The following is a 57,671-nucleotide window of genomic DNA, read 5'->3' as shown; positions in this document are numbered from 1 at the left end:
TACGTTGTCGAGCAAGCGGGAGATCCGTGTATCCGACCGGGCGACAATCTTCAACCTCATGATCGGACTCAACGGCTACACAATCTCGACGGGTCTCATCAGCGACGACCTCGACCCTGAAATTGTCGCGGTACCGCTCGACGTGGACGAACACATCGAGATCGGCTGGATTGGCCATTCCACCATTCCCCTCACCGAGCAGGCGCAGCGGTATCTCGCTGAAGTTCGGACTGTCGTCGCCGGCTTCGGCGTGCCACTTCTCGGCTAGAGACACTTTCTGCACGTGATGGGCTTTCCTGCGCCGACCCCGGCGTTCGCCCTGCGTCAAACAGCGCCACGGGCCAGGGGAGTTCTTGAGCTCATCGTGCGTCATCATGAAATGCAGACTCTTGTTGAGGCTCTCGCTCGCCTCAACGCGAGGCTCTTGGGCAAGCGTGTCTGCAACCCCAGGGATGCCAGTCCGTCCTTCAGGAAGGCCCAAACGACATTCCCGTAGCAGCCCAACCCCCGGTATAGGCTACGAAGCGCGTTCAGATCAATAAAGGGGGCCCCTGTGTCCGAAACCACCACCGCCGGCAGCAAGCCGCGACGCAATTTTTTCTTCGGCAACCTTGATCTCGTGATTGCGGTGCTCCTCGGCCTGATCTCTATCGCCACGGCCTATGCATCTTTTCAGGCGGCGCTTTACGACAGCCAGATGGCAGCCAGTTACACAAAGGGGACCAACCTCTCGACCCAGGCGGAATCGCTCTACCTCGAAGGCAACCAGCAGTTCATCCAGGACACGCAGGTTCTGAACCGGCTTAGCGAGCTGGCGATCGAGACTAACAGTGCCGATGCTGTGCTGGCTCAAGATGCTAGCGCCAAGATCGACGAGCTCACGTTCATGTCGGTCTCTGAGGAGTTTGGCGCTGCCATTGCGTGGGGCGAGGCCGAGGACATCCTCGACGCAAAGATTTATCACAACCCTCAGGACAACCCGGATTACCAGGACTTCCTCTTCTCCGGCTGGTCTGATACCAAGGCCGAAGCGGTGGCCATGCTCGCGCAGGGGGACGCCTTCAATAACCTCAGCGACCGCCTCACGCTCAACACGGTGCTCATGGCCATCTCGCTTTTTCTCCTTGGAATTGCGGCCGTGGTGCGTCAAGTTCGAGTGCAGGTCGTGCTAATGGCCACCGGGATCGTCATTTTCCTCGTCGCTGCCGTACTCACCGCCGGCATCCCGCATGTCGGGCTGGGATGACGCCCCAATCGGCTCGACGTAAAGTCGGTGGCGTGCTGACCGTGGGTCTCATCCTTGTGAGTGTCAGCGCATGCAGTCTTGGAGTGAAGACGGACGCCACACCCAAAGGCACGGGCAGCTGGACCGTGCTCACCTACTCCATCGCTGACACCGACCTCGAACCGTCAATGATGGACGACATCGATGAGATGGGCAAGGTTGGTTCCAATGAGAACCTCAGCATCATCGCCCTGGTAGACCGCGCAGCGGACTACAGTTCTGATTCCGTGCTGGGCCTGGATGACTGGACCGGGGGGAAACTCCTCGAGATCAACAAAGGGTCGGCGACCGAATTAGAAGACCTCGGCGACATCAACACCGGCGACCCTGCCGTGCTGGCCGATTTCATCACCCGTGGAATCGCAAAGTACCCTGCCGATAACTATGCCCTGATCATTTCGGACCACGGCTCATCGTGGCCGGGCGTAGGGGGTGACGAGTCCAGCGACTCCGATCTGCTCACCCTCGCCGAAATCGATGCCGCCCTGGCCTCCGGCCTCGCCGCTGCCGGAGTCGACAAACTCGACCTTCTCGGGTTTGATGCGTGTCTCATGGCCACCTATGAGGTTGCAAGCACGCTTGCGCCGCGCGCCGACCTGCTGCTCGCATCGCAGGACCTTGAACCCGGTCATGGCTGGGACTACGCTGCACTTGCCACGGCCAGTGAGCCGGTCGATGGGCCGACCCTCGGCAGGGCGCTGCTGAACGGATTTGCGGCCCAAGCCGCCGCCGAAGGCAATGAAGAGTCGATCACGCTGTCTCTGGTCGACCTGGCCCGGATGCCCGCCGTAGACGAGGCCCTCGCGAAGTTCAGCGCCGCGCTCGTCCAACGCGGCTCGGCGGTGGCCCCGATCGTCGGCGTAAGCCTGGCCAGCACGCTCGGCTTCGGACGGAGTGCGGATCCATCCCAGGACAGTCACATGACTGACCTCGGCATCCTGGCCGGAGAAATCGGTGTAAAAGCGCTCGACGTCTCAGAGGCCGCCGATGCCCTCGTGCGTTCCATCAACGATGCCGTACTCGACAAGGTAGACGGGATTGCCACGCTCGGCGCCACCGGGCTGGCCATCTACTTCCCGCCCCAGCAGGACTACTTCGCCGCGGAATACCTCGACCTCGATCCCACCGGCGGCTGGGGCGCCTTCCTCACCTCTTATTACGGAGCCGGTAAAAGCATCCCGGCAAACAAACGGGCGCAATTCACCACCGCAGCTGGCGAGGTCACCTTCGCCGACGACGGCCTGTATATTTCGGCACCATTCGCGTCCGCCGACAACCTGGCGGCGGCGAGCATTCGATATGGTCTGGTCGAAACGGATGGCTCGATCACGTTCCTAGGGCAGGAGGAGGCCTCCTTTTCGACGGACGGCTCCGGTGTAGCGAAAGGCTACTTCGACCTGACGACCATGACGATCAGCGATGACACCGACACGGTCAACGCCTACCTGAAGCTCTTAACTGACAAGGTGGCGGGAGTCACGACCATCACCGTACCGATGGCCTATTACGCGCCAAATGGTGTCGGCGGCGACATCTACCAGGACGTGCTCTTGTCGATCACGACCGACGCTGAGACGCAGGAGGTTCTCACGGAGACGTACTACGCCTTCAACGCCGATCTCGGCACCTATGGTGAGCTCACCACCGATCCCGACGGCATCATCGTGCCCGAGGTACTTAACATTCTCGAGGACGGAACTGAAGAGTGGTTGGCCACGAGTGATTATGGCCTGTATGCCGACCTACCGTCACTGCGGTACGAATTTGTCCGCCTCGCCCCGGGCACATCGCTCTACATCGAACTTAACGTGACGGACTTCGGCGGAAACACCTCAACTGTGAGCGCGTACGTCATTCTTCCCTAAGGCGCGCGAAAGCTTCGGCGGGGGAGTGGAAGGTCTGTCAAGAGGTAATCCTTCATTGCCGTCGCAAGAGCCTTTCTCGCAATCAGTTCGCGGCCATCCATCCATTCGCGGATGGAAACGGCCGAACCGGTCGAATTACGAATGTGCTTCTGTTGATGGGGGTTGAACTGATCAGTGAGCCAATTGTTTACGTATCGCGCTGCATCATTCAGAAGAACGATGAATATTACCGATGATGCGCTCTAGGGCAAAGGCCCCTGTCGCGCAATGACTCCGGCCAATGTGGCGTGAGCCAGCGGGATGCTCGAGATGATGAAAAGCCAGAGACTCATCACACTGTTGTGCTCCAGCTCGATGATGCCGGCGATGAACAGAACTCCGAAGAACACAGCGGAAATTAATTGCCGCACGGTTCGAGCGAGCGCTGAGGTTCGCCTTTCGAGTTCGGGGTTGCGAATGGAGAGCTGCCCCAATTCAGCGCGCGTAATCACAGAGTCGAGGCGCTTGGGGAGGCGTGCCAGCAGCCCCAGTGAGGACAGCCCGTCCTTGAGGAAGGCCTGCACAACATTGCCGCCCTCAGCCCGAATGAGTTTGCCCGAGTAGGGCTCGATCGCGTTCCAAATGTTGAACTGAGGATTCACCGAACTGCACACCCCCGAGGTGAGGGAGATGGCCCGCACGACGAGCAAAAAGTTCTCGGGGAACTGGAACGGCAGGGCCCGGATGATCTCGGAGAAGTCAGTGGCAAAGGCTCTGAATTCCCGGGGATCAACCGTTTGCAATTCGACGAAACTCACGCCGCCAAAGCGGTCAAAGACTTTGCTGAGTGCCCGCTCGAGTTCAATGGTGTCGACGGAGGGCAGCAGCACGCCAATTTCACGCATGCCTTCGACCATGCCAGCGCCATCGCGCGTTGCCGCTGCAATGACTGTTATTCTCAGTGCCTTACCCAAGCTGGCGGGAACTTCGCCCATCATGCCGAAGTCGATGAAGTTCATGCGCCACGAAACGGCACCCGCGACGGCATCTGAGTCAACGTCTGAGCCAGCGTCTGAGCCGCTGGTTGCAGAGAGGGCTTCAATGAAAACATTGCCGGGATGGGGGTCGGCGTGGAAGAACCCGTGAAGAAACACCTGGTCAAACATGACGGCGGCAAATTCGTTCGCTACGTCGGCTGGGTCGATACCGGCAGCGCGCAGCGCCGCGAGATCAGTGATCTTGATTGCCGTGACATCTTCTTGCGTCAGCACTCGCCTGGTGGAGCGCTCCCAGATCACGTCAGGCACACGAACGCGAGGATTGTCAGCGAAGTTCAGGGAGAAGCGCTCGGCGTTGGCGCCCTCATTGAGGTAGTCGATCTCTTCGCGGCAGGTGGCGGCAAACTCATCCATCAGTGCCGGTACGTCTGCTCGGCGATTAATCAAGCTAATGCGGCTGAGCCAGCCCGCAACGCGACGGAGGGCGGCAAGATCTACGTCGACGATTGCGTCAATTCCCGGCCGCTGGACTTTGATGACCACATTCTGAAAGCCGGCATCTGCCGCTTCCGCAGGGCTGAGCACAGCGCGATGTACCTGCCCTAGCGAGGCGGCGGCGAGCGGAACGGGGTCAATCGAGCTGAAAATCTTGGCCAAGGGCATTCTCAGTTCGCTTTCAATGGCATCCCGAATGATGTCGAATGCAACGGGCGGAACCTCATCCTGAAGTCCCTCAAGCTCGCGCGTTATCTCAACCGGAAGGAGATCCAGGCGCGTGGACATGAATTGACCAAGCTTGATGAGCAGACCGCTGAGGTCGAGAGCAAGGTGCTGAAAACTTCGGGCAATGGTGCGCAGTCGCCGCTGTCGCGTGCGGTTCGCTATGACGCGCAACCCCACCCGTGGCAACACGAGCTCGTACCACCAGATTGAGGCCAAGTGTCGTGACGCAAAGCGCAGGATGCGTTGGTAGCGGGCTCGCGCGAGTCTTGCACTTATCGGTTCGCTTGCCACCGCGTAGTTGGGTTTAGACACCCCTTAATTCTGCGACAAAAGTTTCGATAACGCGGACGACGCGTCATCGAGAATGACAGCAGCGCTGGCCATCTGTTCCGTCGAGCCTGTGCGGGCAACCTCGGCTGCGGCTTTGGCAATTTTTACGCCAGACTTTGCCAGGGTGCCTCGCGGGCCCGTCGGGCGTTCACTTCCGGTGAGCCAGGGGGCCGGTGACTTTGCCTCAGCTTCGGCAACCTCGATCCCGGTTGCAGTGAGGGAGTATGTGCGGCGGCCATCGGATTCGTGGGCTTCAATCAGGCCCTCGTCTGCCAACAGTTGAAGGGTGGGGTAGACCGAGCCGGGACTGGGCTTCCAGACCCCACCACTGCGAGATTCAATCTCGTGGATGATTTGGTAGCCGTGCATGGGGGACTCGTGAAGCAGACGAATAATGGAGGAGCGAACGTCGCCACGTTTCATGCGAATGTCGACATTGCGCTTGAAATGTCCTCCGAGATCTTCGAGGGTTTGCCACGCTGACGCCACGGACCAGTCGGCGGGGGAGGTCTTCTTCCAAGAATCGTTCATGTCGTCCTCAATCCACTTAATCTAGATGTTAACGATATATCGCTATCTCTCATTTGTGAATTCCCCGGGGGGATTCACAGCGATTCTGAAGCTATCTTTTAGCCGCCTACGGCAACCACGATGCGCGTCGCCGCAGCGGTGAGCGCTTCTGCAATCTGTTCCGCATCAACTGCGTGGGGAAGGTAGATGACTGCTAAGGCCGATGGCGGGTTGCCGGCGATCACGAGGGGAACAGCGATGGAGGCAATTCCCGGCAGCACCTCGTCCTGGCTGGATTCGAAGCGCTGGGCGGGGTAGATGGTCGGATCCAGTTGGGAGCGGATCACATGCCCTGGCGCGCCACGGTCAACGGAGTGTCGCGTTCCGGGCTTCTTAGCGACGGTGGTTTGTGCATTCAGGGGTTCGGCGCTGCGAAGCGTTACTGCCGATTCGCCATCGTAGGAGACAAGAAAAGCGGTCATTTCGAGTTCTTCTGCAAGCGCCGCAAGTTCCGGCGCCGCGGCATCCTGCAAACTCTGCAAGACCCCGCGTGCCAGAGAAGAAATGCGCATCCCCAGCACCAGCCCGCCGGTAGGACTTTTCCTGACGAAACCGTGTTGTTCGAGAGTCTTGATGAGTCGGTACACCATGGAACGGTGAATGCTGAGTTCTTCGGCCAGGGCCGCCACGCTCAGCGGTACGTCGGACTTCCCAATGATCTCCAAAACGCGTAATCCGCGTGAGAGCGTCTGTGAGCCACCATCGGGTTCAATTTGTGAAGGATTCATTGTTGTCTCTGAGCTCCGTTTGACGTCTATTTTTATTGCATCTGCAGAAAACTGCCGGTAAAGTTGTATCTATATTCACCATAGTGTCTCATTTATAGAGAATACAAGAGAGTCGACTCAACGAGGAGCCCCCAACATGCAAATTCATGAACGTGGTTATGTCTCTGCAGATCCGCGAATCAAGCCCGCGGCAGGCTACGGCATCAAGCGGTCAGCAGAACTGCCGGACACGATGGATGTCCTCGTCGTGGGCACCGGTCCGGCAGCGGTTGCCGTCATTGCCCAGCTCTCACGCTTCCCGAGCATCAACGTGCGCGCTATCGAACAGCGCGCAGGAAGACTCGAACAAGGGCAGGCGGATGGAATTCAGGCGCGTTCGGTCGAAACTTTTCAGGCATTCGGCTTCGCAAACGAGATTGTCGACGAGGCATACCGCAACGTTGAAATGTGCTTCTGGAAACCCAACCCTGAGAAGCCCGAAGAGATCATCCGCACGGATCGGGTACCCGACGATGACCACGGCTACAGTGAATTTCCGCACATCTATGTCAACCAATCTCGCGTATTGGACTATTTCCTGCGCGACGCCGAGCGAGCACCGGGTCGAGTCACGCCCGACTACGGAATTGAATTTGTCGACATGACAATCGACAACGACAATGAATACCCTGTGGCGGTGCAGGTTCGCTACAGCGCCGGCTCACGAACGGGCGAAGAGCGCACGGTCCGAGCGAAGTACGTTGTCGGCGGCGATGGGGCACGAAGCCGCGTGCGAACCTCGCTCGGCCACAAGCTCCTCGGCGATGCCTCGATGCATGCGTGGGGCGTGTTGGACGTTCTTTGCAACACCGATTTCCCTGACTTTCAAGTCAAGTGCTCCATCCAGTCCCATAGCGCCGGCAACATCATGCTCATCCCTCGCGAGGGTGGCTACCTCTCGCGACTCTATGTCGACCTAGGCGATCTCGACGAAGGCAACCCGGGCGAGATTCGAAACACTAGCCAGGCAGCGATCATTGCTCAAGCCAACAAGATTCTTGCTCCTTATACGTTGGACGTGAAGGGCATCACCTGGTGGTCGGTCTACGAGGTTGCCCACCGTGTCACCGATGGTTTTGATGACGTGCCCGCAGACAAAGTCGGCACCCAGCACCCTCACGCCTTCATCATGGGGGATGCCTGTCACACCCATTCAGCCAAAGCCGGCCAGGGGATGAATGTCTCTATCCAAGACGGCTGGAACCTTTCGTGGAAGCTCGCGGCGGTGCTCGAAGGTCGCGCCCCGGAGTCCTTGCTTGACACGTACTCATCGGAACGCAAAGTTATTGCGCAGAACCTCATTGACTTCGATAAGGAATGGTCGACGTTGATGGCGCGCCCCGTCGACGAGTGGGAGGACCCAAAGGGTCTGGCTCTCTTCTACGAATCAACCATTGAGTTCCCCATGGGATTCATGACGCAGTACCCCGAGAATTTGATCACCACAGGGGTAGAACACCAGGCGCTCGCAACAGGTTTCCCCATCGGCAAGCGTTTCAAGTCGACCGAAGTGATTCGGCGCGCAGATAACCGATGGCGTCAACTGGGTCACCTTCACGAAGCGGATGGTCGCTGGCGCGTGTACGTTTTCGCCGACCCCGCAGCCCCCGCACTGACCGGAACGCCCACCGCTGATTTTGCGGAGTGGTGGAAGACAAATGCCTCTTCTCCGCTCGTGAAGTACACCCCTGTCGGAGGAGATGATGATGCGGTCTTCGACACGAAGGTGATCTATCAACAGGATTACACCGAGGTCGAACCCGGGCCGGTTCCGGATGTGTTCAAGCCCGTCAAAGTTCCCTTAGAGATCATTGATATCAACAACATCTTTGCTTCTGGTCATGGCCGGGATATTTTTGCCGAACGCGGTATTGACCGCCAGGGCGTCATCGTGGTGGTTCGCCCCGATCAATATGTCTCGGGAATCTTCCCGCTCACCGCACGAGCCGAGATTGAGGAATACTTCGCGGCCCACATGGTACCTCTGCGCTAAAGGCAGACGTCCTCACTGGTACTCCAACGGCTGGCCTTCTTGGCCGTCACCAACCGGCGGTGAGTACCTCATCCAGCGCATCGACGAAGAAGTTGGCACTGGCCAAGCTCAAGCACATCGGCGGTTTGATCTTGAGCACGTTTTGGCGCTCGGAGGTTGGTTGCATGATGACGCCGAGTGCCAGAAGTCGCTCGCAGATGGCGGTCGTCTCCTCGATGGCAGGTTCCTGTGTCTCGCGGTTGCGCACGAGCTCAATCCCCATGTACAGCCCCATACCGTGAACGGCCCCGATGATCTCATGCCGACTGGCGAGCTCAGCGAGTCGAGAAGCAAGACGCTCGCCGACAGCCTTGGCGTTGGCCTGCAGACCTTCGTCTCGAATAACGTTCAGCACGGTGAGTCCCGCAACACAGCTGACGGGACTGCCGCCGGCGGAGGAGAAGAAGTTACCCTCGCGCGCCAGAGACTCGGCGATGTCGCGACGCGTGATGACGGCCCCGAGCGGATACCCGTTGCCCATCGCCTTCGCCATCGTCATAATGTCGGGCACGACCCCCTGCTGCTGAACCCCCCAGAAGTGAGCACCCAGACGGCCGTACCCGACCTGAACCTCATCGGCGATACATAACCCGCCACGGGCCCTGACCTGCTCGTAAACGTTCGCAAGGTAGCCCTCGGGCGGCACGACTCCACCTGCATTACCAATAACGGGTTCGCTAATGAAGGCGGCAAGGTTCTCTCCCGGTCCATCCGCAGAATCGAGAAGTGTTGTGACGTCTTCTGCATAACGTTTAGCGGCGTCCGGCCCGGTGTATTTCCCGCGATAGGTATTGGGAATATCGGCGATATGAATTCCGGATGGCCGCGAAGCCACCGCGAACGGATTGTCGAAGGCGGAGGTAGACACCGCATCCGAGGCTTCCGTCCAGCCGTGATAGCCCTCGCGTAGGGCGACGATCCCGGTGCGCCGCGTGTGAAGTTTCGCCAGATGCAGGGCCAAGTCGACAGCCTCGCTTCCGCTATTAACGAGCAGAACCGTGTCGAGCGACGGATCGGGGGAGACCTCCACGATGCGCTCGCTCAGGTCGGCGAGAGCCTTGTAAAGAAAACGGTTGTTCGTGTTGACGAGCTGCAGCTGGTCACTGATGGCCTGCGTGAATCGTGGATGCGCATGGCCAATTGACGTGACGTTGTTGACCATGTCGACGTAGGCGCGACCGGTCGTGTCGATGAGAAGTTCTTGCCATCCACGCTCAATTTGCGGCGGCTGCTCGTAGTACTTCTCTTGTGCGCCCGCCATCACGTCGGCTCGACGTTCCTGTTCTTTCTCGGGTGAGAGGTCGGCCTTAGTTGGCGTCAGACCCAGCAAAACCGCTGGGTCTTTGGTGAGGTGAATCCAGCCTGCTGTTCTGGACTTCCCCACAAATGGAGGGGCGTCCATGTTCTCGAACGTGAGGAGCTGCAGTCTCACGCGAGCATTTTCAGTTGCTCGCGCGCGAGTCGTTCCGAGGACCGTCCCCGCGGTGATCTCTGAACCAACCACGAGACCCGAAGAGATACCGCCGACCCGAATCTCACCGGCAGAAGTATGAAGCACGACGAGGTCATCATCAATGACGGCGACAACCGCATCCAGTGGCGCCACGAGTGCGGTTCCGGGGGCCAAGAAGACCTCGGTGACGAGGGGGAATGACTCGGGTTCGTCACGGGAGAGACGCGCAGTGCGCGTGAGCCGTGATTGACCGTAGGCGGCGACGGCAAACGGTTGCCGGGTGAGGGCATCCGTCGCAAGAAGCTCCTCGATCCCCTCTCCGAGCCAAGCGCCACCGGAGAGAAGCGGGCTCGTCACCGAGAAATCCAGAATCTCGGCTGTCTCGCTGGTCAATCCGGGAATCATCGCAACGATTGACCCCAGAACAGTAGCCGACGAACCGCGGGTGTTTTCCCGGCGGTGTGGGCGACCTAAGGCATGACGGATGGCGGCTTCCGCCTCATCCCAGCCCACCGAGCTGGCCGAAACAAAGAGGTCCCATTCCGCTTGCATGCGGTCGTTGGCGTAATCATTGCCTTCATCCACGCTGAGCTGTTGCGCACCGCTAACGGCCAGGACGGCACCACGCAGGGTAACGAGCGGCCAGAGGGCCGAGATCTCTTCGTCGCTCAAGGGAAGAATGTCGTCGAAAGCGACGATGGCTTCGAGAGCAGCAAAGGGATTCTCGGGCGCGTGGGGAAGGACCGAAGAGACGGTAACGGCCAGCTCGGCCACGAGCCACCCCAGTGCCAGGTCACCAAAATCAATGAGCCCCACCGGGATGCGGTGGCCGCTGGGCGCGACGGCACAAATGACATTGTCGTCTGTGATGTCACCATGGATGACCTGTACACGAAGCGAGGGCATAAGCGGGCTGAGGCGCTGGGAGGCACTCGCAGTGAAGGCGTGAATGGCGTCCCGGCGCTCCTCGTCCACCACCCAATGTTCGAGCTGGGCAATCACTGCCTCGGCCTGACGCATGTCCCATTGCAAGAGTCGATCGAGGCCGTCACCACTGAAATCAGCAAGATTTACTGCAGCCGTTGCGGAGAGGGAGCCAAGCGCGCGGATAACGTCAGGCGCCAGAAAGCCTTGGGACTGCAGCGAGGGGCCATCGAGAAAAGTGAGTAAGCGCACCGGGAGGGAGGTACCCGCAGCATTCCAGGATTGACGGATCTGCCCGTCGATTCCGGGAACGTAGAGGGGCACTGTCATGCCGCGTTTGGCCAAGAAATCGAGCCCTTCCTCCTGAGCGTGGAGCTCGGCGGTGGAAAAAGCGGGATTATGAATCTTGAGCACAAAACGTTGAACCGCGCCATCCGTGTTTGACTCAATCAGAAAGTTCCGGTCCTGTTGGCTCCCCAATTCGGTGGCCGTGCCAGTGATGCCAAAGAGCGAGGAACCGATCGCGACGGCATCATCGACGCTCACGTCGGGGCGCACGAGGTCGTTATCGGCAAAGAAATCGTAGACAGGCACAGCTAACTCCTTGATTAGTGTTGAATAATCACTATTATTCAGCATGTGGTGATTTTACATCACTAAACCTCTCACCCAGTTATAAGAATTACACATTTGCCGAACTTGCACGAAAGAAGGGACCCTCTATGACGCCTCACGACGTAACAAACTCCGGCGATAAGCCGATCGATAAGCCCATCGACAAGTTGGATGACATCGACCGGACTCTTCTTGCCGCATTGCAAAAAGATGGACGGCTCGGCTACGCAGAACTCGGACAACTTGTTGGGCTCACCCCGGGCGGAGCGAGGCGACGGGTTGTCCGGCTGGAAGAACGCAACATTCTGCAGGTCATTGGTGTTACCGACCCCCTCAAGCTGGGCTACAACAACATGGCCATGCTCGGTGTCGTCGTCGAAGGGGATATCGAAACGGCGGCGGATGCCCTCAGTGAGATTCCCGAGGTCATTTACGTGGTGATTGGAGCCGGCACCTACGACCTTATGGTCGAAGTCATCGCCGAAGACAGCGCCCGCATGTTTGATGTCGTCGGCAAGCAAATTCGCGACATCCCCGGAGTCGCCAGAGTCGAGACATTCACCTATTACTCCATCCACACCCACCGCTTTACGTGGGGCGTCAACTCGTAACCCGCACCGCCGGCGTTGCAGAGGTTTGCCACGCTGCCTGGAATCGGTTGTCGCAAATTTTGCTCCCTGACCGACATCGTGGTGGTTGGACGAAGAGGGCGCTGACGCAAGGACGATACCGGTGAGGCATCCGATTAGCGAACTGCCCCGTAATCTGCCAGAATAAGAAGTCGAGTTCGCCTGATATCCGACCCTCTAATCAGATAACTGCGCGAAACCCTAGAGCTTGCTGTCGAGTGTGCCCCCACGCTCACGGCCGTCAGTTCATTTCACCAACTTAGACTCACAGGAGAATTGTGGCTGTCAAAATTCGTTTGAAGCGCATGGGTAAAATCCGTGCACCGTATTACCGCATCGTTGTAGCCGACGCACGCACCAAGCGCGATGGTCGTGTTATCGAAGAAATTGGCAAGTACCACCCCACCGAGAACCCATCGTTCATCGAGGTCAAGTCCGACCGTGCCCAGTACTGGCTCAGCGTTGGTGCCCAGCCAACCGAGCAGGTTGCCGCACTGTTGAAGTTGACCGGTGACTGGGGAATCTTCAAGGGTGACAAGAACGCTGTTAGCACCGTCAAGGTCAAAGAGCCCAAGCCCGTCTTCCAGATCGACGCCAAGAAGAAGCCAGTTTTGGTTCCCAAGGCTGAGAAGGCTCCCGTCAAGGTTGAGGTTGAGACTGAAGAGGCCGTTGCTGAAGCAGTCGCTGTTGACGTTGTTGTCGAGGAACTTGCCGAAGCAATCGTCGAGGAAGCCATCATCGAAGCCACGGAAGAGGCTGTCGTTGAAGAAATTGTTGCCGAAGTTGCTGCTGACGCAGTAGCCGAAGCCGAAGAAATCGTTGCCGCTGCCGAAGAGGCCGCTGGCAAGGAACAGGCCTAATAACAATGTTGGCAGCAGCCGTTTCGCACCTCGTCAAGGGAATCGTTGAGAATCCCGAGGACGTTAAGGTTGCCGCACGTTCTAACGCACGTGGCGAGGTCCTTGAGGTTCATGTGAACCCCGAGGACCTTGGCCGCGTCATCGGCCGTTCGGGTCGCACGGCAAAGGCAATCCGAACCGTCGTCAATGCTCTTGCAGACGGTCGCAACGTTCGCGTTGACGTCGTCGACACAGACTCGTAGTCGTGGTTGCTGACCCCCGGCAGACCCAACTTCGTGTCGGCCGCCTGACGAAAGCCCACGGGCTTAAAGGCGCCATCAAAGTCGAGCTCTACACTGACGAGCCTGAGAAGCGATTCGTTCCCGGAGCGGTCTTTTCCCTCCAGGTTCCCGTGGAATCTCTGTGGCACGGCAAGAGCCTCACGCTCACCGAACTGCGCTGGTATAACGCCAGCCCCGTAGCTTTCTTTGCGGATGTTCCCGACCGTTTCACGGCCGAGACGCTCATCAAGGCCATCCTCTGGGTCGAGCACGACGCCTCCGTTTTGCCCGATGACCCCGAAGCCTGGTACGACCACCAGCTCACCGGCCTGCGTGCCGTGCGTGACGGGGTAGACGTCGGTACCATCGCTCGGGTCGAACACTTCCCGGCCCAAGACTTGCTGGTAATCAAGACGGCTAAGGGCGAAGTCATGGTTCCCTTCGTCAAAGCCATCGTTCCCGAAGTCAACGTGAAAACAGGCATCGTGACCCTCACGCCGCCCATGGGGCTCTTCGAGGAACTCGAAGACGACGATAGTGAGCTGCTGGCGACGACGGCTCCTCCGCGCACCGAACCTGCTGCCGAGGATTCCCCCGAGGCCTAAATGCGCATCGACATCGTCACGATCTTTCCTGAGTTCTTCGACATTCTCGACGTATCACTGCTGGGCAAAGCCCGCATGAGCGGCCTCATCGAAACGCACATTCATGACCTGCGCGATGGCGCGCACGACAAGCATCGCACCGTCGATGACACTCCCTATGGCGGCGGGGCCGGCATGGTCATGAAGCCGGAGCCCTGGGGCTTCGTCCTCGATGGCATCCTTAATGATTCCGGTTCACCAACCCCCGTCTTGCACGACGAGGTTCCTTCCGGTGGCCCCCTCTTGATCGTTCCCTCTCCTGCGGGTGAGCAGTTCACGCAAGGCATGGCCCGCGACCTGGCACACGAAGATCAATTGATCTTTGCCTGCGGCCGCTACGAGGGCATCGACCAACGTGTCGTTGATTACTATTCATCACGGATGCGCGTCCGCCTTGTTTCCCTGGGTGACTACGTTCTCAACGGTGGTGAGGTCGCCTCGCTCGCCATGATCGAAGCCGTCGGTCGCCTCATCCCGGGCATGGTCGGAAATCCTGAATCTCTCGTTGAAGAAAGTCACGAAAACGGCCTTCTCGAATACCCGAGTTACACGAAACCTTCCGTCTGGCGAGAGCTTGAGGTGCCGCCGGTATTGCTTTCGGGAAATCATGGAGCCATTTCGACGTGGCGTCACGAGCAGCAGATAGAGCGCACGAGGCGCGTGCGCCCCGACCTTCTCTTCCCCTAACCGCCCCGACTTTGTGCGCGGAGCATTTCCGTGGCAAGATAAGTGATTGTGCCGCGGCTAAACCCTGCCATAGGGGAGTTTGAGCAATACGCATCAGCACGATCCAATCAACAACCTATTACCCGTGTTCGACCTATGGCGGAGACAGAGAGCGATTAATCATGCACATTCTTGACGCCGTAGACGCACCAACACTGCGTAACGACATTCCCGACTTCCGCGCCGGTGACACTGTCAAAGTTCACGTCAACATCATCGAGGGCACGCGCTCTCGTATCCAGGTCTTTCAGGGCGTCGTTATCGGCCGCTCCGGTGAGAGCGTTCGCGAGACCTTCACCGTTCGTAAGGTTAGCTTCCAGGTTGGGGTGGAGCGTAAGTTCCCCGTGCACTCGCCTGTTATCGATCACATCGAAATCGTTACCCGTGGCGACGTTCGTCGCGCCAAGCTTTACTACTTGCGCGATCTTCGCGGCAAGAAGGCAAAAATCAAGGAAAAGCGCGACCGCTAAGTCACGCATTATCTGAAAAACCCCCGACAGGAAACTGCCGGGGGTTTTTCTGTGGGCTCACGGATTTTTTGCATGGTCTGGCCCTCTAGAATGTCCAAGGAGAAAGTTGAAGAAGAGCCCATGTCACACGTAAACCCGGTTCGTCGCTCCCCTTGGCGTACCTTCGGGCTTTTCGTGCGGGATGTTTTTGTGATCTTTGCGATTGCCATCGTCGTTTCCTTTGTCGTGAAGACATTCTTGGTGCGGTCATTCTTCATCCCGTCTGCCTCCATGGAGCAGACGCTCGTTATTGACGATCGCGTTATTGTGAACGAACTTGTTCCCGCCATGGTGCCGATCGAACGTGGCGATGTCGTCGTCTTTCGCGATCCCGGCGGCTGGCTTCCGGCCAGTGTCGCCGCCCCAGTGAGTCCCCTCGTTGCCGCCACGGAATGGACGCTTTCGCTCTTCGGCCTCGCGTCGCCCGATAGTAATGACCACCTCATCAAACGTGTCATTGGCTTGCCCGGCGACGTCGTTACCTGTTGTGACGCGACCGGCAAGATGAGCGTCAACGGTGTCCCTATTTCCGAGCCGTATATCAAGCTGTCCAGTGGCGAGACAAAGGCATCCGGCATTAATTTCTCGGTGACGGTCCCCGCGAAATCTTTGTGGGTCATGGGCGATAATCGCTACAACTCTAAGGATTCTCGGTACAACACGGATCAACCTGGTGGCGGTTTCGTCCCCGTCAGCGACGTTGTGGGGCGCGCCTTTGTGATCAGCTGGCCGATGAGCCGTTGGTCGTGGTTGAGCAACTATCCCGATACGTTCTCAGGAGTTCCGCCTGCCGGTCAGTGACCCCACCCTCGACGTGGAATCGAGCTTATTTGCTGGCGGAGCAACCCTCATCATCGGCATTGATGAGGTGGGTCGCGGGGCCATGGCGGGACCAGTCATGGTGGGCGTCTGTGCCATAACAGCTTCCCTGACGGATTTTCCCGCCGGCCTCCGAGACTCCAAAATGTTGAGTGCCCCAAAACGAGAAAAACTTGCTCCCATTCTGCTGGTGTGGGCACCGACCGCCGTGGGGGCTGCCAGCGCGGCAGAGATCGACGAGTTCGGAATAACTGCGTGCCTTGGGCTGGCCGCCAAGAGAGCACTGATTGCCCTTCACTCCGCCGGAATCCCTGTGGGGGACAGTACGGTGTTATTGGACGGAGCTCACGACTGGCTCAACCCGGCACTGACGAGCAAATTACGTGTCATCACTCGGGTCAAGGCCGACCAGGATTGCGCCTCCGTGGCAGCGGCCTCCGTGGTGGCCAAGGTTGAACGTGACGCCCTCATGGTGCAATTGGATGCTGCGCATCCGCACTATGGCTGGGCCTCAAACAAAGGTTATGGAGCGGCCATTCACATGGAGGCCATTCGCACCATCGGTGTCACCGACCACCATCGCAAAACTTGGGTGAAGACGCCCACCGGACGCACGGAATAGGATTAGGTCACCATGGATGACGAAGATTTCGACGACTACGACCGCGAAGCCGAGCTGGCTCTCTATCGCGAATACCGCGACGTAGTGGGGCAGTTCTCGTTTGTGATCGAGACGGAACGACGGTTCTACCTCGCCAACGAAGTTGACCTCAAACGCGTTGATACCGAAACGGACTTCTACTTCGAGCTGACGATGAGCGATGTGTGGGTGTGGGATGTTTACCGCGCCGACCGTTTCGTGAAATCAGTTCGCGTTCTGACGTTCAAAGACGTCAACGTTGAAGAGCTATCCTCCAAGGAATTTGAGCTGCCCAAGGAGCTCGCGCTCGACGAGTAGCCGTGTGCGTCATGTCCTCCACAGAGGGTCATGACGGCGTCATTTCCGCAGGGTTCCTGATCCGGCCCATTCCCGAACGCGCATCCATGATGCTCGGTGGTGGGAGGCCACCATGGCAGAGAAAGACGCCCTCGGGCGCACCGGTGAACAATTAGCCGTTGAGTTCCTCATTCGGTGCGGTTACGCCGTCGTGGAGCGAAACTGGCGTTGCCGGCAAGGCGAAATCGATATCGTGGCTCGCGACGGCGCCACGACGGTTTTCGTCGAGGTCAAGACGAGGTCCGGGGTTGGTTTTGGCCACCCGTTCGAGGCGCTGTCGCTCACAAAACTTGCCAGATTGCGAAGACTTGCAGGTGCCTGGTGTGAGGCGCATCCCGAAACGGGCGGCGACATTCGAATTGACGCGATTGCCGTTATCTCCCCACCCCACGAAGCACCCCAGATCGAACACCTCGAAGCAGTGTTCGCATGAGCATTGGGCGAACGTATGCCATCGCATTGTCTGGAATGAGCGGAACGATTGTCGAAATTGAGGCAGATTTAGCGAACGGCTTGCCAGGACTCTCGTTGATTGGATTGCCCGATCGGGCCTTGGGAGAGGCCGCCGAAAGAGTGCGCTCGGCGGTGGTCAACTCCGGGTACAAACTTGCTCCGCGGCGCCTCACGGTCAACCTCTCGCCCGCAGCGCTGCCCAAGCGTGGCTCTGGGTTTGATTTGGGAATTGCGCTCGCCTGTCTCGCGGCAGGAGGCGTTCTCAATTCCGGTTCAATCGAAGACGTCGTGCACATCGGGGAGCTCTCCCTCGATGGCCGCTTGAGGCCCACAGGAGGGGTCCTGCCGGCTGTCATTGCGGCCCGTGCCTCCGGGCGAACACGCATCATGGTTCCCATCGCAAATGCCGCCGAGGCCACCCTTGTGCCGGGCATGACAGTGATTCCGGTGGCTTCCCTTCGGGAGGCGGCAATGGCCCATGGTGCCCGTGCCGCTGCCCCGACCTCATGGGTAGAGCTTCCCGCACTCCTCTCGCAAAATCCCATCGTTGCCGAGGAGGAGGACCCGCTGGATCTCTCAGATGTGGTCGGAAATAATGACGCAATCGAAGCCCTCATCGTGGCAGCCGCAGGCGGGCATCATCTCCTGATGTCAGGTCCGCCGGGAGCGGGAAAGACAATGTTGGCCATGAGGCTGCCGGGAATCTTGCCCAACTTGAGTGAGGCCGCGGCCCTCGATGTTGCCTCGATTCGTTCTCTCGTGGGGCATTCTCTGGGCAATGCCTTGCCGACGAGGCCCCCATGGGAAGCGCCCCATCACACCACGACCACAGCAGCCATGATCGGTGGCGGTTCGGGCATGATTCGTCCCGGGTCTGCGGCCAGGGCCAGTCATGGCGTTCTTTTTCTTGACGAGGCACCTGAATTTCCCGCCTCAGTTTTGGATGCTCTGCGCCAGCCGTTGGAATCAGGGCTTGTGTCCATCCATCGCGCCAACGCTGTAGCCACATTTCCTGCATCTTTCCAGTTGGTGCTGGCGGCCAACCCGTGTCCCTGCGGCAATTACGGATCGAACGAAACGGACTGTGTGTGTCCTCCGTCTGCAAGGCGGCGTTACCTGGCCCGGCTCTCGGGACCGCTCACCGACCGCATTGATATTCAGCTGAGGGTGAGGCGCCTGAGTCTGGTGGCGCTTCGCTTGGATGCGACGCCACGGTATTCAACGGGGGAGGCCCGGCAGCGAGTTTTTGACGCCCGTGCCCGGACGGCCGATCGTTTGCAGGCAACGCCGTGGCGAACGAACGCTCAGGTTTCCGGTCCCTACCTTCGTTCTCCAGAAAATCGCCTCCCGTCGCACGTGACAGCCTCTCTCGATCGCGCTCTCGAACGCGGCGGGCTGACCATGCGCGGCTATGACCGCGTGCTCAAGTTGGCATGGACTATTGCCGACCTTGATGGCACTGATCGGCCGGGTATTGACCAAGTCGGTCGTGCCCTCTACCTTCGCAAAGGAATGACCCCATGAACCTCACAGCCACCACGTTATTTGGCGGACTCAACGAGGCCGATGTTCTCACTCGGCTCCGGGCCGTTTCTGCCGTCACCGGCGATAGCACAGCTGAAGATGCAGCGGAGGTGTTTGCCCGTGTGGCGTTCTCAGGCATCGCCGAGCCCGGTGATCGCATGGCCGGAATGTTGCTAACCGCGCTGGGGGCGAACGGCGCCTTAGATGCCCTTATCCGACGGTGTGATCCCGAGCGCATCATGGGGTTGATGGGGCAGACCGCGGGCGGTGCAGCGCTGGGCATAGCCTTCGACGAAGAACTTGTTCAGCTCATCAGCGCCGGGCTCGAGCGGTGGGCACCGCGGCTGAATGCCCGTGAAGCCGTCGCACACCTCGAACGGGCGGCGCGCTTTGACACCGTGCTATTGACACCCGCACACGCCTTCTGGCCTCAGGGTCTCGACGACCTTGGATTGCATGCCCCCCATGTGTTGTGGGCTCGGGGGACTCCCGAGCTATTGGCCACGTTGCCCCGATCGATTGCTGTGGTGGGGGCAAGGGCGTCAACCGGGTACGGAGAGCACGTCACGATGGAAGCGGCAGCTGGATTAGTGGACAGAGGAGTGACCGTTGTCTCGGGGGCGGCCTACGGCATCGATGGAATGGCGCACCGTTCGGCACTGGCTAGCGGAGGCAACACTGTCGCCTTTCTCGCCGGCGGCGTAGATCGGTTCTATCCTTCCGGTCATGACGCGCTCTTGCACCGGATTGTCGCCAGTGGGGTTGTGCTTTCGGAGCTACCCTGTGGGGCCTCGCCCACAAAATGGCGGTTTTTGCAACGGAATCGTTTAATCGCAGCGGCCAGTGCCGCAACGGTCGTCATCGAGGCAGGCTGGCGGTCCGGATCGCTCAACACCGCGGGCCATGCTTCTGCGCTCGGCCGGCCACTGGGAGTGGTCCCTGGTCCCGTAACGTCTGCGTCTTCGGCCGGGTGTCATCGGCTTCTTCGTGAAACGGATGCCATCCTCGTCACCACCGCTGCGGAAATGTTCGAGCTTCTTTCTCTTGACATTGCGCCTCCGGCGCGCGAACGAGATGAGCAAGAGGACCCCGAGGAACGCCGTGTCATGGATGCCCTCAGTTTGCGAACACCGCGTTCGGCCGAAGATATCGCTCGTCGGGCTGGTCTTTCCGTGATGCAGGTCCAGAGCGTCTTAGGGCTGTGCGAGCTTACGGGGCGGGCTGTCGGCGGTGACAAGGGCTGGCGTCGTCACGGTGGCAGTGATCCTCAAAAGGGTGGGTAAACCCCCTATTGGTGCTAACCTCAGACAGTCCAAAATTGAGCTAAGGAGTCCTTGATGGCGCGCAAGACGTACACAAATGACGAGCAGATTTCTCGCCTCCGGGTCTACAACATTGTGGCCGGTGCGGTTCACCTGTTGCAGGCGCTTGTCTTTGGTTATGTTTTGACGTTGCTGACCAAGCAGGTCGTCTTTGGCGTCACGATCGACTACATGACGGGGCCTCCCGGAGTGGAGCTTCCGACGGAGAAGGTCACGCTCTTCTCGATCAACCTAGGCATTGGCGTCGTAGCGTTCCTGGCACTGTCCGCCTTCTTCCATTTCCTCATTTCCTCGCCCTGGTTCTTCGCGCGATATGGCGCCGGGTTGAAGGCCAACCACAACTATTTCCGTTGGGTTGAGTACGCGCTGAGCTCCTCCATCATGATTTGGTTGATTGCCCAGCTGACAGGCATTAATAACTTCTCCGCCCTCGTGTCAATTTTCGCGGTCAACGCGGCCATGATCATGTTCGGGGCGCTTCAGGAGAAGTACGAAACTCCCGGCAACGGCAAATTCCTCCCCTTCGTATTTGGCTCGATGGTGGGCATCGTTCCCTGGATCTTGGTATTCGTGTACCTTTTCCAGCCCGGGGCTTCGGGGGCGGCGCAAGTGCCTGGTTTCGTCATTGGCATCATCGTGTCGCTCTTTGTTCTCTTCAACACGTTCGCCGTGAATCAAATCCTCCAGTACAAGCAGATCGGCGGCTGGAGCAACTATCTCCGTGGCGAGCGCATGTACATCACGCTGAGTCTCGTGGCGAAGTCTCTCTTGGCCTGGCAAGTTTTCTCCGGCGCCGTAATTCCCGCGCTGACCAACTAAGCAATACCGTGGAGGTATGCAACTTCAGCAGGCGGTAGACGACTTCATTGTCTACCTTGCTGCCGAGCGCGCCTATTCACCCCATACGGTCAAGGCGTATCGAACGGATGCTTCGGCACTGCTGAATTACGCTGAAGACAGAGGACTCGCAAGCGTAGAGAACCTCAACCTCGAGTTTTTACGCGACTGGCTTTGGAAAGGCTCAGGTGAGGGGCTTTCGAAGATGACCTTGGCCAGGCGGTCCGCCACCGCGCGAAGTTTTACGGCGTGGCTGAAGCGCATGGGCTTAGTGTCGACGGATCCTGGTATCCGGCTCAAATCTCCCAAGACCGATTCCACCCTGCCGCGCGTCATTACCGAAGTTCAGATGCGGGATCTATTTGATTCCCTCCAATTGCGCGTAGGGGGCGAGGATTCCCCGCAGGCCGTTCGCGACCTTGCCATTGTCGAAGTGCTCTACGCCACGGGGATCCGCGTTTCTGAGCTTGTGGGACTCAACGTCAGTGATGTCGACCTTGAGCGGCGAACGATGAGAGTACTGGGGAAGGGGGCCAAGGAACGGGTGGTTCCCTTTGGCGCTCCTGCCGCAACGGCACTGTTGTCCATGCTCGAGCACTCAACGGGGGACATGAATGCTGGATCGGACTCAGGCTCCGGAACACCTCGGTCTGGGGCACTATTTTTGGGTGCCCGGGGAGCGCGGCTGACGACACGCGCCGTCTATCGAGTAGTCGCCGATCTTCTCGCCTCGCTGGAGGGGTCGGGGCCGTCAGGCCCCCACGTTCTACGCCACACGGCAGCGACTCACCTGCTCGACGGTGGTGCAGACCTGCGGATCGTTCAAGAACTCCTCGGACACGCCAGCATGGGGACGACCCAGATCTATACCCACGTCTCTGTCGAGCGGCTGCGCTCCAGTTATGCGCAGGCTCACCCTCGTGCGTAGAAGCGAGACAGCGTTTCTACAGCGCTCTTAGTCCCGCCAGGGGAGGAGCACCGCCCGATTAATCGCGGAGAGAAAAGCCAGCGGCGACAGGTATTCCCCGTCGATGCGTGCTCCTAGGTGGAGGCAGGGACAAGCCTCGGATGCTGTTGCGTGAAGCCCGGTGATGTGGCCGATGGTGTCGCCCGCCTGAACGCTTTGCCCTGCGTGAACGACGGCTGTCACCGGCTCATAACTGGATGTCACACCCCCGCCGTGATCAATACTGATGACACCGCGATCCACGACGATGCCCGCAAAGAGGACGGTTCCGGCAGCGGGTGCCAGAACGGGCGTGTCCACTGCCGCGACCAAATCGATACCCCGGTGACCGACACCGTAAGGAGTGGGGGGCGCAACGTAGGGCCTCTGGATTCGCCATGGTGCGGCAATGGGCCACGACCATGTATCCGCAATGGCCCCGCGGGCAGCAGTCACTGGAAAAGCCACAGAGACCGTCAAGGCCAGCAAGGCCGTCGCGAGGACCCGTGTAACGAAGGTTCGACCTGGCGATGAAAACATGACGTCAGCTTGGCGCCTTTGGCCGCGTGAAAGGTGGTGAAATTATGACGTGGGGGATGCGCGGCCTTCGGTACCCGTGGTGGAGGAGAGCAGCTCGGCTTGCGCACTTGCCGCGTAGCGAGCGTAAAGATCCCGTTCTTTTTCTCGACGAGGGAAGAAAAGGAAAACGAGCAAAATTCCGACAAGCATCGTCAGGATCCCGGCCACATAGGCCCAGTCCGCGCCCTCGAGGAAGGAGGTCTTTGCTGCTTCCACGATGGCGTTGGCGTAATCGGGATACTGCTTGGCGAGGTCCTCCGCGCTTCCGAATGACTTCGCAAGACCCGTAGCGACGCCGCTCGTGATACCGGATTTCACAGCCTCCGGAGCGTTGGCAATAGAAGTCGCGATCGCCCCGGCATAGCCGGCCCCCAGGATGGCCCCGAGCATGGACTGCATAATCGAACCGCCGAGATCGCGTTGCAGATCCCCCGTTCCCGATGCCATGCCCACTTTGGTGACCGGTACGGAATCCGTCAGTGCATGAGAGGCCGGAGTGCCCGCAATGCCAACGCCCAACCCAATGAGCGCATAACTCAAAATGACCACGCCGACAGTCGTTGTCGTTGTCCACAGAAAGTACATGCTCATAAAGCCCAGTGTGCAGGCCACAAAACCCATGAGCAGTGTCACGCGTGAGCCATATCGTTCGATGAGACGACTCGAGAAAGGCGCGGCGGCGACCATGAAAACGGCGCAGGGAACGATCGATGATCCAGCCTGAAGCGCGTTGTAGCCCAGAACATTTTGCAGAAACTGCTGCCCGATGTACATTGCCCCCATGAGGGAACCGAAGACAATGATGCCGGCCACCGCTGAGACCCAAAATGTTGGTCGGGCGGCGTAGCGCAGATCGAAAAGGGGCGATCCGGCAAGCCTCTGGCGAATGAAGAAAGCGATGCCAGCTCCAGCGCTCAGCAAGAGCAAAAAAATTGCCCGATCAAGTTGACCGGGAAGGCTGACGTAGTTGATACCCAAAACCAGCCCACCAATGAAGATCGCCGAAAGGACTCCGCCGAGGTGATCGACGCGCTCCTTCGTTTCGTTAACGTGGCTCGGTACATAACGCCACACCAGAACAATGGCAATCACAGCAAAGGGCACCGCGATGAGAAAGGACCAACCCCAAGCAAACTTCAGCAAGATTGCCCCGGCAATGAGGGGTGACATTGAGGACATGGCGGCACCGAGAGCAGACCATAATGCGATAGCACGAGTTCGCGCCGGGCCGGACCAGAGTGCCGTAATCAGCGCCAAGGTCGTGGGATAGGCCATGCCCGCAGCGAGCCCACCGAGCAGGCGCGAAAGTGCCAGAAGCTCGACCGTGGGGGAAAGGGCTGAGAGGAAGGCCGCGGGAATACCCAGAACGAGCCCGAGGATCAACATCATTTTGCGGCCATAACGATCGCCGAGCGCGCCGAGATAGAGAACGGATGCCGCCAGCCCCAAAGAGAACCCGACGGCAACAAGGTTAAGACCAGTCTGCGAGGCATTCAGGTCACGACCGATGTCCGGCAATCCGACATTTGCGACGGCCAAGTTCATGTTGGCCACTCCCGCGCCCATGACAAGCGCAATCAGAATGAGCCCCTGACGGGTCGGTGCCACGGATGCTCTGTTCGCGACGGTGGAAGTTGCCACAGTAATGTCCCCAAATCTTTTCTCTCTCATCATGCCGTACACTGGTCATGCACTCCGATTTATCGGGGTGACTTCGCGTGCCTACTAGCGTGTGAAATCCCATCGGTCGAAGATGCGAAAGCATTTACGCGGGTTTTCCTCCGGGCACTAGGGCAAGAGACCTTCGGTCCTTGCGACATAACCGCAAATGACGTGTGAGTGCTGTGCGCTCGCGTCAAGAACAGGAGATGGCCATGGCCGTCGTCACCATTCGCCAGCTGCTCGACAGCGGCGTTCACTTCGGACACCAGACTCGTCGGTGGAACCCGAAGGTTAAGCGCTTTATTCTTGCCGAGCGCTCCGGCATCCACATCATTGACCTTCAGCAGTCGTTGGTTCACATTGACAACGCCTATGACTTCGTCAAAGAGACCGTTGCCCACGGTGGAACCATCCTCTTTGTCGGTACCAAGAAGCAGGCTCAGGAGTCCATCTCCGAGCAGGCAACGCGCGTAGGCCAGCCCTACGTCAACCAGCGCTGGTTGGGTGGACTTCTCACCAACTTCCAGACGGTTGGCAAGCGCCTCCAGCGCATGAAGGAGCTCGAAGAGCTCGACTTCACGGACACCGCACACAGCGGTTTCACGAAGAAAGAAATGTTGATCAAGAAGCGTGAACTCGTCAAGCTCCACAAGAGCCTTGGTGGTATCCGCAACCTGACCAAGACGCCGAGCGCTCTGTGGATCGTCGACACCAAGAAGGAGCACCTCGCCATTGACGAGGCTCGCAAGCTTGGGATCCCCGTTATCGGCATCCTCGACACCAACTGCGACCCCGACGAAATGACCTACCCCATCCCAGGTAACGATGACGCGATCCGTTCCGTTGCACTGCTCACTCGCATCATTGCGGATGCTGCTGCCGAGGGCCTGATCCAGCGCCACGCAAAGCCTGAGTCGGGCGAGCCTGCTGAGCCTATGGCCGAGTGGGAGCGTGAGCTTCTTGAGGCTTCCGCCACAGAGTCTGCTGCCGAGACCGTTGAGGTCGAAGCCGTTGCCGACGAGGCTGCTGTTGAGGCAATTGTTGCCGAGACCGTTGCGGCTGATGCTGCTGTCGAAACCATCGTTGAGGCGGCAGCGGAAGCTGCCGTTGAGGTTGTTGCTGAAGACGTTGTTGCTGAAGAAGTTGCTGCTGAAGCTGCCCCCAAGGCGGCCCCTAAAGCTGCTGCTCCCAAAGCTGCTGCTCCCAAGCCCGCCAAGTAACTTTTCCCTTTTTTCATCCTGACAAAGGAGCGCTAGACATATGGCTAACTTCAGCCTGGAAGACCTGAAAGCCCTGCGCGAACGCCTTGGCACCGGAATGGTAGATACCAAGAACGCTTTGGTCGAAGCCGAGGGTGACATGGACAAGGCAATCGAGATTCTTCGTCTCAAGGGAGCAAAGGGCAACGCTAAGCGCGCCGACCGCTCCACGAGCGAAGGCCTCGTTGCTGCTGCAGAGAACGGCAACACCGCAACGATTATTGAGCTCGCTTGCGAGACTGACTTCGTCGCTAAGGGTGACAAGTTCGTCGCTCTCGCCGACAAGGTTCTCGCAGCGGTTGTTGCCGCCGGCGCGACTTCCGTCGAAGAGGGCCTTGCGGCTCCCCTCGAGGGCACCACCGTGGAGACCTTCATCAACGATGAGGCCGCCATCTTGGGCGAGAAGATCGAACTGCGTCGCCTGACGTCGATTACGGCAGAACACTTTGCTATCTACCTGCACAAGACCAGCCAGGACCTGCCCCCGCAGGTTGGCGTCTTGGTCGGGTACACCGGCGATGATGGTGAGACGGCTCGCGCAATCGCGCAGCACATCTCGTTTGCTGACCCGCTCTACTTGAGCCGCGAGGATGTCCCCGCTGCTGAGGTGGAGAAGGAACGTCACATCGTCGAGGAGATCAGCCGCAACGAGGGCAAGCCCGAAGCGCAGCTGTCCAAGATCGTCGAGGGTCGCATCAGTGCCTTCATCAAGCAGATTGCTTTGCTGGAACAGGAATACTCGCGTGACAACAAGTTCAAGGTTGCTCAAGTTCTCGACAACGCCGGCATCACCGTAACGGGGTTCACTCGTTTCAAGGTTGGCGCTTAAGTTTTATCCCATGAAGAAGTCCGGATCGCTACACAAGCGCATCCGGACTTCTTTTTGTGTGCCCAGCACCCACTAGTTTTGAAGTACACATAAAGCTGACAAAGGAACTCCACACATGACCGATGGAAATCGCCGCCGCAGGGTTTTGCTTAAGCTGTCGGGTGAGGCGTTTGGCGGGGGATCACTGGGAGTAAACCCCGATGTGGTGAGCGGGATAGCGCGCGAAATTGCTGCGGCCGCTGACCGAGTAGAAATCGCGATTGTTGTCGGAGGCGGCAATTTCTTCCGTGGCGCTGAACTCTCTCAGCGGGGCATGGATCGCTCTCGTGCCGACTACATGGGCATGTTGGGCACCGTTATGAATGCTCTCGCGCTTCAAGACTTCCTTGAGCAGGCCGGTGCGGCTACGCGGGTTCAGTCGGCCATTGCCATGTCTCAAGTGGCCGAACCTTACCTTCCTTTGCGCGCCATTCGCCACCTTGAAAAGGGTCGAATCGTTATTTTTGGTGCCGGCGCGGGCTTGCCTTTCTTTTCCACCGACACAGTCTCGGCTCAACGGGCGTTGGAGATTCACGCCGATGAAGTGCTGGTGGCGAAGAACGGTGTCGATGGCGTCTACACGGATGATCCTCGAACGAACCCCCAGGCCACCAAGCTCGACCACGTGACCTATGGTGAGGCCCTACAGAAGGGACTCAAGGTGGTTGATTCGACCGCCTTTAGCCTCTGCATGGATAACAAAATGCCGATGCGAATTTTTGGCATGGAGCCTGCAGGCAACGTGACACAGGCCATCTTGGGCGCCGAAATTGGCACCCTTGTGACAAACTAGACTTTCTTCACTGCACCAAAAAACCAAGGAGTTACACGTGATTGCGGAAGTTTTGGCCGATACTGCCGAACGCATGAATAAAGCCGTCGATGTTGCGAAGGAAGATTTTTCCAACGTGCGAACGGGACGCGCTAGCCCGAGCTTGTTCCAAAAGGTGATGGTGACCTATTACGGAACGCCGACGCCGCTTCAACAGCTTGCCTCGATGCAGAATCTTGAAGCACGCACTCTCATCTTGACGCCGTTCGATAAGAGCGCGCTTCGGGACATTGAGGCCGCTATTCGCAACATGCCCAACCTTGGTGCGAGCCCCACCAACGACGGAAACATTATTCGCGTCACGCTTCCTGAACTCACGCAAGAGCGCCGCAAAGAATTCGTGAAGATTGTTCGCGGCAAGGCAGAAGACGCAAAAGTTGCCATTCGCAATATCCGTCGCAAGGCGAAAGACGACCTGGATTCGCTTAAGGGCGATATTGGCGAGGACGATTTGGCCCGCGGCGAAAAAGAACTTGAAGCCGTGACGAAGACGCACATCGATGCTGTTGATGATGCTCTGAAGCGCAAAGAAGTTGAACTGCTAGAGATTTAACCCTCATGCGCGAGATCCCCCCGCTTGACGACACCAGCCGGCGCAACCCTGCTGGTGAGCTTCATGCGCAAATGAAGGCGACACGAGCCGATTTTGAGCGTCAGCTGGAGGCCAAGCGCCTCCAGTTTGATCAGGCAAACGAACGTCTGCAGCAGCGCACGGGACGAAATATCATCTGGGCCGTTGTTATCGGTGTCACGCTCGGTGTCCTTCTCGTCTTGAGCCTGGTGCTCATCAAGGAAATGTTCATGCCGTTCGCCGGCGTTCTTTTAGGAATGTCATCCTTCGAGCTATCAACGGCCCTGCGCAAGATGGGGCGACGCGTTCCTCGAACCCCCACGGTGGTCACGACGTTAGCCGCTATTCCTGCCGCTTACTACGGTGGAATTCTTGTTGCTTTAGCTGTTATTCTCGCTGGTCTTGGTGTGACCGCACTGTGGCGACTGATCGAGGCTCGGTTCGGTGGACATCCGGCAACGCGCTATCAATTCGCGCACGACACTGTCGCCGCCTCATTCGTGCAGGGGTATGTCACACTGCTCGGATGCTTTGTGGTCGCCTTGGTGGCCCAACCTGATGGTCAGTGGTGGGCGCTGGCTTTTCTCCTCATCGTAATTTCCGTCGACACCGGCGCCTACGTGAGCGGCCTCAATTTTGGGAAGCATCCCATGGCGCCCAAAATCAGCCCGAAAAAGACGTGGGAGGGATTCGCTGGTGCGGCCGTCTTCGCCATGGTCGTCGGGGTTTTGCTTTCGATCTTCATGCTGGGGGAATCGTGGTGGTTTGGCATCATCTTCGGGCTTGTAATTTTGGCTACGGCGACGCTGGGCGACTTGGGGGAATCGCATCTCAAACGCAAAATTGGGATCAAGGACATGAGCAGTTGGCTGGCCGGGCACGGGGGGTTTCTCGACCGGTTGGATTCGATCCTGCCGTCTTCGCTGGCGGCGTACGTTGTTTTCATGATCGTTACCCAATAGGCAACCCAGCATTGCACCGCAATTTGTTTGCAATAATGTCCCTGTGACTACGACTTTTCCGCGCGCCAGGCGCTCTTCCCTTGGCTATGACGTTTCTCAGGTCGAAGCGTTTCTCGCATTGGCGCGCAACGCATATGACGATGAGGCGACCGCTCACAACAGGCTGTCATCCTCCGACATCCGTCAAGCATCCTTTGCCATGCAAAAGGGCGGCTTCTCCTGTCGTCACGTGGACGCGGCATTGGAACGTCTGGAACTTGCGTTTGCACGCCGGGAACGCAATCGCGCCATCGTGACCTCGGGAACTCAAGCGTGGGTCGAAGCAGGCCAAGCCCGGCTAGAGGTGCTCCTGGCGCGATTTGAGCGCCCTGCCAAACACCGCTTCAACCGCGTGAGCCTGCTGTCACGAGGGTATTCGATGCTGGATGTCGATGCCTTTGCCGACAAGGCAAGCGCGGCGCTCGTTGAGGGTAAACCGTTTGCCGTGGATCAGGTTCGTGCCGCCATCTTTAGGCCCAAGTTCCGGGGCTATAACGAGACGCAGGTCGACCTCGTTCTTGACGGACTCGTTGATGTATTAATTGCGGTCGATACGGATTAGGAACTCCCTGCCGGCAATAATTTCTAGATTCGGGCTAAAATAGTCAAACCGTGGGAAAACATTCTGAATTAATGCGCGCACCGAACGACATGGTTGCGCGTTCAGAGGTGCCCCTAGCGGCGGTTTCTTCCTCCCGGATCCCCAAAGCAAGCTCTAAGAAGTTGGGAAATCGGGGACGACCACTCTTCCTCGGGGCTTTTATCATCACGGTCGGTGTTCTGCTGGTAAACGTTGTCGATCCCTATTCGGGGGCGGTCGCGTCCCCCTATTACCAAGTTGTCCCGCGATTCACTGAGGATTCCCAGAGTGTCGTCATGGTCGGTGGTTATGTCAACAATTCGGCCCGGGATGCGTACTCCGTCACGGGCAAGCCTGCCCCTGCCGTTGCTGCTGCGGCCTCCGCCCCTGTCGCCGGAATCCCGGACCCTGATTCCGCTCAGGCGATTGCCCTCGGAATAATTGCGTCGCACGGTTGGGGCGCCGATCAGTTCAACTGTCTCGTTTCCTTGTGGAACCGAGAGTCCCATTGGAACGTTTACGCCCACAACACCGGCAGCGGTGCTTACGGCATCCCTCAGGCGCTTCCAGGAGAGAAGATGGCGTCCGCTGGCGCCGACTGGCAGACCAATCCGGCAACGCAAATTACCTGGGGTCTGGGCTATATCGAGGGTCGTTACGGTTCGCCGTGTGGGGCCTGGGCCCACTCAGAAGACCGCGGCTGGTATTAGCTGTCGCCTAGGCTTGAGATCATGGCTCGACACAATCGCCCCCGTCGTCGTGATGGCGAGCATGAGCCACTCGATTTTGACCGCTTGAGCTCCGGATTGCGTCGCACGGAAGTTCGTGGGGGCCACGAATGGACCGTACAGAGCATTTCAGCCCTGCAAGCTACGAAGTCTTACCTCTGCCCTGGATGCGGCTTACACGTCTCCTCAGGCGTGGCGCACGTGGTTGCGTGGCGTGCTGATGGAATTCTGGGCGATGAAGCTGATCTCGCCGCACGCCGCCACTGGCACGATCATTGCTGGAAGATTGGAACGTCATGACGACAGAGATTCGTGGCAGCGTCATGCTGCCGGCCCGGAGAGAAGATGTTGAGCTGTACACCAGCGATGGCCTCACTCTGGTGGGCGAACTGGCACTGCCCGTAACGGGAGAGCCGGTGGCGACGCTCGTGACCCTTCACCCCCTCCCCACGGCAGGCGGATTCATGGACTCCCATATCCTGCGGAAAGCGGCCGCGCGTCTTCCCGCGTTGGCTCACGTCGCTGTGCTGCGTTTCAATACTCGTGGCACCAAGAGTGCCCGCGGAACGAGTCACGGAGTATTTGGTCACGGCAACGATGAGCGAGCAGATGTCGCGGCCGCGATGGCGTTCGTCACTGAACGTGGCCTACCAAATCCGTGGCTCCTCGGGTGGTCTTTTGGCACGGAGCTCGCCCTCAAATATGGCCGTGAGCACGACATTCGGGGGGCAATCTTGCTGTCGCCGCCGTTACACCGGGCCACCGCCGACGAGGTTGCCGCGTGGGCAGGAGACTTCCGCTCCCTCGTGGCCGTCATCCCCGAGCTCGATGACTACCTGCAGCCACCGGAAGCACGCGAAAGATTTGCGAGCGTTCCCAGCATCAAAATCGTTGAGGTGACCGGCGGAAAACACTTGTGGGTCGGCGAGAGCCAGACCAAGCGGGTGCTCACAGAGATCGTTGCGGTGGTGAATCCCAGCGCTTTGCCGCTACCCGAGGAATGGGACGGCCCTAGCGCCTAGTGCTCTTCTTGGGCGGGGATGACAATCTCTTTGACAATCAAAATCACTGAGGCTGCAATTGGGATCGCCACGAGGGCCCCAAGGATGCCAAGGAGCGTTCCGCCGGCGAGGGCGGCAATCACCACAATGGAACCCGGCACAGCGACCGCCTTGTTCATAATGCGCGGACTGATGACGTAGGCCTCAATTTGCATGTACACCAAGTAGTAAATCAAGGCCACGAGTGCCGTTTCGGGGGAGGCAAGAATGAGCTGCCCCAGAATGATGATGGTCGACGCAAGCACCGTACCGATGAGGGGGATCAGGGCCAATAAGAATGCGATGAAAGCGAAGACAAGAGCCGCCTTGCCGCCGATAATGGTCAGCAAAATAAAGGTCAGAATACCGTTTAGGAGCGCCAAGGCAATTTGGCCAACGACATATTTGCCCACGCCCGAGGTAATTTCCTCACTCATGCGAATGAAGGTTTCGCGCTTCGACTTGGGAACCAGCGAGTACACAACGCTCTTAATCGAGTCCATTGATGAGGTGAAATATAGCGTCAAGATGACAACGACGATGGTTCCCGTCACACCGTTCGCAATCGAGATTCCGACCGCAAAAGCACCGCCCGCAATCGAGCTGATATTGGAGGGGTTCTTGAAAAAGTCTGCCAGCGAGCCGAGGATCGCGTGGACGTCCACAAAACCACCGAATTGGGTATTGAGGTAGCCGACCCAATCCTGAGTCGTCAGGCTCTGAATAATGGCCGGCAGTGTGGCCACGAATGCTGCCGTCTGATCAATGATGTTTGGGAGGACACTCATAATGAGGCCCGCACACACGGCAAGCACGGCGACGATGACCGTCAGAATGGCCGCCCAATGGGGGAATCTGCGGGCGACGAGCCATTTAACGGCTGGATCTAGGCCCAAGGCCAAGAACAACGCGGCACCAATGTAGGTCAGAATCGTCGCCAGGGAACCGATTGCCGTTATTAAGAGGATGCCGACACCGACACCGAGGGTTCCGATGAGTCCGGCGCGGAAGGCATTCTGGATGCGCACGATGGTGCCCCTTAGGAGTTGAGGTGTGGGTTTTCGCCAGTCTCCGACATGACGTCACTTGCTTGGCCTAAGACCAACCGTAGCCCCTCAAAGTACTGAGCAACGGCTTCGCGCTCGACACGCAGGTCCGCAACGGTGGCTTCCGCTTCCGCGATGGCGGCAGCGGCGCGACTTTCCGAATCCGCGATGAGGTGCGCGGCGCGCGCTTCGGCCTCGGCGGTGAGCTTCGCAACGCGCTCGGCGGCTTCTTCCCTCACGGTGTGGGCAAGGGTAATTGCTTCTTGCTCCAGCTCCAAAGCCGCCCGTTCACGTTCGAGCGCACTCGTGCGGGCGACAGCGGCTTGAACCTGAGCTTCGTCGATGTACTTCTGAGTTTGGGCGACCGCCTCCTGATGGCGGGCCAAGAATTCCGTTTCCGCTTCATCAATGCGGACAGCGCGCTCGGCATCAATTTTGAGGATGGTCATCAATTCTTCGTTCACATCGACGTCTTCGGGACGTTTGGCAACCAAAACAAGGCGTGCTTCCGCCAGCTGGCGCTCATTTTCAGCGAGTTGTTGCTCGAGTTCGCGCTTGGCGGTCGTGCGAGTGTTGGCAATTTCAGTGGCGCTGGCGCCTCGAATCTCGCGGGCGGCGTCCTCGGCGTCACGGCGAAGGGCCTCGGCGTCGTGCTCTGCTTCGTCATGGAGAAGGCGCGCGCGGTTCTGAGCGTCGCTCAGTCGCTCTTCGGCGGCGGTATCGGCGGCTTCGCGAATCAGGCGGGCATCGCGATTGCCTTCACCGCGGACCTGTTCGGCGTCACGATTGGCGGCGAGAAGAATGTTGTGAGCGTCGGCCTCGGCACGCGCCACAAGGCGCGCAGCGTGCTCTTCGGCGATTGACAGCGTGGAAGCCAGGCGAGCCCCGAGACCGCTGAAGGTCGGCCGGCCAAGTTGTTCGGCCGTGCTTTGGACACTCTCCAGTTCGCTGGTCAGAGCGTTGATTGACGTCACTTGCTCGTCATAGTCTGTTTTCATGGCGAGCAGTTCGCGACGCAACTTGTGGATCGTCTTATCAACTTCTGTGACGTCATAGCCTCGAAGTACTCGAGTGAATTCTGAATCGTTCTGTAACACGTCTTTCCTCCGTTAGCACCCCAGCAACCTAGGCAGTCTAACGGCTGAAACGATGCCGGGGGAGTGCCTTTTTGGTTTCTCCATAAGAGAACGCGCAGGTTTCGCCCAGTCGCATCCGGTATCTTGAAGAGTCTTAACGTGTCGCCAAAGCCGCAAACCGGAAATCCCGCGGCTCGGTAAAGGAGTCAACTCGTGCGTTTCATCGCTGCAATAGGTGTGTTTGTGCTGGCCGCCGTTTTTCTTGGCACCGGCCTGACCCAGAAGGTTTTCTTCTCCGGGCCTGAGTACGCTGCGCTCTCGACGACTGTTGAACCCCCCACGCTTTACACGGTCATCAACGGCGATGTGCTCAAGAGCCACCCCGGTCTTCAAACGGTCACGGCGGGAGGGGCCGAAGTCGGATTTATCGGCTACGGTCGCACGGCCGACGTGTTGGCGTGGCTCGAAGGTTCGGACTATGACGCCATCACCTACAACCCAAAAACCCAGGAACTGGGGAGTCAACGGGTTGTGAGCACGGTAAATGTTACTGCTACGGACCAGGCCAGTTCGGGCGTGCCCGCGGAGTCGATTACCACCACGCCTATCGTCAACACCATTGTTAACCCTGCTGGATCTGACCTCTGGCTGGGGGAGCGCGTCGGCAAGATGAATGTCAGTTTGCCGATCAACGCGGACGAAAGTATGTCGGTCATCATCGCTTCGGATGGTGTGGCTGATGCTCCCGCGGAGGTGCGCTTGTCGTGGCCCATTCCAAACCAGACACCCTTTGCTACAGGATTCATCGTGATCGGTGGAATCTTGTTACTCGCCGGCTTATTCTTGCTCATCTGGGCACTTATGCAGATGAAAAACAGGCACGGACCAAAGCGTCGCGGGCGCATCACGAGAATGCCGAAGGCCCCAAAGCCGTCCAACAGGCGCCGGATCGGTCGCACCGCGGCACCGAAAATATTACCCCCAGCCAAGGGGCGACGTGCGTTAGAAAACCGCGCTGTCCGGATCGCTATTCCCGTCGGCCTCACGTTAGCGTTGGGCCTTTCTTCCTGTGCCAGCGGGTTTCAAACGGGGCGCGGCGACGTGACCGCGACTCCCACGGCCTCGGTTGCCCTCGGTCAAGAAGTTCCGCTTCCCGATGTCTCGGAGTCGCAACTGACCCGTATTTTGGCGAGCATTTCCGAGACCATTGCCGCAGCCGACAAGAGTCTCGATACGACCACGGCCGCCACGCGCCTCGTTGGTCCGGCCCTCAACATTCGTTCCGCGAATTACGCAATGCGCAGTGCCGACGGCAACGTTGCTGCCCTCCCCAGCATTCCCGCGTCGCCGGTCACGTTCTTAATGCCGCAAGCCACTAGTACGTGGCCTCGCTACGTCATGACGGTGATTCAGGATCCGGTGGATCCCACGGTGCCCACCACGGGTCTCGTTCTCGTTCAGGAATCGCCGCGCGAGAACTACCGCGTTGAGTACTCCGTGACGTTAGAGCCCAATGCCCAAGTCCCCGAGGTTGCTCCGGCAACGACCGGGAGCGCCATTGTGTCGCCCGACTCCAAGCTGCTTCTTCTTCAGCCAAATCAGGTGGCTTTGGCGTACGGTGACATCCTTTTGAAGGGCGACGCGAGTCCCTATGCGGGGCTTTTCGACGGTGCCACCGACAGTCTTCGAACACAAATTGGTCTTCCATACAAGGACGCCAAGCGTGCCGCGGTAGGAGATAAGGCCAGTCTCGAATTTACGCAGCAGATTGGTTCGGGGGAATCCATTAGTCTCGCCACCAATGATTCCGGCGCCATTGTCTTGGTGAACCTGAACGAGATTGAGACTATTCGTCCGACGGAGACCGGTGCGACTGTCAATGCCGAGGGACAAACGAAGGTTTTGGCAGGAATTGCCTCTTCGACGACGGGCATTGAATCCACGTATGGAATTCAGCTTGCGTTCTATGTGCCCCCGCTGGGAAGTACTGACAAAATTCGCCTCCTCGGCTTTAGCCAAGGACTCATTGCCGCAAAGGGCCTGTAAAACCATGTCGATGACCCCCCCCATTCCCAATCTTCGTGGCGCTCTCGACCTTTCCTCGTTGGTCAATAAGCCGGCCGCCGCTGCTCCACTCGCCCCGGGGGAGCGCCCGAACGATGGGGCAGCGCCCGGTGCTTCTGTTCCCGTACCGGCTTTGATTCTTGACGGCACGGATGCCAACTTCACGGCCATCCTGGACCTTTCAGCTCAAGTACCGGTCATCGTGGAGCTCTCGAGCCCGGGACAACCGGCTCTGGCCGAAGCCACCGCGCTCCTCGAGCGTCTCGTTCTGGAACGTGCCGGTCGCATTGTTTTCGTTCGCGTGGATGCCGAGGCAAACCCGCAACTGGTTCAGGCCTTTACTGCCACCTCAATCCCCACCGTGGCCGCCGTCGTTTCGGGTCGCCCCCTTCAGCTTTTTTCGGGAGCGATCCCAGAAAAGGAACTCCGCGACGTCTTCGACCAAATCTTGACGGTTGCCGAGCAAAACGGGGTAACCGGCATCGCTCTTCCGGCAGACGGCGGGGTCGCTCCGGAACTCGACGCCGACGGGAAGCCCGTTCCGCCGCCCATGCCCCCTTTGCCTCCGTTGCACCAGGAGGCCTATGACGCCGTCGAACGCGGCGACTACACGAGCGCCATCACGGCGTATATCTCGGCGCTGAAACAGAACCCTAATGACGACATGGCGCGCGCGGGACTCGCTCAGGTCAGTTTGCTCGACCGGTTGCAGGGCAAGACAATCGCCACGGTTCGGGGTGCAGCCTCCGCCGATCCCACAAACCTTGACGCCCAACTGGACGTCGTCGACTTAGACATTTCTGGCGGCCATATCGAGGATGCCTTTGATCGTCTCCTCACACTGTTCCCCTCCCTGGACCCCGAAGGCAAGAATGTCGTGCGCGCGCGCATGTTGGAGCTCTTCGACGTCGTGGGTCTTGACGATCCTCGGGTTGGCAAGGCGCGCTCGCGCCTCACGAATCTGCTTTTTTAGCTCACCCCTAGCGAGTTGCACGGGTGAGGAACAGGACCCCGAGCGGTGGGAGAGTCACTCGCGCAGAGGCGGGCAGGTCGTTCCAGGACTCGTCGTACGCCTGAACGCTGCCAAAGTTTCCCACTCCGGAGCCGCCGAATTCGGCCGCGTCGGAGTTGAACGCCTCGACCCATTCGCCGGCGTGGGGCAGGCCCAACACAAAGTCATTGTGGGGCTGGCCAGCGAAGTTTGCGACCACTGCTAGCGCGTTTCCATCGTCGTCGTACCGCACAAACGAGACGACGTTGCGACCGTTGTCGGCCCCATCGATCCATTGAAAACCACCGGCGTCACTGTCGCGTTCCCACAGTGTTGGGTTGGCGCGGTAGAGGCGGTTCAGGTGCGAGACCATGCGCTGCAACCCCTGGTGAGCCGGCTGATCGAGAATCCACCAGTCGAGCCCGCGTTCTTGGCTCCATTCGGAGGGCTGGCCGAACTCCTGGCCCATGAACAAGAGCTTCTTGCCGGGGTGACCCCACATGTACGCGAGATACGCGCGCACGTTAGCGAGTTGTTGCCAGTGGTCGCCGGGCATTTTGGCTAAGAGTGATCCTTTTCCGTGCACGACCTCGTCGTGACTGATGGGCAGGATGAAGTTCTCGCTGAAGGCATACTGCAGCGAGAAGGTAATGTCGTGGTGATGCCAGGATCGATACATTGGATCGACGTGGATGTACTCGAGGCTGTCGTGCATCCAGCCCATGTTCCACTTGAAGCCAAATCCCAAGCCCCCGCTCTCGGTGGAGGCCGTTACGCCACCCCAGCTTGTGGATTCTTCGGCCGCCATGATGACGCCAGGGTGCGTTTTGTAGACCGTGGCGTTCACTTCTTGCAAGAAGCTGATGGCCTCGAGATTTTCGCGCCCGCCATATTGGTTCGGGATCCACTCGCCGACTTCGCGACTGTAGTCCAGGTACAGCATGCTGGCCACGGCGTCTACGCGCAAACCATCGATATGGAACTCTTCGATCCAGTACAGCGCGTTAGCGACCAAAAAGTTGCGCACCTCGTTGCGACCGAAGTCGAAGATGTAGGTTCCCCAGTCGGGGTGCTCGCCGCGGCGAGGGTCCGCGTGCTCGTAGAGGGGTTGGCCATCGAAGCGGGCCAAGGCCCATTCATCCTTGGGGAAGTGGCCGGGAACCCAATCGAGAATGACGCCGATTCCTGCGTTATGCAGGCGGTCGATCAGATACTTGAGGTCGTCGGGGTTGCCAAATCGTGCGGTTGGTGCGTAATAACCGGTGACTTGATAGCCCCAGGATGGTCCGTAGGGATGCTCTGCCAACGGCATGAATTCGACGTGAGTAAACCCCAGCTCGTTCACGTGTCCGATCAGCTGGTCGGCGTGATCGCGGTAGGAAAGCCCTGGGCGCCAGGAGCCGACGTGAAGCTCGTAAATGCTCATGGGCGCGGTGTGTGCTTGGTTTAGCGCGCGAGCCGTCAGCCAGTTCTGATCTGTCCACGCGTAGGTCGAATGCCCCACGATGGACCCCGTTTCGGGGGGACACTGCGTCTGACGTGCCATGGGGTCGGCACGTGTTACCCAGGCGCCGGCGTGGGTCAGGATTTCAAACTTGTAGATCATGCCGGGGTGAACATCCGGTACAAAAATCTCCCAGACTCCACTCGCGCCGAGACTGCGGAGGGCATGAGAGTCACCGTTCCAGCCGTTGAAGTCGCCCACAACGCGGACCGCTGAGGCATTTGGCGCCCACACCGCGAACGCGGTGCCATCAACAGAGCCCGAGACCCCTGCATGAGCGAGGAAGCGCGCTCCGAGAACGTCCCAGAGGCGTTCATGGCGGCCCTCTCGAATGAGGTGCAAATCAAGCTCTCCCACGGTGGGGGCAAAGCGGTAGGGGTCATCGGCCACCCATTTTTGGCCATCCGGATAGGTTGTATCCAGCACGTAGTCGCTGAGGCCCAAGCTATGAGAGCCCTGCCAGATGCCGTGCCCGATGTGGGCGAGCTCGATTCGTTGCCCGCCGGGGAGAACAGCCGTGACAGCAAGGGCCAGGGGGCGACGCGCCCGAATCACGGTGATGCGCGTCTCATCGCTTGGGTGCCCGGGCAGCAGGTGTTGCCCCAGAACAGTGTGCGGGTTGTAATGCGATCCCTGCGCGATCCAGCCAAGAAGACCGTCATCCGGGGTGGGAACCTGTGCGGTCGAGGTTTCTGGGGTGGCGGGAACTTTCTTCTTAACCACGGGTCACTCCTGTGACGTGCAGAATGTGCACGGGTTCGATGAACGGGTCGAGGCGCACATAATTTTGCGCGCCCCACTGCCAGGTAGCACCTGTGATGAGATCGGTGACCTCAAAGTCATCACCGTGCGCCAGCCCGAGCTTGCTCAGATCCAGATGGATTCTCGTCTCGTGTGCCGCGTGGGGGTCGGTATTGACAACCACGATGAGGGTATCGCTTTCACCCGTGGGGGTGAACTCGGCCGCTAGGTGCTTGCTGTACACCAAAATCGCGTCGTTTTCGCTGCGGTGCAGGCACAGATTACGGAGTTGCCCCAAGGCCGGGTGTGCAGCCCGAATTTCGTTGAGCATCTGCAGATAACCCGAGAGTGAGGTGCCGGATTTCTCTGCTGCCGCCCAGTCGCGGGGGCGGAATTCAAACTTTTCGCTGTCGATGTGTTCTTCGGCACCGGCGCGTGCTACGCATTCCCCGAGCTCAAACCCGGAGTAGATTCCCCACGTAGGGCTTACCGTGGCGGCGAGGGCGGCACGAACCTTGGCGGCCGGACGCCCCCCAAATTGCAGGTAGGTGGGCAAAATATCGGGGGTCGTGACGAATAAATTTGGACGCAGGAAGTCGGCAGTCTCGGTCGCTAGCGACGTCAAGAACTCCGCGAGTTCTCCCGCCGTGTTGCGCCACGTGAAGTACGTGTAGGACTGCTGAAAACCGGCTTTGGCGAGGGTCTGCATCATCGCGGGCCGGGTGAAAGCCTCGGCGAGAAAAATGACATCCGGGAATTCCTTGTTAACCGTTGCGATCAGCCATTCCCAAAAATTGACGGGCTTGGTGTGGGGGTTATCCACGCGGAAAATGTTGACACCCGCGGCGATCCAGTGTCGAACAATGCGCAAAACCTCGGCCTGGACGGCCTCCGGGTCATTGTCAAAGTTGACGGGATAAATATCTTGATACTTCTTGGGGGGGTTCTCGGCAAAGGCAATCGTGCCGTCCGGAAGGGTCGTAAAAAATTCAGGATGCTCGGTCACCCACGGGTGATCGGGGGAGGCCTGCAACGCGAGATCGAGCGCCAACTCGATTCCCAGCGCGCGCGCTTTCTTCACAAAATAGGCGAAATCGGCAAGGGTTCCCAGCTCAGGGTGGATGGCGTCGTGACCGCCAGCAGCAGAGCCAATCGCCCAAGGAGAACCAGGATCATGAGGCCCGGGGGTGAGGGTGTTATTGGGGCCCTTGCGTCCGGTAACGCCGATGGGGTGAATCGGGGGCACATACAACACGGTGAAACCCATTTTGGCCACGGCGGGAAGCCGTTTGGCGGAGGTGCGGAAGGTGCCCGAGGTCCACGATCCATCGGCAGCCTGGACGGCACCCTCGGAGCGGGGGAAGAACTCGTACCAGTTCCCGACGGCTGCGAGACGACGTTCAACGCGCAGGGCGAATTTCGGGGTGAAAGTTTCGGCGCTGGAAATGGGAGCAATGACGAACTCGCGCTCAAGCTCGGGGGAACTCGCGTGGGCCAGTCTGACCGGTGTCGCCAGCGTCGCGTCTGCCAGTTTCTTTGCCACCGTGGCTAGTTTCTTGCGGGAGACGGCTGTGCGCGAGGCTTCTTTGGAAGCACGCACAAAAAGCTCGGATCCGATCAAAAACATCAATTCGACGTCGAGCCCTAGGGGAATCTTCACCTCAGCGTCGTGAAGCCACGTGGCGTAATCGTCCGAGTAGGCCTCGATGGTGAACGTATGCAGGCCCGTGACGCTGAGCTGCGACTGGCACCCCCATCGGTCGGTTCCGGGGGCAATTTCGGCCATGGGGTAACGTGTCGAGCTCCCGTCCGGAGCTTTGAGGTGCAGGGCAACCCCGAGGGCATTGTGGCCTTCCAGAAAACTTGTGGCCTCGAAGGGCACAACTTCCCCCACGAATGCTTTGGCGTCCCAGCCGGCCTCGCTGAGGTGAGGCGAAACATCAAGAATCGGGATGCGCCCCAGGCGCGATACTTCCATAACCAAAAAACTACCTCCTCGAACGTGGGTGTGGCGATTCCGTGACGCGTGTTACCGAGCCTTGTGAGTGATCCTTACTCGGCGTTAAAAAGCATGATGGTCATTCCGGGAACCGTGAACTTCTCACCCGGACGCAAAACACCGGGGATGTCCCGTGGGGCGGCGTGCGATGACAGCCAGAGGGGTTCGTAGAATTTCACCTCGGGATGCTCGGGCAAGATGATGTCGGTCGCCTGCTCGGTGCCATGCACGACCATGAGAATGCGGTCGAATGCTTCGCTTTGGGGTGTGCTGGCCACCACGTATTGCAGTGTGCGATTGTGGGGGTCATCCCATTCCTCGGAGGTCATCGTGCGGCCATGGGCGTTGTACCAGTCCACTTGGCTGGCACTGGGGACGCGCTCGCCGAAAATGCCGAATCGTATCGGTCGAAGCGCGGGGTTTTCCCGCCGCATCCTGGTCAAATGTTTGGTCGTGGCGAGCAGATCTTCCTGCCAGGGTTGCAGTTCCCAGTTGACCCAGGTCAATGGAGAATCGTGACAGTAAGCGTTGTTGTTGCCGTGTTGGGTGCGCCCGAACTCATCGCCGGCCGTCATCATGGGAATACCGCCCGACAGCAAGAGTGTTCCCATGAGATTTCGCATGGTGCGCCTTCGGGCAGTGGCGATGCTCACGTCGTCGGTGGGACCTTCGGCGCCATGGTTAAAGGAGCGATTGTCGTTCGCGCCATCCCGGTTATCTTCGCCGTTACCAATGTTGTGCTTGGTGTTATAAGTGGTGAGATCGGCCAGCGTGAATCCGTCGTGCGCCGTGATGAAATTAACGGAGGCGATCGGCCCGCGCTCGCCGCTGAAGGTATTGCTCGAACCAGCTAGGCGCGTGGCGAAACCGCCGACGCCGGTCGGAGCAACACCCTTTTCCCGTGCCTGCGCAATGTCGGGTAACCAGAAGTTGCGCACCCGGTCACGGTACCGGTCATTCCATTCGGCCCAACCGGATTCGAAGTTTCCGGTCTGCCAACCGTCATGACCGAGGTCCCACGGCTCCGCGATCATCTTGACGCCGGCTAGTGCGGGATCCGAACGAATGGCTTCCAATAACGGATGATCCTTGCGGTAGACCCCGTCGGCGTCGCGACCGAGGGTCACCGCCAGGTCAAAGCGAAAACCGTCTACGCGCACCTCATCGGCCCAATAGTGCAGTGAATCTATGATGAGTTGTTGAACGACCGGTTCCGCCGCGTTGAGGGTGTTGCCGCATCCGGTGGTATCAATGTAATTTCCGTCGGCGTCGTGCCGGTAGTACGTGGCGTTATCGAGGCCCCTAAAACTCAATTTTGGCCCCATTTGGCCTTCTTCGGCGGTGTGGTTGAAGACGACATCCAGAATGACTTCGAGGCCGGCTTCATGCAGGTCCCTGACCATTTGTTTAACCTCGCGCAACACGGCACCGGGGCCGTCAACGCGTGCTGCATGAGTGGCGTATTCGGCGTGCGGGGTGAAGAAGTTGAGGGTGTTGTAACCCCAATAGTTGACCGTGCCGTTATTCAGCAGGTGCTGTTCGGAGATGAACGCGTGAATAGGGAGAAGTTCGACGGCGGTGATGCCGAGGTCTTTCAAGTAGCTGGTCATGGCCGGGTGGGCGAGGCCAGCGTAGGTTCCTCGTAGCTCGAGGGGAATGTTGGGGTTTTGCTTGGTGAGGCCGCGAACGTGCGCTTCGTAGATAACGCTTTTATCGAGATCGATCTGAGGTTTCTCGGTGGTGCCCCAGTCGAATGCGGTGTCGATCACAACATTGCGCCACTGAGTGCCGGCAAATCGGGTGAGTCCCCTGGCATAAGGATCAATGAGTAAGGCTTCCGGGCTGAACGAGTCGGCGACGCCCGAGGGCCCCCAGGCCTGCAGGGCATACTCGGCTCCCACGCGCAGGTGTTCCGAGCGAGCCGACCAGATGTTTTTTCGAGATTTCTGGAGCGGCACCCGGTGGGCAACATGATTGGGATCGACGCTGTCATAGAGCAGCATGTCGATTCCCTCGGCATGCGCGGAGAAAACGCGAATCTCGCCACCGGTTTTTGTTTGCCGGACGCCGAGATCACGAAAAGTAGAAGACACACTCACTCGAATTACACTAGTCATGTCCGTTACAGCCATATTTCCATTGCCGAAATTCGGCGTAATCCGCCGTGTGTCGTGAAAAGAGTTTCCGTGTCCGTGTACCTCGATCACGCGGCTTCCACCCCGCTTCGAGCCAGCGCCCGCGCAGCAATGATTGACGCTCTCGATGCCATTGGTAATCCCTCTTCCGTTCATCGGCACGGTCAGGCCGCTCGCCAGATTGTGGAGGATGCGCGGGAGGCGCTCGCCACCAGTCTCGGGTGCGACCCCATAGAAGTTGTGCTGACGTCGGGCGGTACCGAGTCCGTCAACCTCGCGATTACGGGGCTTTTTCGGTCACGCCGGGATGCTAATTCTTCTCGAATTCGTATTGTGTTGCCCGAGGGGGAGCACCACGCCACCCTCGACACCGTGTTGTGGCTGGAGAAACACGAGGGAGCTGTGCTCGACTGGATTCCCCTGGACTCGCTCGGGCGGGTTCGCCTCGATCTGCTGACGGCAGCGCTCGCCGACTCTTCGGACATTGCGTTGGTGACCATGATGTGGGCCAATAACGAAGTGGGAACGATTGCGCCTGTGTTCGAAGTCGCACAGTTGGCGGTAGATGCCGGTGTTCCCCTGCACGTGGACGCGATTGCCGCCTATGGCCATGACGTCATTGACTTTCAGAGGCTGCGGGTGGCGACAGGCTCTGAGGTCGCGGTCAAGAAATCGTTCGATAACGAAGCGGATGCCATTGCAGCGGCCGAGCGGGCAAACTCCGGCCTTGTGGCGCTCAGTGTGTCGGGCCACAAAATTGGTGCCGCCTCGGGTGTCGGCGTCGTCGTCGTCTCCCGCAAGGTTTCGCTCGCGCCGCTGATACACGGCGGGGGGCAGCAGCGCGGGCTCCGCAGTGGAACGCAGGATGCCGCCGCCGCCGCTTCTTTTGCTGCTGCCGCCCAAGAATCCGACCGTGAGCGCGAGAGTGAAGTTGCTCGCCTCACGGTTTTGCGCGATGCGACGATTGCGCGCATCCTGAGCGTTATTCCTGACGCATCTCTGCAGGGCGACCCGGTGAACCGGCTCGACAACAACATCAACATCACGTTTCTCGGCTGCCAGAGCGACTCGCTTTTGTATTTGCTGGATGAGAAGGGTGTCTCAGTCTCGACCGGTTCGGCGTGCCAGGCTGGGGTCACCCAGGCATCCCACGTGCTGTTGGCAATGGGAAACGATATGGCTACCGCCTCCAGCGCCCTGCGCATCACGTTGGGTCACACGACAACGCAGGATGATCTCGACGCACTGCTTACCGCCTTGCCACAGGCGCACGCGCGGGCCCAGGCTGCCGGGCTAACGACATAACCCCTTAGCGCTTCCATGCCGGAGTGTGCTCGGCTTCTTTGCGTCAAAATGACGGTGACTTGACAACTCGTTTGCTTGCTTCATATTATGTACTAACTAGTACGTACGGTTATCAGAGTGGAAGCCAATTGTGAGTGCACGAACCATTTCGAAGACACGTGTGATGGTCGTTAACGGTCCCAATTTGAACCTCTTGGGTTTTAGGGAACCAGCGGCGTACGGAACTCGGAGTATTAAAGACCTCGAGACTTTGGTTCGAGACGCAGCCGATTTGCGTGGTGTTGAGATCGATTTTCGACAGTCCAACCATGAGGGTGTGATTATCGACTGGTTACACGAAGCTAGGACGTCATCGAGTGCCGTCATCCTTAACCCCGCAGCGTTGACCCACACTTCGATTGGCATTCGAGATGCGGTTCTCGCCCTAGACGTTCCCGTTGCAGAGGTGCACATCTCGAACATTCATGCTCGTGAGTCTTTTAGAAACGTTTCATATGTCTCAGAAGTTGCCGACGTCGTTATTATCGGAGCGGGATTTTTTAGCTATGTTCTAGGACTTCACGCCGTTCTAGAAACTCTTGATCGGCGGACGGTTTGAGTTCAGAACGAATCATTGTTGGTTTAGTGGGGGAGGGGATTCTCGAATCTCTGACTCCCGACATGCACATGGCGGAAGCCGTAAAGCTCGGCCTGGACTACGAATACCGAGTAATTGATCTACTCGCGCACGAGTATCGCGGTCTCTCAATCGAGCATGTTCTTGAAGAAGCTCGCATCGAGGGCTTCAGAGCACTGAACGTCACGCATCCATTCAAACAGTCGGTTATGTCCCTGTTGGACAATCTCAGCGAGGATGCCCAACGCATTGGTGCGGTCAACCTCATAATATTCGACGAAGGTTTGACGCGGGGCGAAAACACAGATTGGACTGGTTTCGGTTCGTCATTGTCAGAAGGGCTCATTGATGCTCAATGGGATCATGTCGTGCAATTTGGTGCTGGTGGTGCAGGAGCGGCCACGGCATATGCCCTTCTGAAGCACGGTGTTCAGAACTTAGTCATCGCTGACCTCAACATCGAGAAGGCTGCGGCGGTAGCTAATCACTATCGTGCTCTTTTCCCACGTCAGAATGTCATATCTACTCCGACTACTGAAGCAAACAAGATGATGAACGAAGCCGATGGAATTGTTCAAGCGACGCCTGTTGGAATGAACACTCACCCTGGAGTTCCCTTTGACCTTGATTTGGTAAATGGATCGGCCTGGGTCGCAGACGTCATTTACCGACCCTTTGAAACTCAGCTGCTCTGTGAGGCTCGTGAACGCGGTCACAGAGTGCTTGATGGAAGACGGATGGCCATTGGCCAAGCTGTGGATAGTTTGAAGTTGATCACTGGTTTAGAACCCAACTCTGATCGCATGGGACGAGATTTTTCGGACCTAGTAACCGGGCGACGTCCCCTGAGTAAGCTCCAGGGGTTTAAATGAAAACGTCGATAGCAACTGTTTCCATTGGCGGATCCCTCCGGGAAAAACTCGTCGCGATTTCGCGCGCGGGCTTCGACGGGTACGAGATATTCGAGAACGACTTAATCTCGAGTCCTATGTCTCCGGAGGACATTCGATCACTTTCAGATGATCTTGGGCTCACTATTGATTTGTATCAGCCCTTTCGCGACTTTGAGGGTGTCTCGGAAAGTCAACTGGCTCGTAATCTCAAGCGCGCCGCGGCGAAGTTTGATGTGATGAAGCGGCTTGGCGTTGACACGATTCTCGCGTGCTCAAACGTCGGCACTGCTATTGATCCCAGCGATCAACTTGCTATCGACCAACTGGGCAAGCTGTCGGAAATGGCAGAATTTTTCGACGTCAAGATAGCCTACGAAGCCTTGGCCTGGGGAAAATTTGTTTCTACCTACGATCACTCTTGGAGCATAGTTCAGGCGGTTAATCATGCGTCGCTGGGGTTGTGTCTCGACAGCTTCCACATTCTTTCACGCGGTAGCTCCCTCGATAAAATAGCGGAAATCCCTGGCGACAAAATATTCTTCGTCCAGCTTGCGGATGCACCCCTGATGTCACTTGATGTGCTGACGTGGAGTAGGCACTACCGTCTATTTCCGGGCGAAGGCGCGTGGGACCTACCCGCCTTTGTGCTTGCCGCCATATCCGCTGGATACTCAGGCCCTCTATCGCTAGAGATATTCAACGACACCTATCGGCAAGGGGCGCCAACTCTTACGGCGCGGGACGGACACCGTTCCTTGAAAACTCTTGAAGACGAAACAATTGGAATCTCGAGTTCCCATTCCCAAACAAGTTTCAAAAACCTCGATCCGCTGCCGCTCCTTCAAGTTCCGCGTGGATTCTCTTTTGTTGAGCTTCAGCCGGGCGAGGGCGATCAGTTGGTGAAGGTGTTATCAGCTCTCGGATTTGAGCTTGCGGGGGCACACAGACGAAAAGCAGTGGAACTCTGGACCCAAGGCGACGCGCGAATTGTCATCAATAACGACCTCACCGGGACACAAGCCGAATTGGTAGGTGTCGGTGTTGAAGTTGCCGACATAGATACTCTTACCGAAAGAGCCCGCAGTCTTAAGGCGAGGCTAAAACCCCGAGATATAGAGTCGGGCGAGGAAGAGCTCGTCGCCGTTGAGGCGCCTAATAATATTGATTTTTATTTCGGTGAACTAACAGGAGTTAATCCAAAGTGGTCATCGGAATTCGCTTCGTTGAATTCGAAATCTTCTCAAGAAACGGCGCTGACGCACATCGATCACATTGCACTGCGGCAACCGTGGCAGCGAATCGATGAATCAGTCTTGTTCTTTAGATCGATATTTGGACTTGAGATAGATGATGGCCAGGACATTGCTAGCGAGTTCGGCCTTGTCCGAAGCCGAAGCCTGGTAAACAAAGACCGGACCATTCGCCTTGCTCTGAATGTAACTCCGACTGGCGCCGATGGTCGCCAAACATTTTCAGATCATATTGCTCTTTCAACGGTCGATATTTTGAAGACAGCAAAGTTGCTTCGGTCAAATGGTCTCCATGTTTTGCGAGTTCCTCAAAATTATTATGAGGACCTCACATCAAAATTTGAAATTGACAAAGACCGTTTGAAGGAAATGCAAGACTTCGACGTTCTCTTTGACTCAAACGAAGACGGTAATTTTTTCCATTTTTATACGCAGCCGATTGGCTCGCTGTTCTTCGAAATAATTCAACGCGTTGATGGTTATGACGGTTACGGAGCATCGAATGCGTTCGTACGTCTTTCCTCCCAACGCGCAATAGACGTGAAGGGGCTCGTCAAGTGATTGAGAGCGACTTTCGGGGTTGGATTGGAGCAATTCCGCATCCAACTTGTTCCAAAAAATATGACTCTAACAACCCACACGTAATATCCACAGCAAATGCCAATTGGGGCAAAAAATGAAAGGATCAAAGATGATTCAAACTAAATGGAGTGCAAAAATTGCAATAGTTGCTACTGCAACGATTGCACTCGCAATATCACTGGCAGGTTGCTCCACTGCTGCACCAGCAGAAGAATCCATCAAAGTAGGCTACTCCGGTTATACATTGACGAACCCATACTTCACCGGCTTGGTAAAAGGCCTTGAAGAAGGTGCCAAGACACAAGGCTTCACGCTCGTCCAAACCAATTCAAATGGTGACCCTCAGGTGCAGGCTAGCGATATCGCAAACCTTGTGAGCCAAGGGTGCAAGTACATCATCATCAGCCCTGCACAGTCAGATGCCCTGATTCCGGCTATTACCGCCGCGGTGAAGGCCGGGGCCGTCCCAATCGCAGTATCAGACACGATTCCATCGAGCCTTATCAAGTTCACTGTTGCGATGAACCACGTCACAATTGGCGAACAGAGCGCTCAAGGAATCGTCGACTTCCTGACGAAGAAGAACGGTTCCGCAAAGGGAACCGTTGTAGAAATGCAGGGAATCGCAGGGAGTCCAGCAGGAACTGACCGCACCAAGGGCTTCAACAACATCATCAGTAAATACCCTGACATCAAGGTAGTTGCAACAGCCGATGGTGGTTTTGATACGGATAAGACCTTTACGGCGATGTCCACAATCCTTCAGGCGCATCCCGATGTCGAAGCTGTCATGAACGCCAATGACAGCGAGGCGCTGGGAACGACAAAAGCGTTGCAAGCGTCAAAGCTCTTCTACCCGGTGGGCGACCAAAAGCACATTTTTGTCACAGGTAATGATGCCCCCGCCCCGGCAATTGCATCCATTCGTGCAAACGAGCAAGATATGACCGTGAGTTCAAACCCCATCGGCATTGGAAAGCTCGTTATGGAAAACATTGCAAAGCTCCAGGCAGGCACGGATGTCACCGGGTTTGTCGAGTGGAAGGGCATGGTCATCACTCCGACGAACATCGATTCGGCCGAAGTCAAGAGCTACGGAATCTGGGCGGATCTTGTTGGCTAATACTGCCGCCGTCACTCTCGAGGGCACTTCTAAGTCGTTTGGGCCGATCGAGGTCTTGAGCAACATTAGTTTTGCCCTCGAGAGTGGAACCGTCACGGGACTCGTCGGCGAAAATGGTGCGGGAAAATCAACGCTCATCAAGATTCTCTCAGGAGCCATCGCCCCGACGTCCGGTCACGTGTTACTGGGCAGCGACAAGCTGCCCAGTAACACGGGTGCGGTTATCGCTGCTGGATTGAGCGTGATCTACCAGGAGCTGACGGACATTCCTGACATGTCGTTGCTGGAAAATATTCTCCTTGGCAATTTGACGACACGGGCTGGATTCAAAGCGACAAAGGTCAATATTGCGAGGGCACGGGTAGGCCTAAAAAAGGTTGGCCTGGAACACCTTGATCTCAACGCTCCAATTAGAAACCTGACTATTTCACAGCGTCAACTGGCTGAAATCGCGCGTTGCCTCGTTAGAGACGCAAAAGTCTTGATTCTTGACGAGCCAACATCGTCACTTCCGGAGGCCGATGTAGACAACTTGCTTGACGTTATTCTTGCGCTCAAAGCCGAAGGTCTGACGATTCTCTACGTCACCCATCACCTCGATGAACTCTTTCGCATTGCCGACAGGTTGGTGGTTCTCCGTGATGGATCAGTGGTGGGAGACGGCCCGATAGGTGAATGGGATGAGGGCAAGCTCGTTCGTGCGATGCTCGCCAAAGATTTGGCCCAGGCCTATCCCTGGGTGTCGAGAAAACTCGGTTCTGTAACTCTAGAGGGCGAGAATCTCGTTGCCAGGGGGGTTCGTGGATCATCCGTGCACATCAAGTCAAAGGAAATTGTCGGTTTGGTTGGGCTCGCTGGAGCGGGACGGACTGAACTGATGCGTGTTTTGACAGGAGTGGAACCTTTCCTCAAGGGAAATGTCACGGTAGGAGGGAAGCCCTTGAAGTCGGGCAGGATTTCATCTGCCAGAGCGCTTGGGGTACTTTACGGTCCGGAGGATCGAAAACAAGAGGGGCTTGTTCTGGGGGGCTCTATAGAGTCAAATCTGGCTTACGGCAGTTACCACCTCGTTTCAAGGTTTGGATTTCTCAACCTTGCATCAATGCATTCACGGGCCTTATTTTCGGGACAAAAATTCTCCATAAAATTTCGATCACCAACGCAGGCTGTGGGCGAATTGTCTGGAGGCAACCAACAAAAGGTTGTTTTGGCTCGTATCAGTCAAACGTCACCCGTCGTTGTTTGTTTCGACGATCCAACAAGGGGTGTCGATGTTGGAGCCAAGTCGGGAATTTACGAGCATATTTTTGACCTAGCGTCGAACGGGACGAGCATCTTCATGACGAGTTCCGACACGGACGAAATCTTGGCAGTAGCCGACCGTGTTTATGTCCTCGCCGGAGGGCGCATTGTCGGCGAACTCCTTAGATCCGAATTCGATCGACAGCACATTCTTCACCTGGCCTCTCGGGCAGCTAAGAAAAAGGAAATCTAGCAAATGACATCCACAGCACACAACGTTGCGGTTCCCCCGCAGCATCGCATACGTAATTTCTTGCGCGTGATTTTCAGCAATAACATCGCCCCTATTGCGTTGGCATTGATTATCGTTTCCGCCGTGTTGAGCTTCATGACACCGACATTCTTAACGCCCGGCAATTTGTCGAACATTGTGACGCAGAGCTCGGTTGTCGGCATTGCCGCAGTCGGCGCCACGTTTGTCATCATCACAAGTGGAATTGACCTTTCGGTGGGCGCGAATATTGCGCTTTCCGGGTTGCTCGGCGCAATGGTCTCCCAAGCGACAAACGGATATTTTGGAATTTTGACCGTTCTTGTTGTGGCATCCCTGCTCGGTGCTATCAACGGAGCTTTTGTAGCTTGGTTGCGGTTGGCACCCTTCATCGTCACCCTTGCGGTCTTGGGCATGGCTCGAGGAATGACCCTGCAAATCAGTCAAGGCAACTCCGTCTATGGACTTCCGGAAGCACTTAACTGGTTGGGGAACTCAGACTTCGCAGGGATCAAATCTTCGGCGATCCTGACCATCGTGATGTTTGTTCTGGGTCATATCCTCCTGTCGAGGACGACGTTTGGTCATCGCATCTATGCCGTTGGTGGAAACAGCGAGGCCGCTCGTCTGGCCGGCATCAACGTCAAATCGATCGTGTTCACGGCGTATGTGATTGCGGGTTTCTGTGCCGGATTAGCAGCTATCGTCACTCTCGGTCGTCTGGACTCTGCAACACCAAACGCAGCAATCGGTGCGGAACTAAATGTGATTGCTGCTGTTGTCATCGGCGGAACGAGCCTCTTCGGAGGTAAGGGAAGTATGGTGGGAACTTTTATTGGCGTGTTGCTAATCGGTGTCATCAACAACGGAATGACCCTCCTGAACGTCTCGGCCTTTCTCGTGCAATTCGTTCAAGGCGCCCTCATCCTGCTTGCAGTTCTCCTCGACGCGCTTAACACACGTCGGATTCGCAATCAAAGAACCAGCTAGTGATGCAGGGTTTTCGAGCGTGGTCCCTGCGGGCTTCCAACTGGGGCCGATGGGGGAACGAGGATGAATTGGGGACCATAAATCTCCTTCAACCGGAGCAAATTACCGCGGCTTCACAACTTGTGTCTTCCGGAAAAGTGATACCCCTCGCCATCGAGCTGAACGCGGCTGGTCCTCAACCCGCCGCGGGTTTGCGACAGAACCTTATTCACATCATGAAAAGAACCGGAGCCTCCAAGCCTGAAAAGGGTGGCTTTCATTTCATGGATGACATTGTGATGATCCATACGCATGCCAGCACACAATTGGACGCCTTGGCGCATGTCGCATACGACGGAAAACTGTACAACGGTTATGCCGTCGAAACAGTGACGGACAGCGGCGCGGCCATGTTGGGAATTGAAAATATGGCTAAGGGAATTCGCGGACGCGGTGTCCTCATCGACCTGCCAAGATTCCTCAACAGGAGACGCCTTGATTCAGACCACGTGATTTCGTCGCAAGAGATCATGGAATGCCTTGCGTTTGAAGGAATCGTCCTGCGCTCTGGTGACATCGTCTTGCTTCGAACAGGCTGGTTGCAGGTCTTTACAATCGATGGCGATCGAGAGAAATTTGCTGAAAGCGAGCCCGGAATCGGAATCGAAGCAGCGATTTGGCTGAAGGAGAACGATATTTCCTTCTTGGGTGGCGATAACTGGGCGATAGAAGTTTTTCCGCCAGAAAATCCGAACGAGTCAATGCCAGTTCACTGTCTTCTCATTCGTGACGCGGGGATGCCCTTTGGCGAGATACTAGACCTTGAGGAACTTTCACGAGAATGCGCGCAACACCAGAGATGGGAGTTCTTCTTCTCATGCGACGTTCTTCCCATTACCGGCGGGGTCGGAGCTCCAATTGCCCCAGTTGCAGTTTTCTGAATGAGGGTTCGATGCAAATCCGCCTGATAGCTAAACTTGCCAAAACGCGACCGCGAACCGACCAATATCAGGAATATTCATGAGCCTTCCCGAAGTTGACGCAGTGAAGTCGGAAAGTCGTCGACGAAACCCCAAGGCGACGAAAGCGGACATCCTTAGGGTCGCCACGGCAGAATTCGCAGCAAACGGTTTTGCGGGTGCGCGAGTAGATGAAATTGCGGCCGAGACAGCGACTACGAAGCGGATGATTTACTACTACTTCGGTTCAAAAGAGGGCCTCTATTTAGAAGTGATGGAATCCGCTTATGAGCGCGTACGGGGCCTCGAACGAGAAATGGAGGTTGCTGGGCTTGATCCTGTTCAGGGACTCCGGCACCTCGCACAGTTAACGTACGATCACCACACAAGTCACCGGGACTTTGTTCGTCTCGTACAGATTGAGAATATCCACCGCGCCGAACACATTTCGGAATCAACGCGCATTCAAGAATTGAATTCTCAGGCTATTGAAACACTGGCCGGAATAATCAATCGGGGAGTAAAAGCTGGACTTTTTCGTGACGACATCGATGCCCTTGATGCTCACATGATCATTAGCTCTTATGCTATTTTTCACGTCGCCAACCGCTACACCTTTCGTACGGTTTTTGGTCGCGACTTGTTAGAAGACAAGCGCCACGAACGATACCGAAAGCTCGCTGGGGACATCATTGTTGCTACCCTCAGCATGAAATAAGCCACGCGTCAGTAGATGCATGCCCGGCTCTCGACTTAAACTAGAAGCATGCGTGTTTTAGCGGCAATGAGTGGTGGGGTTGATTCCGCCGTCGCTGCTGCGCGCGCGGTAGATGCGGGGCACGAGGTGGTCGGGGTGCACTTGGCTCTCAGCCGTAATCCGGGCACACTGCGTACGGGAGCCCGTGGTTGTTGCACCATTGAAGACTCGATGGATGCCCAGCGCGCCGCCAATCTGCTGGGAATCCCGTACTACGTGTGGGACTTTTCCGAGCGTTTCAAAGCGGATGTTGTCGATGATTTCATCGCCGAATACCAAGCCGGTCGCACCCCGAATCCCTGCATGCGTTGCAACGAGAAGATTAAGTTCTCGGCCCTCATGGAGAAGGCCATCGCCCTTGGGTTCGACGCCGTCTGCACAGGCCACTACGCCAAAGTCTTGACTGACGAAAATGGCAACCTCGAACTGCACCGTGCCAGTGCCTGGGCCAAAGACCAGTCGTACGTTTTGGGCGTGTTGACTGCCGACCAAATCGCGCACTCGATGTTCCCGCTGGGGGATACCCCGTCTAAGGCCGAGATTCGGTTAGAAGCCGAGGCTCGTGGTCTCACTGTTGCTCAGAAGCCCGATAGCCACGACATTTGTTTTATCCCCGATGGTGACACCAAGGGCTGGCTCGATGAGCGCCTCGGTGTTTCCCCCGGCGACATTGTGGATGTGGACGGCAAACGCCTCGGTGGACATGAAGGTACGCACAGTTTCACCATTGGGCAGCGCAAGGGTGTCGGCATTGGCATCCCCACTCCCGATGGTCGCCCTCGCTTCGTGTTGGAGGTGCGCCCTAAGACGAACACGCTCGTTGTTGGCCCCAAGGAGGCGCTTGACCTGCGCGAGCTGGCCGGCACTTCGTTTACCTGGGCAGGCATTGCCCCCGCCACCCTCACCGAGGCCTTCGCCTGCCACATGCAGGTGCGCGCCCACGCCGATCCTGTGCCCGCGATGGCACAACTCATCGGTGAGGAACTCGTGCTCACCCCGGATTCCCCGCTCAACATGGTCTCGCCTGGCCAGACCGCTGTCATCTACATCGGCACGCGCGTTCTCGGGCAGGTCACCATTGCCCGAACGGTGAGTGCCGTCGAACGAGTAACCGCATGATGATGAGGGTTTCGTCGTGAGCATCCCCTCGTTTGAGGATGCTGCGGCCCAAGCGCAGGAGCTCACCGAAAAGATTCAGAGCGCCCGGGACGCATATTACGAGCGCGACGAGAGCCTCATCTCCGATCTGGAGTACGACGCCCTGATCGCACGACTCGAAGAACTCGAGCGCACCTATCCTGAACTTCAGGGTCAAGACAGCCCGACCCTGTCGGTGGGTGGCGGTGTCTCGTCGGCGTTCAGCCCCGTGACTCATGCCGCGCGCATGATGAGCCTGGACAATGTTTTCTCACTCGAACAGTTCACGGCCTGGGCCGAGAAGGTGGAGCGCGACTGCGGTCGCGCCGTCAATTACCTGTGCGAGATGAAGATCGACGGTCTGGCCATCAACCTGCGCTATGAAAACGGCATCCTCGTGACGGCTGCCACCCGTGGCGACGGTGTTGTGGGAGAAGACGTCACCGATAACGTGCGCACCATCGTCGGCATCCCGCATACGCTGGCCGGCGCCGGGCATCCGCCGTTGGTCGAAGTTCGTGGAGAAATCTTCTTTCCCGTCGAGGCCTTTCGAAAGTTGAATGCCGAACTAGCGCTCGCCGGAGACAAAGTTTTTGCGAACCCCCGGAACGCGGCCAGCGGTTCGCTGCGCCAGAAAGACCCGAGCAAGACAGCGGCTCGGCCCCTGCGCATGCTCGTGCACGGTATTGGTGCGTGGGCGGACGCACGAATCGCCACCCAGTCGGGCACCTACGAACTTTTGGCTTCCTGGGGGCTGCCCACTTCGTCGCACTACCGCGTGGTTTCAACGGCCGCCGAAGCTGCCGACTTCATCGCGCACGCGGGGGATAACCGCGCCAGTGTCGAACACGAGATTGACGGGGCTGTCGTCAAGGTGGACGACCTCGCTCTGCAGCAAGAGCTTGGCGCCACCAGCCGTGCCCCGCGCTGGGCCATCGCCTACAAGTACCCGCCCGAGCAGGTCAATACGAAGCTTCTCGACATCAGAGTCAGTGTGGGGCGCACTGGCCGTGCCACCCCTTATGCCGTCGTTGCCCCCGTTCGCGTCGCCGGGTCGACTGTTGAGTTTGCGACCCTGCATAACCAGGATGTGGTCAAGGCCAAAGGCATTCTCATCGGCGACACCATCGTCATCCGCAAGGCCGGCGATGTCATCCCCGAGGTGCTCGGCCCCGTTCTCGAGCTGCGTGATGGCACCGAGCGCGCCTTCGTGATGCCCGCCAAATGCCCGGAGTGCGGATCGCCTTTGGCTCCCGCCAGCGAGGACGACATTGACCTTCGCTGCCCCAACGCTCGGAGCTGCCCGGCTCAGGTTCGTGGCCGGGTGGAGCACATTGGCTCCCGCGGCGGACTCGATGTCGAGAAGCTCGGCGAGGTTGCTGCGGCGGCCTTGACGCATCCGTTGGAACCCACCATTGCACCTCTCGTTACAGAAGCAAAGTTGTTCGCGCTCACCCTCGAAGACCTCCTCCCCGTGCGCGTCTATGTTCGCGACCGCGATACAGGCGAGCCCCTCCATGATGCCGAGGGCAATCCCAAGATTGTGTCGTTCTTTCAGAACGAAGACGGTCAACCCGGCAAGAATGCCACGGAACTTCTTGCCAACCTCGCCGAGGCCAAGACCAAGCCGCTCTGGCGCATTCTCGTCTCACTTTCAATCCGGCACGTGGGTCCGGTTGCCGCTCGAGCCCTTGCCGATTACTTCGGTTCCGTCGATGCCATTCGAGCTGCGACCAAGGAAGAACTTGCCGTTGTCGACGGGGTAGGACCCGTCATTGCTGATTCGGTGCTGGCTTGGTTCGAGGTCGACTGGCACCTTGACATCATCGAGCAGTGGGCCGCGGCAGGCGTGCAGTTCGCGACGCCGGGTCACGCCGGTTCCCTTTCCAGCGTTGATCGCGGGGGAGTCCTTGCTGGACTGACTGTTGTCGCGACCGGCTCGTTGGAGGGCTACAGCCGCGAAGGTGCGCAGGAGGCCATCATCTCCGCCGGAGGCAAGGCAGCGTCGAGTGTCTCGAAGAGGACCGACTACGTTGCCGCGGGCCCCGGTGCTGGCTCCAAGCTGGCTAAGGCGGAGGAGCTGGGCATTCCCGTGCTGGATGCGGCAGGCTTCCACATCCTCGTCACGCAAGGTCCTTCGGCGCTCTAGGCTCAGCGAATGCGTCGGGCGAGTCGGAGCGACGCCAACAGGGTGAACACGAGGAAGAACAGTGCGAGGGCCCCAACGGCCATCCAGTTCGTCACGCTGAAATCCCCAATCGAAATTGTGATGCCGTAGAAGTCGCTGAGCATCGTTTTCGCTTCGGGTTGACCTTGGGTCAGTGCATCCAGAGATTGCGCCGTAAAGGGTTGGCGTAACAGCATCGCGGACTGGGCGAAGGGCAGTGTGTTCATGACGTTTACGACTCCGCTCGGCAGAACCCCCGCAGGAATGTACGCGCCAGCCAAGAAGCCAATCATGGTGCCGACAATGGTGCTGAATGCCGCAAAAGCGCCGTTCGAGGTGAGGAACGTTACGACGAAACCCGAGATGGCCGAGAACGCGGCGGCTGAGAGAGCCACGTAACCGATGGTGAGAAGCAGTTCGGCCGGCGAAAGCAACGTGCCTCCCCGGACTGCGGTATAGCCCTGGGAGATGGCCACCACCAAAAGAGTCATGAAGAAAGCGACGATGAAGCTCGAGACCATATAACCGACGATGAGACTCGATCTACGAATCGGCGACACGAGGAAGTCTTTGAACCGACCGCTGGCGGAGTCCTCAACGAAGACGCTCAACGCGGCAAGGCCTGTCGTCAACGTCGTGATCATTGTGATTCCCGCGAAGACCCAGCCGTTGATGTAGGCCTCAACGGCGCTGGTGGTGGCGCTGGGGAAGCTCGCCTGCAGGCTTTGGACCTGCTGATTTCCGAGGAAGAGCGCGTAGAGAGCGATCAGGATGAGCGGCGATAGAAACGAGAAGAAAACCCCAGCGCGGTCGCGGAAATAAATGCGCAGGTTGCGGCGGGCGAGGATCCAGATGTTCATGCAACTTCTCCCTTCTCCACAGCGGTGCGATTAGCGGTGCTCGTCCGATTGGCGGTGAGCGAAAGAAAAACGTCATCCATCGTTCCGTGTCTCAATTCGAAGTCATCCACAATCGCGTGGTTTTCTTGAAGGAAAGCAAACGCATCCGTTGAATTCTCGACTGTTATGCGAGCGGTACCGGAGGAGAACGTGACAGCCAGCCCTCGGTGAGCGCATGCGGTGCGCAGCTGCTCAGGGTCGCTGGCGGTTACTGACAAGATGCTGGAACTGTGCGTCTTGCGGAGTTCGGTGGGGGTGCCTTGCACGACCAATTCGCCGTTGTGAATGATCAGCACCTGATCGGCCTCTTCGGTCTCCTCCATGTAGTGCGTGGTGAGGAATACCGTGAGGCCCTGCGTTGACCTCAGCGAATGGATGGTGTCCCAGACCTGTTCGCGACTCTGCGGATCCAGGCCCGCGGTCGGCTCGTCGAGAAAGAGCAGGGCCGGTTGGTGGATGAGAGCACGCGCAATATCAACCCGGCGCATTTGGCCCCCCGAGAGAGAACCGTAGGGCTTGTCGAGAAAATCACCGATATCGATCATGCTGGCCAGTTCGTTGATGCGGCGGGTACGCTCGTCGCCCGTGATGCCATAAAACGCGGCCCGGTCGGCGAGATTCTCTTTGACCTTCAGCGTTGGGTCGAGCAGTGACGTCTGGAAGACAACCCCAATTTCGCGGCGGATGTCATCGTCGTCGCGACCAACCCGGTGGCCGGCAATCTCCATCGTTCCGGAATCTGGGGACAACACTGTGGT

54 protein-coding genes (1 of these 54 running past the window's edge) are annotated in these 57,671 nt (G+C 58.0%); 41 read left to right on the top strand and 13 right to left on the bottom strand.

The annotated features are described in order from the left end of the window. From FB555_RS04875 to FB555_RS04860, 4 genes are all read left to right on the top strand, one after another. A protein-coding gene (locus FB555_RS04875) for a LysR family transcriptional regulator (protein WP_182484349.1) crosses the window boundary here: on the top strand, nucleotides 1–268 show its final stretch. The gene continues 674 nt to the left of window position 1, outside the view; only the last 268 of its 942 coding nucleotides appear in the window; the start codon falls outside the window, past its left edge; the stop codon is at nucleotides 266–268. Nucleotides 269–553: 285 nt separating this feature from the next. Next, nucleotides 554–1,246: a zinc-binding metallopeptidase family protein gene (locus tag FB555_RS04870; protein WP_182484348.1), complete on the top strand. Its 693-nt coding sequence runs from the start codon at nucleotides 554–556 to the stop codon at nucleotides 1,244–1,246. Beyond that, a complete protein-coding gene (locus tag FB555_RS04865; protein WP_182484347.1) occupies nucleotides 1,243–3,150 on the top strand; it encodes a clostripain-related cysteine peptidase in 1,908 nt (635 codons plus the stop codon). The genes FB555_RS04870 and FB555_RS04865 overlap by 4 nt, the downstream gene beginning before the upstream one ends. Before the next feature lie 47 nt (nucleotides 3,151–3,197). Continuing rightward, entirely contained in the window at nucleotides 3,198–3,386 is a 189-nt protein-coding gene (locus tag FB555_RS04860) for a Fic family protein (RefSeq protein ID WP_182484528.1), read from the top strand. Between the two features lie 6 nt (nucleotides 3,387–3,392). On the opposite strand, the gene FB555_RS04855 is transcribed toward FB555_RS04860, so the two are convergent. The 3 genes from FB555_RS04855 to FB555_RS04845 form a co-directional block, all read right to left on the bottom strand. Next, entirely contained in the window at nucleotides 3,393–5,162 is a 1,770-nt protein-coding gene (locus tag FB555_RS04855) for an ABC1 kinase family protein (protein ID WP_343046407.1), read from the bottom strand. 3 nt (nucleotides 5,163–5,165) lie between these two features. Further along, nucleotides 5,166–5,711 carry a PadR family transcriptional regulator gene (locus FB555_RS04850; protein WP_182484346.1) on the bottom strand — a complete coding sequence of 182 codons (546 nt, stop codon included), beginning with the start codon at nucleotides 5,709–5,711 and terminating at the stop codon, nucleotides 5,166–5,168. Nucleotides 5,712–5,809: 98 nt separating this feature from the next. Next, nucleotides 5,810–6,478, bottom strand: a complete 669-nt coding sequence (locus tag FB555_RS04845; protein ID WP_182484345.1) for an IclR family transcriptional regulator — start codon at nucleotides 6,476–6,478, stop codon at nucleotides 5,810–5,812. A gap of 136 nt (nucleotides 6,479–6,614) precedes the next feature. Here FB555_RS04845 and FB555_RS04840 point away from each other — a divergent pair, with 136 nt between their 5' ends. Beyond that, nucleotides 6,615–8,510, top strand: coding sequence for an FAD-dependent monooxygenase (locus FB555_RS04840; protein ID WP_182484344.1), 1,896 nt, complete (start codon nucleotides 6,615–6,617; stop codon nucleotides 8,508–8,510). A 46-nt stretch (nucleotides 8,511–8,556) separates the two neighbouring features. Here the strand turns inward: FB555_RS04840 and FB555_RS04835 are convergent, their stop codons facing one another. Then, a complete protein-coding gene (locus FB555_RS04835; protein WP_182484343.1) occupies nucleotides 8,557–11,520 on the bottom strand; it encodes an aminotransferase in 2,964 nt (987 codons plus the stop codon). A 128-nt stretch (nucleotides 11,521–11,648) separates the two neighbouring features. On the opposite strand from FB555_RS04835, the gene FB555_RS04830 reads away from it, so the two are divergent. The 14 genes from FB555_RS04830 to FB555_RS04765 all read left to right on the top strand — a co-directional run bounded on the left by FB555_RS04830 (nucleotide 11,649) and on the right by FB555_RS04765 (nucleotide 22,049). Then, nucleotides 11,649–12,152: an Lrp/AsnC family transcriptional regulator gene (locus FB555_RS04830; RefSeq protein WP_220475834.1), complete on the top strand. Its 504-nt coding sequence runs from the start codon at nucleotides 11,649–11,651 to the stop codon at nucleotides 12,150–12,152. A 296-nt stretch (nucleotides 12,153–12,448) separates the two neighbouring features. Next, entirely contained in the window at nucleotides 12,449–13,030 is a 582-nt protein-coding gene (gene rpsP / locus FB555_RS04825) for a 30S ribosomal protein S16 (RefSeq protein WP_182484342.1), read from the top strand. 5 nt (nucleotides 13,031–13,035) lie between these two features. Then, nucleotides 13,036–13,272, top strand: a complete 237-nt coding sequence (locus tag FB555_RS04820) for an RNA-binding protein (protein WP_182484341.1) — start codon at nucleotides 13,036–13,038, stop codon at nucleotides 13,270–13,272. A 2-nt stretch (nucleotides 13,273–13,274) separates the two neighbouring features. Then, complete coding sequence (gene rimM, locus FB555_RS04815; RefSeq protein WP_182484340.1) at nucleotides 13,275–13,895, top strand: ribosome maturation factor RimM; 621 nt, start codon at nucleotides 13,275–13,277, stop codon at nucleotides 13,893–13,895. Further along, nucleotides 13,896–14,621 carry a tRNA (guanosine(37)-N1)-methyltransferase TrmD gene (gene trmD / locus FB555_RS04810; RefSeq protein ID WP_182484339.1) on the top strand — a complete coding sequence of 242 codons (726 nt, stop codon included), beginning with the start codon at nucleotides 13,896–13,898 and terminating at the stop codon, nucleotides 14,619–14,621. Between the two features lie 161 nt (nucleotides 14,622–14,782). Continuing rightward, a complete protein-coding gene (gene rplS / locus FB555_RS04805) occupies nucleotides 14,783–15,130 on the top strand; it encodes a 50S ribosomal protein L19 (protein ID WP_182484338.1) in 348 nt (115 codons plus the stop codon). Between the two features lie 120 nt (nucleotides 15,131–15,250). Continuing rightward, entirely contained in the window at nucleotides 15,251–15,970 is a 720-nt protein-coding gene (gene lepB, locus FB555_RS04800; protein WP_246323601.1) for a signal peptidase I, read from the top strand. Nucleotides 15,971–15,983: 13 nt separating this feature from the next. Further along, entirely contained in the window at nucleotides 15,984–16,610 is a 627-nt protein-coding gene (locus tag FB555_RS04795; RefSeq protein ID WP_425485594.1) for a ribonuclease HII, read from the top strand. A gap of 12 nt (nucleotides 16,611–16,622) precedes the next feature. Further along, the gene (locus FB555_RS04790; RefSeq protein ID WP_182484337.1) at nucleotides 16,623–16,946 is read left to right on the top strand and encodes a DUF2469 family protein; all 324 of its coding nucleotides are present in this window, start codon (nucleotides 16,623–16,625) and stop codon (nucleotides 16,944–16,946) included. Nucleotides 16,947–17,058: 112 nt separating this feature from the next. Next, the gene (locus FB555_RS04785; RefSeq protein ID WP_182484336.1) at nucleotides 17,059–17,418 is read left to right on the top strand and encodes a YraN family protein; all 360 of its coding nucleotides are present in this window, start codon (nucleotides 17,059–17,061) and stop codon (nucleotides 17,416–17,418) included. Beyond that, nucleotides 17,415–18,962, top strand: a complete 1,548-nt coding sequence (locus FB555_RS04780) for a YifB family Mg chelatase-like AAA ATPase (RefSeq protein WP_182484335.1) — start codon at nucleotides 17,415–17,417, stop codon at nucleotides 18,960–18,962. Before FB555_RS04785 ends, FB555_RS04780 begins: the two co-directional genes overlap by 4 nt. Then, nucleotides 18,959–20,245, top strand: a complete 1,287-nt coding sequence (gene dprA / locus FB555_RS04775) for a DNA-processing protein DprA (protein ID WP_182484334.1) — start codon at nucleotides 18,959–18,961, stop codon at nucleotides 20,243–20,245. The genes FB555_RS04780 and dprA overlap by 4 nt, the downstream gene beginning before the upstream one ends. 54 nt (nucleotides 20,246–20,299) lie before the next feature. Further along, complete coding sequence (gene heR / locus FB555_RS04770; protein WP_182484333.1) at nucleotides 20,300–21,103, top strand: heliorhodopsin HeR; 804 nt, start codon at nucleotides 20,300–20,302, stop codon at nucleotides 21,101–21,103. Between the two features lie 16 nt (nucleotides 21,104–21,119). Next, entirely contained in the window at nucleotides 21,120–22,049 is a 930-nt protein-coding gene (locus FB555_RS04765) for a tyrosine recombinase XerC (protein ID WP_182484332.1), read from the top strand. Nucleotides 22,050–22,076: 27 nt separating this feature from the next. Here the strand turns inward: FB555_RS04765 and FB555_RS04760 are convergent, their stop codons facing one another. Together FB555_RS04760 and FB555_RS04755 are read right to left on the bottom strand one after the other, a co-directional pair. Beyond that, nucleotides 22,077–22,607 carry a M23 family metallopeptidase gene (locus tag FB555_RS04760; protein WP_182484331.1) on the bottom strand — a complete coding sequence of 177 codons (531 nt, stop codon included), beginning with the start codon at nucleotides 22,605–22,607 and terminating at the stop codon, nucleotides 22,077–22,079. Between the two features lie 42 nt (nucleotides 22,608–22,649). Continuing rightward, nucleotides 22,650–24,287, bottom strand: coding sequence for an MFS transporter (locus FB555_RS04755; protein ID WP_343046406.1), 1,638 nt, complete (start codon nucleotides 24,285–24,287; stop codon nucleotides 22,650–22,652). A gap of 233 nt (nucleotides 24,288–24,520) precedes the next feature. Here FB555_RS04755 and rpsB point away from each other — a divergent pair, with 233 nt between their 5' ends. The 9 genes from rpsB to FB555_RS04710 all read left to right on the top strand — a co-directional run bounded on the left by rpsB (nucleotide 24,521) and on the right by FB555_RS04710 (nucleotide 31,169). Continuing rightward, entirely contained in the window at nucleotides 24,521–25,528 is a 1,008-nt protein-coding gene (gene rpsB, locus FB555_RS04750; protein WP_182484330.1) for a 30S ribosomal protein S2, read from the top strand. Nucleotides 25,529–25,568: 40 nt separating this feature from the next. Beyond that, nucleotides 25,569–26,396 (top strand): translation elongation factor Ts, encoded by an 828-nt coding sequence (gene tsf, locus FB555_RS04745; protein ID WP_182484329.1) that lies wholly within the window; start codon nucleotides 25,569–25,571, stop codon nucleotides 26,394–26,396. Nucleotides 26,397–26,511: 115 nt separating this feature from the next. Next, entirely contained in the window at nucleotides 26,512–27,228 is a 717-nt protein-coding gene (gene pyrH / locus FB555_RS04740; protein ID WP_182484328.1) for a UMP kinase, read from the top strand. A 37-nt stretch (nucleotides 27,229–27,265) separates the two neighbouring features. Further along, on the top strand, nucleotides 27,266–27,820 hold the full coding sequence (gene frr / locus FB555_RS04735; RefSeq protein WP_182484327.1) for a ribosome recycling factor: 555 nt from the start codon (nucleotides 27,266–27,268) through the stop codon (nucleotides 27,818–27,820). A 5-nt stretch (nucleotides 27,821–27,825) separates the two neighbouring features. Continuing rightward, on the top strand, nucleotides 27,826–28,800 hold the full coding sequence (locus FB555_RS04730; RefSeq protein ID WP_246323600.1) for a phosphatidate cytidylyltransferase: 975 nt from the start codon (nucleotides 27,826–27,828) through the stop codon (nucleotides 28,798–28,800). Between the two features lie 43 nt (nucleotides 28,801–28,843). After that, nucleotides 28,844–29,401, top strand: a complete 558-nt coding sequence (locus tag FB555_RS04725) for a DivIVA domain-containing protein (RefSeq protein ID WP_182484326.1) — start codon at nucleotides 28,844–28,846, stop codon at nucleotides 29,399–29,401. A gap of 71 nt (nucleotides 29,402–29,472) precedes the next feature. After that, complete coding sequence (locus tag FB555_RS10935; RefSeq protein WP_246323599.1) at nucleotides 29,473–30,129, top strand: aggregation-promoting factor C-terminal-like domain-containing protein; 657 nt, start codon at nucleotides 29,473–29,475, stop codon at nucleotides 30,127–30,129. Nucleotides 30,130–30,150: 21 nt separating this feature from the next. Then, nucleotides 30,151–30,447, top strand: a complete 297-nt coding sequence (locus tag FB555_RS04715; RefSeq protein WP_182484325.1) for a hypothetical protein — start codon at nucleotides 30,151–30,153, stop codon at nucleotides 30,445–30,447. Further along, nucleotides 30,444–31,169 (top strand): alpha/beta hydrolase, encoded by a 726-nt coding sequence (locus FB555_RS04710; RefSeq protein ID WP_182484324.1) that lies wholly within the window; start codon nucleotides 30,444–30,446, stop codon nucleotides 31,167–31,169. The genes FB555_RS04715 and FB555_RS04710 overlap by 4 nt, the downstream gene beginning before the upstream one ends. Here the strand turns inward: FB555_RS04710 and FB555_RS04705 are convergent. Next, nucleotides 31,166–32,215: an AI-2E family transporter gene (locus FB555_RS04705; RefSeq protein ID WP_182484323.1), complete on the bottom strand. Its 1,050-nt coding sequence runs from the start codon at nucleotides 32,213–32,215 to the stop codon at nucleotides 31,166–31,168. The two genes, FB555_RS04710 and FB555_RS04705, sit on opposite strands and share 4 nt — an antisense overlap. Nucleotides 32,216–32,226: 11 nt before the next feature. Next, nucleotides 32,227–33,330 carry a DivIVA domain-containing protein gene (locus FB555_RS04700; protein WP_182484322.1) on the bottom strand — a complete coding sequence of 368 codons (1,104 nt, stop codon included), beginning with the start codon at nucleotides 33,328–33,330 and terminating at the stop codon, nucleotides 32,227–32,229. 192 nt (nucleotides 33,331–33,522) lie between these two features. Between FB555_RS04700 and FB555_RS04695 the strand changes: the two genes are divergently transcribed. Then, nucleotides 33,523–35,355, top strand: coding sequence for a DUF8094 domain-containing protein (locus FB555_RS04695; RefSeq protein WP_182484321.1), 1,833 nt, complete (start codon nucleotides 33,523–33,525; stop codon nucleotides 35,353–35,355). A 4-nt stretch (nucleotides 35,356–35,359) separates the two neighbouring features. Next, nucleotides 35,360–36,346: a tetratricopeptide repeat protein gene (locus FB555_RS04690; protein ID WP_182484320.1), complete on the top strand. Its 987-nt coding sequence runs from the start codon at nucleotides 35,360–35,362 to the stop codon at nucleotides 36,344–36,346. A gap of 7 nt (nucleotides 36,347–36,353) precedes the next feature. Here the strand turns inward: FB555_RS04690 and glgB are convergent, their stop codons facing one another. The 3 genes from glgB to glgX all read right to left on the bottom strand — a co-directional run bounded on the left by glgB (nucleotide 36,354) and on the right by glgX (nucleotide 42,725). Continuing rightward, nucleotides 36,354–38,591, bottom strand: a complete 2,238-nt coding sequence (glgB, locus tag FB555_RS04685; RefSeq protein WP_182484319.1) for a 1,4-alpha-glucan branching protein GlgB — start codon at nucleotides 38,589–38,591, stop codon at nucleotides 36,354–36,356. Next, nucleotides 38,584–40,587 (bottom strand): maltotransferase domain-containing protein, encoded by a 2,004-nt coding sequence (locus FB555_RS04680; protein WP_182484318.1) that lies wholly within the window; start codon nucleotides 40,585–40,587, stop codon nucleotides 38,584–38,586. Before FB555_RS04680 ends, glgB begins: the two co-directional genes overlap by 8 nt. Before the next feature lie 74 nt (nucleotides 40,588–40,661). Continuing rightward, nucleotides 40,662–42,725: a glycogen debranching protein GlgX gene (gene glgX / locus FB555_RS04675; protein WP_182484317.1), complete on the bottom strand. Its 2,064-nt coding sequence runs from the start codon at nucleotides 42,723–42,725 to the stop codon at nucleotides 40,662–40,664. Nucleotides 42,726–42,794: 69 nt separating this feature from the next. Here glgX and FB555_RS04670 point away from each other — a divergent pair, with 69 nt between their 5' ends. From FB555_RS04670 to ligA, 11 genes are all read left to right on the top strand, one after another. Further along, complete coding sequence (locus tag FB555_RS04670; RefSeq protein ID WP_182484316.1) at nucleotides 42,795–44,048, top strand: aminotransferase class V-fold PLP-dependent enzyme; 1,254 nt, start codon at nucleotides 42,795–42,797, stop codon at nucleotides 44,046–44,048. Nucleotides 44,049–44,178: 130 nt separating this feature from the next. After that, the gene (gene aroQ, locus FB555_RS04665) at nucleotides 44,179–44,646 is read left to right on the top strand and encodes a type II 3-dehydroquinate dehydratase (RefSeq protein WP_343046405.1); all 468 of its coding nucleotides are present in this window, start codon (nucleotides 44,179–44,181) and stop codon (nucleotides 44,644–44,646) included. Further along, the gene (locus FB555_RS04660; protein WP_182484315.1) at nucleotides 44,643–45,536 is read left to right on the top strand and encodes a shikimate dehydrogenase; all 894 of its coding nucleotides are present in this window, start codon (nucleotides 44,643–44,645) and stop codon (nucleotides 45,534–45,536) included. Before aroQ ends, FB555_RS04660 begins: the two co-directional genes overlap by 4 nt. Next, nucleotides 45,533–47,368 carry a bifunctional sugar phosphate isomerase/epimerase/4-hydroxyphenylpyruvate dioxygenase family protein gene (locus tag FB555_RS04655; RefSeq protein ID WP_182484314.1) on the top strand — a complete coding sequence of 612 codons (1,836 nt, stop codon included), beginning with the start codon at nucleotides 45,533–45,535 and terminating at the stop codon, nucleotides 47,366–47,368. Before FB555_RS04660 ends, FB555_RS04655 begins: the two co-directional genes overlap by 4 nt. A gap of 130 nt (nucleotides 47,369–47,498) precedes the next feature. After that, nucleotides 47,499–48,512: a sugar ABC transporter substrate-binding protein gene (locus FB555_RS04650; RefSeq protein WP_182484313.1), complete on the top strand. Its 1,014-nt coding sequence runs from the start codon at nucleotides 47,499–47,501 to the stop codon at nucleotides 48,510–48,512. Continuing rightward, nucleotides 48,409–50,007 (top strand): sugar ABC transporter ATP-binding protein, encoded by a 1,599-nt coding sequence (locus FB555_RS04645; RefSeq protein ID WP_246323598.1) that lies wholly within the window; start codon nucleotides 48,409–48,411, stop codon nucleotides 50,005–50,007. The genes FB555_RS04650 and FB555_RS04645 overlap by 104 nt, the downstream gene beginning before the upstream one ends. 3 nt (nucleotides 50,008–50,010) lie before the next feature. Continuing rightward, entirely contained in the window at nucleotides 50,011–51,015 is a 1,005-nt protein-coding gene (locus FB555_RS04640) for an ABC transporter permease (protein WP_182484311.1), read from the top strand. Between the two features lie 68 nt (nucleotides 51,016–51,083). Further along, nucleotides 51,084–51,935 (top strand): cyclase family protein, encoded by an 852-nt coding sequence (locus FB555_RS04635; RefSeq protein ID WP_182484310.1) that lies wholly within the window; start codon nucleotides 51,084–51,086, stop codon nucleotides 51,933–51,935. Nucleotides 51,936–52,014: 79 nt separating this feature from the next. Further along, nucleotides 52,015–52,671, top strand: a complete 657-nt coding sequence (locus tag FB555_RS04630) for a TetR/AcrR family transcriptional regulator (RefSeq protein WP_182484309.1) — start codon at nucleotides 52,015–52,017, stop codon at nucleotides 52,669–52,671. A 48-nt stretch (nucleotides 52,672–52,719) separates the two neighbouring features. Beyond that, on the top strand, nucleotides 52,720–53,829 hold the full coding sequence (gene mnmA / locus FB555_RS04625; RefSeq protein WP_182484308.1) for a tRNA 2-thiouridine(34) synthase MnmA: 1,110 nt from the start codon (nucleotides 52,720–52,722) through the stop codon (nucleotides 53,827–53,829). A 16-nt stretch (nucleotides 53,830–53,845) separates the two neighbouring features. Further along, a complete protein-coding gene (ligA, locus tag FB555_RS04620; protein WP_182484307.1) occupies nucleotides 53,846–55,996 on the top strand; it encodes an NAD-dependent DNA ligase LigA in 2,151 nt (716 codons plus the stop codon). Nucleotides 55,997–55,998: 2 nt separating this feature from the next. On the opposite strand, the gene FB555_RS04615 is transcribed toward ligA, so the two are convergent. Beyond that, a complete protein-coding gene (locus FB555_RS04615) occupies nucleotides 55,999–56,874 on the bottom strand; it encodes an ABC transporter permease (protein ID WP_182484306.1) in 876 nt (291 codons plus the stop codon). Beyond that, a partial coding sequence (locus tag FB555_RS04610; protein WP_182484305.1) for an ABC transporter ATP-binding protein occupies nucleotides 56,871–57,671 on the bottom strand: 801 nt, incomplete at its 5' end. The genes FB555_RS04610 and FB555_RS04615, both read right to left, overlap by 4 nt.

It is taken from the genome of Alpinimonas psychrophila (genome assembly GCF_014137865.1).
Taxonomy (GTDB): Bacteria; Actinomycetota; Actinomycetes; order Actinomycetales; family Microbacteriaceae; genus Alpinimonas; species Alpinimonas psychrophila.
This window is presented reverse-complemented; position numbering and strand designations above follow the sequence as displayed.

What these genes read in the sequence shown, in the direction of transcription:
- FB555_RS04865 (WP_182484347.1), top strand. Translation starts at nt 1,243, where the DNA reads ATGACGCCCCAATCGGCTCGACGTAAAGTCGGTGGCGTGCTGACCGTG.
- FB555_RS04850 (WP_182484346.1), bottom strand. Translation starts at nt 5,711, where the DNA reads ATGAACGATTCTTGGAAGAAGACCTCCCCCGCCGACTGGTCCGTGGCG.
- FB555_RS04845 (WP_182484345.1), bottom strand. Translation starts at nt 6,478, where the DNA reads ATGAATCCTTCACAAATTGAACCCGATGGTGGCTCACAGACGCTCTCA.
- FB555_RS04840 (WP_182484344.1), top strand. Translation starts at nt 6,615, where the DNA reads ATGCAAATTCATGAACGTGGTTATGTCTCTGCAGATCCGCGAATCAAG.
- FB555_RS04830 (WP_220475834.1), top strand. Translation starts at nt 11,649, where the DNA reads ATGACGCCTCACGACGTAACAAACTCCGGCGATAAGCCGATCGATAAG.
- FB555_RS04820 (WP_182484341.1), top strand. Translation starts at nt 13,036, where the DNA reads ATGTTGGCAGCAGCCGTTTCGCACCTCGTCAAGGGAATCGTTGAGAAT.
- trmD (WP_182484339.1), top strand. Translation starts at nt 13,896, where the DNA reads ATGCGCATCGACATCGTCACGATCTTTCCTGAGTTCTTCGACATTCTC.
- rplS (WP_182484338.1), top strand. Translation starts at nt 14,783, where the DNA reads ATGCACATTCTTGACGCCGTAGACGCACCAACACTGCGTAACGACATT.
- lepB (WP_246323601.1), top strand. Translation starts at nt 15,251, where the DNA reads ATGTCACACGTAAACCCGGTTCGTCGCTCCCCTTGGCGTACCTTCGGG.
- FB555_RS04790 (WP_182484337.1), top strand. Translation starts at nt 16,623, where the DNA reads ATGGATGACGAAGATTTCGACGACTACGACCGCGAAGCCGAGCTGGCT.
- FB555_RS04785 (WP_182484336.1), top strand. Translation starts at nt 17,059, where the DNA reads ATGGCAGAGAAAGACGCCCTCGGGCGCACCGGTGAACAATTAGCCGTT.
- FB555_RS04780 (WP_182484335.1), top strand. Translation starts at nt 17,415, where the DNA reads ATGAGCATTGGGCGAACGTATGCCATCGCATTGTCTGGAATGAGCGGA.
- dprA (WP_182484334.1), top strand. Translation starts at nt 18,959, where the DNA reads ATGAACCTCACAGCCACCACGTTATTTGGCGGACTCAACGAGGCCGAT.
- heR (WP_182484333.1), top strand. Translation starts at nt 20,300, where the DNA reads ATGGCGCGCAAGACGTACACAAATGACGAGCAGATTTCTCGCCTCCGG.
- FB555_RS04765 (WP_182484332.1), top strand. Translation starts at nt 21,120, where the DNA reads ATGCAACTTCAGCAGGCGGTAGACGACTTCATTGTCTACCTTGCTGCC.
- FB555_RS04760 (WP_182484331.1), bottom strand. Translation starts at nt 22,607, where the DNA reads ATGTTTTCATCGCCAGGTCGAACCTTCGTTACACGGGTCCTCGCGACG.
- rpsB (WP_182484330.1), top strand. Translation starts at nt 24,521, where the DNA reads ATGGCCGTCGTCACCATTCGCCAGCTGCTCGACAGCGGCGTTCACTTC.
- tsf (WP_182484329.1), top strand. Translation starts at nt 25,569, where the DNA reads ATGGCTAACTTCAGCCTGGAAGACCTGAAAGCCCTGCGCGAACGCCTT.
- pyrH (WP_182484328.1), top strand. Translation starts at nt 26,512, where the DNA reads ATGACCGATGGAAATCGCCGCCGCAGGGTTTTGCTTAAGCTGTCGGGT.
- FB555_RS04730 (WP_246323600.1), top strand. Translation starts at nt 27,826, where the DNA reads ATGCGCGAGATCCCCCCGCTTGACGACACCAGCCGGCGCAACCCTGCT.
- FB555_RS10935 (WP_246323599.1), top strand. Translation starts at nt 29,473, where the DNA reads ATGCGCGCACCGAACGACATGGTTGCGCGTTCAGAGGTGCCCCTAGCG.
- FB555_RS04715 (WP_182484325.1), top strand. Translation starts at nt 30,151, where the DNA reads ATGGCTCGACACAATCGCCCCCGTCGTCGTGATGGCGAGCATGAGCCA.
- FB555_RS04710 (WP_182484324.1), top strand. Translation starts at nt 30,444, where the DNA reads ATGACGACAGAGATTCGTGGCAGCGTCATGCTGCCGGCCCGGAGAGAA.
- FB555_RS04690 (WP_182484320.1), top strand. Translation starts at nt 35,360, where the DNA reads ATGTCGATGACCCCCCCCATTCCCAATCTTCGTGGCGCTCTCGACCTT.
- FB555_RS04680 (WP_182484318.1), bottom strand. Translation starts at nt 40,587, where the DNA reads ATGGAAGTATCGCGCCTGGGGCGCATCCCGATTCTTGATGTTTCGCCT.
- glgX (WP_182484317.1), bottom strand. Translation starts at nt 42,725, where the DNA reads ATGACTAGTGTAATTCGAGTGAGTGTGTCTTCTACTTTTCGTGATCTC.
- FB555_RS04655 (WP_182484314.1), top strand. Translation starts at nt 45,533, where the DNA reads ATGAAAACGTCGATAGCAACTGTTTCCATTGGCGGATCCCTCCGGGAA.
- FB555_RS04650 (WP_182484313.1), top strand. Translation starts at nt 47,499, where the DNA reads ATGATTCAAACTAAATGGAGTGCAAAAATTGCAATAGTTGCTACTGCA.
- FB555_RS04645 (WP_246323598.1), top strand. Translation starts at nt 48,409, where the DNA reads ATGTCACCGGGTTTGTCGAGTGGAAGGGCATGGTCATCACTCCGACGA.
- FB555_RS04640 (WP_182484311.1), top strand. Translation starts at nt 50,011, where the DNA reads ATGACATCCACAGCACACAACGTTGCGGTTCCCCCGCAGCATCGCATA.
- FB555_RS04630 (WP_182484309.1), top strand. Translation starts at nt 52,015, where the DNA reads ATGAGCCTTCCCGAAGTTGACGCAGTGAAGTCGGAAAGTCGTCGACGA.
- mnmA (WP_182484308.1), top strand. Translation starts at nt 52,720, where the DNA reads ATGCGTGTTTTAGCGGCAATGAGTGGTGGGGTTGATTCCGCCGTCGCT.
- FB555_RS04615 (WP_182484306.1), bottom strand. Translation starts at nt 56,874, where the DNA reads ATGAACATCTGGATCCTCGCCCGCCGCAACCTGCGCATTTATTTCCGC.